This is a genomic window from Kutzneria sp. NPDC052558, assembly GCF_044547355.1.
In the GTDB taxonomy this organism is placed as follows: domain Bacteria; phylum Actinomycetota; class Actinomycetes; order Mycobacteriales; family Pseudonocardiaceae; genus Kutzneria.
Genome location: NZ_JBIUAG010000055.1, coordinates 1 through 51631, shown reverse-complemented (window position 1 = coordinate 51631; position 51631 = coordinate 1). Strand labels below are relative to the sequence as shown.

The window sequence follows — 51631 nt, the reverse complement described above, 5'->3', positions numbered from 1 at the left end:
ACCCCCCGCGACCCCCCCCCCCCCCCGCGCCCACCACCCCCCCCGCTTGGAAGGGGGCCTTCCTCCACTCCGAGTGGAGGAAGGCCCCCTTCCAAGCGTCGGGGAAGAGATCGTGGAGGGGGCGGGGGGTCAGAGGCTGGACTGGCGTTGGCTGAAGAGGGTGACGCCCACCGGGGGCAGGCCGACGGTGCTGGACAGCAGCTCGCAGAAGGCCTCGCCGTGGGCGGTCAGCTCCGCGTCGGTGGCCGTCCACGACGCGCGCAGCTCCAGGTCGTCGGTGCGGGCCGGGCCGGAGATGTCGCCGAAGCGGGCCGACGAGTTCTGGGTGACGGTGCCGCCCAGCGCCGTCCACTTGGCCGACGAGCCCTCCAGCGCGTCGGTCAGCCAGGACCAGGCCACCGCCGGCAGCAGCGGATCGACCGCCAGCTCGGCGTCCAGCTCGGCCCGGACGAAGGCGACCACCCGCAGCACACCGCCCCAGGCCTGCTCGCCCTCCGGGTCGTGCAGCAGCACCAGCCGTCCGCTGGCGATCTCGTCGGCAGGCCCGTTGGCTTCCGCGCTGAAGGCGAACGACCACGGCGCCAATCGCTGTGGCGCACGGACTTCAGCCAGTTCGACCTCCGGTCGAGGACGCACCGACCTGAGCGCTTCCACTGCCTGCCGGAACAGCGCTGGCTCCTCCGACATCCCGGTCACATCCGGTGACCTTACGGGCAATCGCGCGCCGAAGGCCCGCACGACACGACGGATTCCGCATGCCCGAGACGACTCCGTGACAAACGAATCCGGCCGCGTGGCACGATGGAAAGGCCATGACGAACACTGCTCCGGTCCCGGTCCGCCGCGACCTCTCAGACGCTCCCCTGCTGGTCGCGGCCCGAGGCGGCGTGCCGTCGCGGACCCCCGTCTGGTTCATGCGGCAGGCCGGCCGCTCGCTGCCGGAGTACCGCAAGGTGCGCGAAGGCATCGCGATGCTCGAGTCGTGCCTGACCCCCGACCTGGCCTGCGAGATCACCATGCAGCCGGTCCGCCGGCACGGCGTGGACGCGGCCATCCTGTTCAGCGACATCGTCGTCCCGCTCTATGCCGCCGGGATCGGCGTGGAGATCGTCGGCGGCGTCGGACCGGTGGTGGCCAACCCGGTGCGCACCAAGGCCGACGTGGACGCGCTGCCCGACCTGACCGCCGAGCAGGTGGCCCCGGTCGCCGACACCATCCGCCTGCTGACCGCCGCGCTGGGCGACACGCCGCTGATCGGTTTCGCCGGCGCGCCGTTCACGCTGGCCTCGTACATGATCGAGGGCGGCCCCAGCAAGAACCACGAGCGCACCAAGGCCCTGATGCACAGCGCGCCCGACGTGTGGCACGCCCTGCTGGGCAAGCTGGCCGGTATCACCACCGAGTTCCTGCGCGTGCAGGTCGAGGCCGGCATCGACGCGATGCAGCTGTTCGACTCGTGGGCCGGCGCGCTGTCCGAGCGCGACTACCGCGAATACGTGCTGCCGCATTCCACCCGGGTGTTCGACAGCCTGCGTGACGCCGGCATCCCGCGGATCCACTTCGGCGTCGGCACCGGCGAGCTGCTGGTGGCCATGCGCGACGCCGGGGCCGACGTGGTCGGCGTGGACTGGCGGATCCCGCTGGACGAGGCCGTGCGCCGGCTGACCGCCGCCCGCCCCGACGGGCCGGCTCCGGTCGTGCAGGGCAACCTCGACCCGGCGCTGCTGTTCGCCGACTGGCCGGTGCTGGAGAAGGAGGTGCGCCGGATCCACGCCGAGGGCAAGGCCGCCGCCGGGCACATCTTCAACCTCGGCCATGGCGTGCTGCCGGACACCGATCCCGAGGTCGTCACCCGCGTGACCGAGCTGGTGCACGCGCTGTCATGACCGAGCCCCATGTCGCTGTCGTCGGGGCCGGCGTGTCCGGCCTGGCCGCCGCCTACCGGCTGCGCAAGCTGCTCGGGCCGCTGGCCACCATCACCGTCATCGAGCAGACGGACCGGGTCGGCGGCAAGCTCCGCACCGTGGAGCTGGGCGGCCGGTCCTACGACGTCGGCGCCGAGGCCTTCCTGGCCCGGCGCGGCGAGGCCACCGAGCTGATCAACGAGATCGGCCTCGGCGACGAGCTGACGCACCCGACCGAGGCCCGGGCGACCGTGCGGGCCGGCGGTCGGATCAACCCGCTGCCCGGGCACACCTTCCAGGGCGTGCCGGCCTCGGCCGACGCGGTCCGGGGCGTGCTGTCCGACAACGCCGTGGCCCGGGTGGCCCACGAGCCGGCGCTGCCGCCGATCCACCTCGACGGCGAGGACGTCTCGGTCGGCAAGCTGCTGCGTGAGCGGTTCGGCCCCGAGGTCACCAACCGGCTGGTCGACCCGCTGCTCGGCGGCGTCTACGCCGGGCACGCCGACGGCCTGAGCCTGCGCGCCACCATGGCCCCGCTGGCCGGCGCGCTGGACCGCGGGGCCGGCTCGCTGATCGCCGCCGCGGCCTCGCTCGTGCCCGCGCCGCCGCAGCAGGGGGCCAAGCGGCCGCCGGTGTTCGGCACCCTGCGCGACGGCCTCGGCTCGCTGACCGACCGGCTGGCCAAGCTCGCCGACGCCACCATCGAGTTCGGACGGCCGGTCCAGCGGCTACGCCGCCGCGAGGCCGGCTGGACCGTCGAGTTCGGCGACCACGCCCTCGACGTCGACGGCGTGGTGCTGGCCGTGCCGGCGCCGGCCGCCGCCAAGCTGCTGGCCGACGTCGCGCCGGTCGCCGCCGCCGCGTTCGGCGGCATCGAGCTGGCGTCCATGGCCGTGGTCTCGCTCGTGCTGCCGGCCGACGCGGCGGTGCCGCAGAACTCCGGCGTGCTCATCGCCGGCGACGACCAGTGGGCCGACGGCACCAGGTTCACCGCCAAGGCCTTCACGTACTCCAGCCGCAAGTGGGCGCACCTGGACGGCGCGGACACCCTGGTCATCCGAGGCTCGGTCGGCAAGGCCGGCGAGGCCGCCGCGCTCCAGGTCGACGACGAGGACCTGGTCCGGGCCGTGCGGGCCGACCTGGCCGAGCTGACCGGCGTCACCGCCGCGCCGATCGACTCCGTGGTCACCCGATGGGGCGGCGGCCTGCCGCAGTACGGGGTCGGGCACCTGGACCGGGTCAACGCCATCGAGACCGCCGTCAACGAGCTGCCGGGCCTGGCCGTGGCCGGGGCGACCCTGCACGGCGTGGGCGTGCCGGCGTGCATCGCCACCTCGCAGGCGGCGGCCGCCCGTGTCGCTGCCCACCTCCTGGGCCGCCACCGCACGGCCGGTGGGACCATGGGGTCATGGCCCGCTTGAACTACACCGAGTTGAACGACACCATCCGCTACACCATGTGGTCGGTGTTCCGCGCCGAACCCGGACGGCTCGGCGAGGACCGCGGGCCGGCGGCGGCCGAGGCCCAGGAGTACCTCGACTCCCTGGAGAGCAAGGGCGTGGTGGTCCGGGGCGTGTACGACGTGGCCGGCCTGCGCGCCGACGCCGACTACATGATCTGGTGGCACGCCGAGGAGATCGAGCAGGTGCAGGCCGCCTACACGAACTTCCGCCGCACCACCGCCGTCGGCCGGGCGTCGACGCCGGTGTGGAGCCAGGTCGCGCTGCACCGGCCGGCCGAGTTCAACAAGAGCCACATCCCGGCGTTCCTGGCCGGCGAGGAGCCCAAGGACTACCTCTGCGTGTACCCCTTCGTGCGGTCCTACGAGTGGTACCTGCTGCCCGAGGACGAGCGCCGCAAGATGCTCGCCGACCACGGCAAGGCCGCCAGGGACTACACCGACGTGCGGGCCAACACCGTGTCCGCGTTCGCCCTGGGCGACTACGAGTGGATCCTCGCCTTCGAGGCCGATGACCTGCACCGGATCGTCGACCTCATGCGCCACCTGCGGGAGACCGAGGCCCGCCGGCACGTGCGCGAGGAGATCCCGTTCTACACCGGCACCCGGGTCCCGGCGGCCGAACTGGTGGCCAATCTTCCGTGACGAGGAGGGTGGCTGGACGCCGGGCCCGGTATCCAGCCACCGGCCGATCCCTCTTCTCCTCCGACGCGCAAGATCACTAGCCTTGGTGCGAACGGCTTAGCGAGGTGTCGGTCATGACCAATCCCGGGGGGATCCCGGCTAGCCCGACCGAGTGCGACCTGGTGATGCAGGGCGGAATCACCAGCGGGGTCGCCTATCCGGCCGCGGTGCTCGAGTTGTACAAGCAGTTCCGGTTCCGCTCCATCGGCGGGGCGTCGGCCGGGGCGATGGCGGCCGCGGTGACCGCCGCCGCCGAGTACGCCCGCGACAGCGGCGGCTTCGAGCGGCTCGAGGCGTTACGCACGCAGTTGCAGCAGCCCGGCCTGATCGTCGAGCAGTTCCGGCCGAGCAGGCAGGCCGAGCCGGTGTTCCGGATCCTGCTGGCGGCGCAGGCCAAGCGCACCACCGGCGCGAAGGCCATCACCTACCTGTGGGGCCTGGTGCGGTGGCTGTTCCTGCCGTGGCTGCTGTCCATCGCCGTCGCGTTCGGCCTGGGCTGGCTGCTGGTGTCCAGCGCCGGCGGAACCCTGGGCGGCATCGGCGTCGAGGGCTGGGTCGTGTTCGTGATCGGCATGCTGATCACCGGCGCCCTGGGGCTGACCCTGGCGCTGGCCTGGTCGGTGGTCCGGCTGGTGCGCAGCCTGCCCGACAACAACTACGGCATGGTCATCGGGCACCGGCAGGGCCCGCGCGACCCCGAGGCGCTGGCCGACTGGCTGCACCGGCAGATCCAGATCATCGCCGGCAAGGACGTCGCCGACCCGCTGACCTTCACCGACCTGAAGGCCAAGGGCATCAACCTGCAGCTGATGACCACCGACGTCACCGGCGGGCGGCCGGTGCGGCTGCCCAACGAGTCGTACTCCGACGTGCACTACCTGTTCAACCTGGACGAGTGGCGCAAGCTGTTCCCGGACGAGGTGCTCGACCACCTGGCGCGGATCAGCCCCGTGGTCTATCCCGGGGCCGGCGAGCTGCGCACGCTGCCCACCGACGACCTGCCGGTGCTGGTGGCCACCCGGATCAGCCTGACCTTCCCGGTGCTGCTGTCCGCCGTTCCACTGTGGACGGTCGACGGCGAGACCGTGGCCCGGCACTGGTTCGCCGACGGCGGCATCTCCAGCAACTTCCCGATCCAGTTCTTCGACGCGTGGCTGCCCACGCGGCCCACGTTCGGGCTGTACTTCGGGCCCAAGGTCCCGTCCTCGGTCGGCGACCAGCCGCCCGTCGACCCCACCCGCGAGGAGGACCGGCCCGGGCTGCTGGGCTATCTCGGGGCCATCCTGTCGGCCGGGCTGAACTGGCACGACACCATGCAGGCCCGGCTGCCCGGATTCCGCGACCGGATCCAGCAGATCAAGCTGACCGACGGCGAGGGCGGCTTCAACCTGACCATGCCGCCCGAGACCATCAGCCGTATCGACGCCAAGGGCGCCGCCGCCGGCAAGGCCTTGCGGGGCTTCGACTTCCACCAGCACTGGGTCGAGCGCTACGCCCTGGCCATGCGCATGCTCCAGCGCAACCTCGTCGCCCCTGAGGACGGCCACATCAGCATGCGGGAGGCCTTCCCGCCCGAGTACCGCGAATGGCTGGCCGCCGGCGCCCCCGGCACCGCCGTCGCCGACGGCCACGGCGCCACCTGGTCCGCCGAGGCCGCCGAAGCCACCGCCAAGCTCCTGGCCGGGGCCGAGGGCTGGCTGGTGTGCGGCGAAACCTTCGTCGACGGCATCGACCCCAAGCCCTCCGTCGCCATGCGGATCACCCCCGACATCTGAGGTCCGACCGGGATTGGTCCGATGTGGACAGTGCCGTCGCCGTTCGGGCGGCGGCACTTTTCGCAGTGAACGGCACCTGCGGGTCAACGATGTCTGGCTGGATTTCTTGGGTCGCAAGGAATTCTCTGGCACCGAGCCCAAGGTCGGACGGCCGGAGGCGATCCGGCCGCCTGGTGGTAGCCGTCCGGAAACTGTCAGGGTTCTGTCCGGGGGAGGTCAGCGGGGCCCGGTTGGCTGGACCACGCACCAGCCGGACGGACCCGATGGGAGTGGCATGGCCGCCGAGGTCGACGACACCGCTGTGGTCCGCGCCGCCGCCCGAGAACGGTTGCGGAGCCTGGTGATCGACGTGCTGCCGGCGTTCGGGTACACGGTGGGTTTTGCGCTCACGCATCGGATCGGCGTCGCGCTGCCGGTGGCCCTGACGATCGGGATCGGGGTCGGGGCCTACCGGCTGGCGCGGCGGGAATCCGTGTGGCGGGCCCTGGCGGTCATCGGCGTTCTCGGGGTGGCGGGCGCGCTGGCCGCCGGCACTGATCGGGCCGTGAACTTCTACCTGCCCGGCCTGACGGTGGAAAGCCTGGTGGCGGTGGCGACGCCGGTGCTGCTGATGCTGGGCTGGCCGCTGCTGGGTGTGGCGGTCGCCATGGTCACCGGCGAGGGAAACAGCTGGCGTCGTTGCGGCGTGCGCCGCCGGGCCTTCGCCATGGGCACCCTGGCCTGGTACGGGTTGGGCCTGGTGCTGCTGACCGTTCGGCTGTCGCTGTTCCTGTCCGGCCAGGCCGTCGCCCTGGGTGCGGTGGACGTGCTCGGACCGTTCGTGCAGGCGCTCGGCCTGGTGCTCGGGTGGCGCGTCTACCGTCGTGTGGTCGGCGTGCACCGTTGTGGCGCTACCGCCCGGTGAGCAGCTGATCGCGGACGCGGTCGAGGTGGGTGGACATCACCTGTGCTGCCCGGTCCGCGTCCTGGGCCTCCAGGGCGTCGATGAGGGTGTCGTGGTCGTCCATGGAGGCCCGCTCGTGGGAGAAGGCCACCTCCTTGGCCGCGCGCAGCAGGATGACCCGCTGCTGGGCCAGGCGCACCTGCTCGGCCACCAGCGGGCTGCGGGCGGCGTCCAGCAGCGCCTTGTGGAACGCCAGGTCCAGCCGGTACGGGAACTCGCCGGTGGTGAATGCGGCCCGGGAGGCCGCGCTGACCTGCCGCATCCGTGTGAGGTCGTCGTCGGTGCGGCGCTCGGCCGCCAGCCGGGCGGCGGCGCACTCCAGCGCGGAGCGCAGCTCGAACAGGGCGTGCACGTCCATGTCGTCGACCACCGGCACGTGCGCGCCGCGGTTGGGGGTCAGGACCAGTAGGCCCTCGCTGGCCAAATGCCGGATCGCTTCCCGCAGCGGGCCCCGGCTGATGCCGAGCCGCTGGGCCAGGCCGACCTCGTTGACCCGCTCCCCGGCGGCGATCTCACCGGTCAGCACCAGCTCCCGCAGCGCCGTCACGGTCTGGCCGGCCAAGCTGGTGTGCACGGGCAGGTCGACGCTCATGTGATGAACATCCGCCTTTACAACAGCACCGAGCAAGTTGTTAACTGTCGACAGTTGGCAGTGACTGTCGAGTTGAGGAGGCCGGTTGTGCACGAGCTCGTCGCTGAGGTGTGGCGGGGCGACTTCCTCGAGTCGGTGCACCACGGCTCGGTGGTCGCGGTGGACGGCGACGGCAAGCAGGTGTTCGCCGTCGGCCAGCCCGACGACCTGACCTTCCCCCGCTCGTCCAACAAGCCGTTCCAGGCGCTGGCGATGGTGCGCAGCGGCCTCGACCTCGACGGCGAGCTGCTGGCCCTGGCCTGCGCGAGCCACTCCGGCGAGCCGTTCCACATCGAGGGCGTGCGCCGCATCCTGGCCGGCGCCGGCCTCACCGAGCACGACCTGCAGTGCACGGCCGACCTGCCGCTGGGCGAGCAGGCCAAGGCCGACGTCCTCGCCGCCGGCGGCGGCAAGGCCCCGATCTACATGAACTGCTCCGGCAAGCACGCGGCGATGCTCGCGACCTGCGTCGCCAACGGCTGGCCGACCGAGAACTACCTGGATGCCGACCACCCCCTCCAGTTGGCCGCCCGCGCCGCCCTGGAGGACCTGGCCGGCGAACCCGTCGGCGCCATCGGCGTCGACGGCTGCGGGGCCCCGCTGTTCGCGATCACGCTGACCGGCCTGGCCCGCGCGTTCGGCCGGCTCGCCGCCGCCCCCGCCGGCTCTCCCGAGCATCGCGTCGCCCGCGCGATGAGCCGGCACCCCGAGTGGGTCGGCGGCACCGGCCGTGACGTCACCGAGCTGATGCGCGGCCTGCCCGGCGCGGTCGCCAAGGACGGCGCCGAGGGCGTGTACGGCATCGGCCTGCCGGACGGTTCGGCAGTGGCGGTCAAGATCGCCGACGGCTCCAGCCGGGCCCGGCCGGTGGTGCTGGTGGCCGCGCTGCGCCGGCTGGGTGTCGACGTGGACGCGATCGCGTCGGTGGCCGACGTTGCGGTGCTGGGGCACGGGGTCCGCGTCGGTGAGCTCCGTCCTGCCTTCGTAATGGTTTCGGCCTGACCGGATCCATAAACTGGTGAACATGGAACCAGTCGTCGCAACCACCCCCAAGGTCGTCAAGTCCGAGCAGGAGTGGCGGGCCGAGCTGACCCCGCAGGAGTACGCCGTGCTGCGTGAGGCCGGCACCGAGCGGCCGTGGGTGGGCGAGTACACCGACACCAAGACCACCGGAGTCTACGAGTGCCGCGCCTGCGGGACCGAGCTGTTCCGCAGCGACACCAAGTTCGACTCGCACTGCGGCTGGCCGTCGTTCTTCTCGCCGCTGGCCGGCGACCGCGTGATCCTGCGCGAGGACCGGACCCTGGGCATGGTGCGCGTCGAGGTCCTGTGCGCCACCTGCCACAGCCACCTCGGGCACGTGTTCGAGGGCGAGGGCTACCCCACGCCGACGGACCAGAGGTATTGCATCAACAGCATTTCTCTCCGCCTCGTCCCCCAGACGGACGAAGCCTGAGCGGTCGACCCTAAGCCTTCCTCAAGAGGCCTTGCCCGCACATTTCGACGCGCCCACGATATGCGCACCCGATGCCGTGAAAAGGCGGAGGGGCGACGACGTCAACGCCGCCGACACCTGGGGAGGGGTCGGCGGGACCGGGGGTGTCGCCGGGCTCCGCGGCTGGCTGGGGGTCGGCCGCGGGGCCCGGTGACCTCGGTGCGCGGCGCATTTCCGGTGCGCCCGATCCAGATCGGGTTAGCGGACCCTACGGGGGTGGGGGATGGGCGATCAACCTTGGGGACTGTCCGGTGAACAGTTCCTGGAATGGTATTTCATCGGCCTCGGCTGCGCGCTCGCACTGGCCGTGGTGATCAAAATTCTGCCGAAATTGTCGGGCGCCGGGAATCTCGCGCTCCGGCCGACGGCGGTCGAGACCGGCTTTCTCGCCGGCGGCCCGGAGCGGGCGGTCGAGACCGCCGTGGCCGAACTGCTGGCCGCCGGCGCGCTGCGGGCCGACAGCGGCGGCCTGCTGCGGGCCACCGGGGCCGACGCCCGGCCCAGCGCCGTCGGCGCCCAGGTGCTCATGCGCGTGACCTCCAGCCACACGCTGCGGGCCATCACCGAGTACCTGCGGACCCGGCCCGCGCTGTGGAACATCGGCCACGAGCTCGCCGAGCTCGGGCTGCTCGTGCCGCCGCACATCGCCACGCGGTACCGACGCGCCTCGACCCTGCCGCTGCTGCTCGTGCTGCTGGTCGGGATCGTCCGCTGGGGCAACGGCTTCTACCTGGGCCGGGCCATCGGGCTGCTGACCGCGGCGCTGCTGGGCACGATCGTGCTCGGCGTGATCCTGCTGAACTTCCGGCGCGGCCGGCACCTGCGCACCTTCGCCGGCGATCGGGCCCTGCGGGAATTCCGGCGGGCACCCGTGACCGACGCCGCCACTGCCGTCGCCCTCGACGGCGTGGGCGAGTACCCCGACGCGCGGATCGCCTTGGCGCTCCAGAAATCCACGACGCCACCACGGCGCCGTCAGCTGACCGGCTCCGACACGGGAGCGGCCGCCGGTGGCTTCTTCTTCGGGGGTGGAGGCGGCGGCTGCGGAGGCGGGGGCGGCGGCTGCGGAGGTGGCGGTGGCGGGGGAGGTGGCGGATGCGGCGGGTGACCTCATCCCCGCGGCTCGGGGTCGGCATCGGGTGGCGGCCGGAGATCGATCTGACCGTCGAGCGGCTGCCTGATGTCGACTTCGTCGAGGTCGTCGCCGAGAACGTCGACCCCGGCGACGTGCCGGAGTCGTTGCGGCTGCTGGGAAAGCGCGGCGTGCCGGTGCTGCCGCACGCCGTGTCCCTCTCGCTCGGCGGGGCCGAGCCGCTGGACATGGCCCGGGTCGAGCACCTCGCGGCCGTGGCCCGGGCCGTGGACGCGCCGCTGGTCAGCGACCACGTCTGCTTCGTGCGGGCCGGCGGGCTGGACGCCGGGCACCTGATGCCGTTGCCGCGGACGAAGGAAGCCCTGGACGTGCTCGTGGCCAACGTGCGGCAGGCGCAGCGGGAACTGCCCGTGCCGCTGGCGTTGGAGAACGTGGCGGCGCTGATCGACTGGCCCGGCGCCGAGCTGACCGAGGGGCAGTTCCTGGCCGAGCTGGTCGAGCGGACCGACTGCCGGCTGCTCGTGGACGTCGCGAACCTGTATGCCAACGCGCGCAACATCGGCACCGATCCCGCCGAGTTCCTGGCCACGCTTCCCTTGGAGCGCTTGGCTTACGTGCATGTCGCCGGCGGCGTCGAGCGCGACGGCCTCTACCACGACACCCATGCCCACGCGATGCCCGACGCCGTGCTCGACCTGCTCGGCGATCTCTGCGCCCGCGTCGACCCGCCCGGCGTGCTGCTGGAACGGGACGACGACTATCCCGCCGACGAGGAGCTCGCCGCCGAGCTCGCGGCCATCCGCGCCGTGCTGGCGTGAGTCGCGAACTGCTCGCCGCCCAGCAGGCCGAGCTGCTCCGGGCCTTGCTGGCCGGCGCGCCCACGCCGGCCGGCTTCGACGACGCTCGGATCCGGGCGCAGGCCCGGGCCCTGCTGTCCAAGCGTGGCCGCGTCACCTGGCGCCTGCGGCCCGACCTCGCCGACTCGCTCGGCGACCGCTTCGGCCCCCTGTTCGCCGAGTACGCCGCCGGCCATCCCAAGGCCGTCGGCGTGCGGGCGCGGCAGGATGCCGAGCAGTTCGCGCTTTGGTTGGTGGCACAGGGACATCTGGCGCCGCCGCGCCGCGCCTGGTGGCGGCTGCTGCTCTCGTAGCACGCCAACCGTTACCTGAAGTGTGAGTGAACCTGGGTCCACCGTGTTCAGGCAGCCTACGCGTTGCCGCGTCGGCGTTGACCCGCACCAACCGGTGCGGGTCTTCCCGTGGCAGTACCCGTTGCCCGCGTAGCGCGGGTCTTACCTGGGTTTCCATCGGGCTCGTTTACCGTCGCCCCGCAACTCGGGGAGGACGCCTCGCGGCGCGCCAGCGCTGCGAGGTTGCGCGCGGCGTTGAGGTCCCGGTCCAGGACCAGACCACATGCCTGGCAGCGGTACACGCGGTCGGACAGGCGCAGCTTGGCTTTCACCACGCCACAGGCCGAACACGTCTTGGAACTGGGATACCAGCGGTCAGCGACGTGCACACGCACACCCGCCCACCGGGCCTTGTACTCGATCTGACGGCGCAGCTCGGCCATGCCGATACCCGCGATATGCCGGGCCAACCGCCGGTTGCGGACCATGCCGGCCACGTTCAGATCCTCGATCACCACGTGGCCGTGGGCACGCACCAGCCCCGTGGTCAGCTTGTGCAGCCCATCCCGACGAGCGTTCGCGACCGCAGCGTGCAGCCGCGCGACACGGGCCTGGGTCTTGCGCCACCGCTGTGACGGCGGCCGCCGGGTTCGCGTGTCCGGGCCCTGCCGACGACTCGCTTGCCGCTGCAACCGCCGCAACTCCCGCTGGGCTGCCTCCAGGTGTCGCGGGTTTGGGATGGTCTGGCCGGTCGAGAGCACCGCCAGCGACGTGATCCCGAGATCGATGCCCACCACCGTGTCGGGCCGCCTCGGTGCGGGGTCGACCCGGCTGATCTCCACCGAGAACGACACGAACCAGCGCCCCGCCCGGTGCGAGACGGTCGCCGAGCGGACACGGGCCGTGCCGCGCTCGACATGGCGGGCGAGTTTTCGGGTGGACTCGTGCGTGCGGATCAGGCCGAAGCGGGGCAGCCGCACATGCCGGCGGTCGCTAGCCAGGCCGAACGCGCCGGTCGTGAACCGGCACGACAACCCGGACCGCTTCCCCTTGAACCGAGGGAACCCGAGCCTGCGGCCGTGCCGGTGGCCGCGCTGGGAGTCCGCCCAGTTGCTCAAGGCGGTGGCGAGGTTGGCCAGACCCGACGCATAGGACTCCTTCGAGTTCACACCCCACCACGGGGCGATCTCGTGCTTGGCCTGGTTCCAGTGCTTGCGCAGGCTGTAGGCCGACCACGACACCGACCGGGTGAGCTGATCGTCGGCCAGGCCGTAGGAGCGTTCAGCGTCGCGCTGTCCGAGGTTCGCCTTGACCCGTGCCAGGCCCCAGTTGTAGGCGTAGCGCTGCCCGCCGCAGTGCGACCGCAACGCCTCCTCCTGCGGTGGGGTGGGGTCCAACGCGAACCGGTATGCCTGAAGGACGGTGGTCACTCGGCGGCCTCGCCGTGCTCGTGTGTGGTCGCGGTGACTGCGCGCATCGCCCGGTCACGGGCCCCGCTCTGGCCGCGCAGACGGGCCTCGGGCGGGTCGACCGCGATCGTTCCCGACGACAACCGGCGAGCGGGCGCAGGCATCCGGTCCTCCCGCAACCACCGGTACGCCGTCTGGGGACGCACCCCGAACGACCGTGCCCACTCGGCCAGCTTCACGCGCTCATTCAAACACACGTTCGATGACACATGCTCACATACCCTCGAACAGTTCGGACCCCCATTCGACGCCGCGTACGCGCAGGCACTGGCCGATGCCAAGAAGACCTGGACCTGATGGCCCTGTTCACGATCCTTGAGCAGTGGCGACGCGGTGCTGTCCTCCAGAGCGATCGGGTCGCCTATCGGCACGCGGTGCGCCACGCCGCCGAATTGCTGACCGGCGAGCCTGTCCCCGAGAGCAAGCCCCTGTCGGTGACCCAAGTGAAGGAAGTCCTTGAGGCTCGCCCGTTCTACGTCAAGGTGGCCGGTTGCTCGGGAGGGTGGAGCGACAGCCGGCCGTTGTCGATCACGACGGTGCCGGCGGCGGTGCTGGTGCGGAAGGTGACGCCGTCCCGGTCCCGCCATGCGTCGATCACCAGCACATCGCCGGGAGTCACCGGGGCGGTGAAGCGGCCGGCCATGCCGAGCACCCGATGGGCGTCGCCGTCGGCGAAGGCGCCGACGAGCAGCCGGCAGGCGATGCCGTACGTGCACAGCCCGTGCAGGATGGGCCGCGGGAATCCGCCCTGGGCGGCGAAAACGGGGTCGCTGTGCAGGGGATTGCGGTCGCCGGAAAGACGGTAGATCAGCGCCTGGTTGGCGGCGGTGGTGAATTCCAGCCGGGAATTGGGGGAGCGGGCAGGCAGCGGCTCACGGGAGGAGGAGCCGCGCGGGCCGCCGAAACCGCCTTCGCCGCGCAGGAAAGCCGAGGACACGGCGGAGAAGGCGGGCTCGCCGGAGGGCAGCACGGCGTCGACTCGGCTGACGACCAGGGCCCCGGAGCCCTTGTCGAAGATGTCGGTGACGCGACGGCGAACCTCGACCGTGCCGGCCACGGGCAGTGGCCGGTGCAGGGTGAGGGACTGCTCGGCGTGCAGGATCAGCGACTTGTCGACATCGCCGAAGACCTGCTCGGGTTCGGTGAAGTGGGTCAGGGCCAACGCCATCGTCGGCAGCGCCTGCTGGGCCACACCTGAGGAGTTCTCGGTTGTGAAGGCCGGCTCGGTGGCGCCGACGCCGACGGCGTAGCGTAGGGCGTCGTCGGAGGTCCACGACTTGCGCCAAGGACCCTCGACGACGCCCAGAATGCCGAGGTCGATCACCCGAGGTAGCCGCCGACCTTGGCGTGCCCCTTGAGCAGGTTGCGGGCGATGGTCCGCCGCTGGATCTCGTCGGTGCCCTCGTAGATGCGCAGCAGCCGCAGCTCCCGGTACCAGCGCTCGACCGGCAGCTCCCGCGTGTAGCCCATGCCGCCGTGGATCTGCAGCACCCGGTCCACGATCTCGTTGGCCTTGACGCCGCCGTACAGCTTGGCCATGGACTGCGCCTGCCGCGAGTCCACGCCCTGGTCGACCTGCCACGCGGCGTGCAGCACCAGCCAGCGCAGCGCCTCGATCTCCACGGCGGAGTCGGCCAGCATCCACTGGATAGCCTGTCGCTCGGCGATCGGCTCCCCGAAGGTGACGCGGGTCTTGGCCTGCTCGATGGCCATCTCCACCAGCCGCTCGGTCGCGCCGATGGCCCGCGCCGGCAGCAGGTAGCGGCCCTGCCCGATCCACTGCATGGCCAGCCGGAAGCCCTGCCCGACCTCGCCGAGGATGTTCTCCTCGGGCACCCGCACGTCCTCGAAGATCAGCGCGGCCGGGCCCCACTCGCCCATGGTGTCGATGTACTCGGACTTCCAGCCCATGTCCCGGTCGGCCAGGAAGCAGGTGACGCCGCCGTTGGCGCCTTTCTCCTTGTCGGTGACGGCGAAGACCATCACGAAGTCGGCCTCGTTGCCGCCGGTGATGAACGTCTTCTCGCCGTTGATCACCCACTCGGCCCCGTCCTTGCGGGCCGAGGTGCGGATGTTGCGGGCGTCCGAGCCGGCGCCGGGCTCGGTGATCGCGAAGCACGACTTGCGGTCGCCGGCGATGGTCGGCAGCAGGTAGCGCTCCCGCTGCTCGGCGTTGGCGTGGAAGAGGATGTTGTCGGCCTTGCCGCCCAACGAGAACGGCACGAAGGAGCGGCCCAGCTCGGCCTCGATGAGGGCGGCGGTCACCGCGTCCAGCCCCATGCCGCCGTACTCCTCGGGCGTCAGCACGCCCCAGAAGCCGGCCTCCTTGGCCTTGAGCTGGAGGTCGTGGGACTCCTCGGCGGTCAGGCCGGGCTGCCCGAGGCGTTCCCGCCGCAGCACCTCCGGCTCCAGCGGCATGACCTCCTTGCGCACGAAGGTGCGCACCCAGTCCCTGATCTCCCGCTGCTCGTCGCTGAGTGAGAAGTCCACAACCGTCCCCTGTCGCATTCCCTCTGGCTAAACCTTACGGTGTTAGTTTTAAATGTACGCCCAGGAGGTGCCGATGCCAAGACCGCACACCCCGATCCTCAGCCCGGCGCGCATCCGCGCCGCGGCGCTGGCGCTGGTCGACCGGGACGGCCTGGACGCGCTGTCCATGCGCAAGCTGGCGGCCGAGCTCGGCGTGCAGGCCGCGTCCCTCTACAGCCATGTCGCCACCAAGGAGGACCTGCTCACCGCGGTGGCCAGCGAGATCATCGGCCGCGTGGACGTCGGGGGCTTCGCCGCCGGCTGGCGCGAGGGCCTGGTCCGCTGGGCCCGGTCCTACCGCGCCGTGCTGGCCGAGCACCCGAACATGGTGCCGTTCGTCTCCCGCGGCCCCGATCGCCGCGACGCCTCCCTGCGCATGGCCGACGCCGTCCACGGCGGCCTGATCGGCGCCGGCTGGCCGCCGCGCGAGGCGACGATGATCGGCGCGGCGGTGAAGTACGTCGTCATCGGCGCGGCCACCAGCTCCTTCGCCGCCGGCTTCTCCGACGACGCCCAGCTCTACGTGGAGCGGTATCCGCACCTCAACCAGGCCCACCTGCTGCGCCAGCACGCCGAGGAGGTGGACAACGACAGCTTCGAGCTGGCCCTCCAGGCGCTGCTGACGACGCTGGACGCGAAACACGCGGCGCTGTGACCTGGGCCGGCATAGGGTGCTGCCGTGGCCGAGGCGATCGAGTTGCAGGTGGGCGAGCGCACCGTGCGGGTGTCCAGCCCGAGCAAGGTGTACTTCCCGGACCGCGGCATCACCAAGCGGCAGGTGGTGGAGTACTACGTGGCGGTGGCGGAGCCGCTGCTGCGGGCGGTGGGCGAGCGTCCGACCACGTTGAAGCGATACGTGGACGGCGTGACCGGGGAAGCCTTCTACGCCAAGCGAATCCCCAAGGGCGCGCCGGAGTGGGTGCAGACGGCGCGGATCACCTTCCCCTCGGGCCGCACGGCCGACGAGGTGTGCCCGACGGAGCCGGCGGTGCTGGCCTGGGCGGCGAACCTGGGCACCTTCGACTTCCACCCGTGGCCGGTGCGCCGCCCGGACGTGGACCACCCGGACGAGCTGCGCATCGACCTCGACCCGCAGCCGGGCACCGACTTCGGCGACGCGGTGCGGGTGGCGCTGGTCCTCAAGGACGTGCTGGACGAGCTGGGCATCAGGGCCTTCCCGAAGACCTCGGGCGGGCGGGGCATCCACGTGCTGGCCCGGATCCGCCCGGAGTGGGACTTCATCGACGTCCGGCACGCGGTGATCGCGCTCGGCCGCGAGGTGGAGCGGCGGATCCCCGACCGGGCGACCACGGCGTGGTGGAAGGAGGAGCGCGGCGAGCGGGTGTTCCTGGACTACAACCAGGCGGCCCGGGACCGCACGATCGCCTCGGCCTGGTCGGTGCGGGGCACTCCGCGCGCGACCGTGTCCATGCCTCTGACCTGGGAAAAGCTGCCCTCGGTTGACCCGAACGACTTCGACGTGCTGACCGCGCCGGGCTGGCTGGCCGAGCACGGGGACGCCCTGGCCGGCATCGACGACGAGGCCTTCGGCCTGGAGACGCTGCTGGACTGGTACGCCGGCGACGAGCGCGGCGAGATGCCCTATCCGCCCGACTATCCCAAAATGGCCGGCGAGCCGAAGCGGGTGCAGCCGAGCAAGGCCCGGCCCGACTGAATCACCGCCTTGCAATTCCTTTGTGGACAATAAGTGCAGACGTTGGCGTATCATGTCCGTCTCGCCCCTTGACAGTCGGGAACATCGTCGTTCCAGCCGATGACCTGCGGGGAAAATGTGTTGAGACGTCAGTGTGATCGCCCTCTCCAACGCGGTGCCCGCCGTTTACCATGGAGTCAGCGTTAACCCCGACGAGCCGCGAGGAGGGCCGTCCGTGACGATTCCGTATGTGGCCCGCTTCGTCGGCGGCCCGCTCGACGGCCGCGAGGAGATCTGGAGCCGGCCGATCGACGAGGCCCGGCCGACGATCACCCACGTGCACCTGCACGACGGGCCGAAGATCGAGCACCACTACGACCTGCACCACTGCGACCAGTTCGGCTGGGAGTACCGGCTGCGCGAGTCCTGAGTGGGTCTTCGAACACGTGTGCTAACGTCTGCGTCGCCTTTCGGACGGAGCCGGTGAGGGGCGCCCGCCCCTACTGCTAGGTTGCCGGGCGGCAGCAACGCCGGGCCGCGTGGTCGTCACGGTGTGTGCCACCCCGGTGCCCAGCCCTGCACGCATCGAGGAGAATTGAGATGGCGCAACCAGGCTCGCTGTCCGACGAGGACGTCGAGCACCTTCGTGACGAGCTCGTCCGGGGCCGCGAGCCCACCGTGTGGTTCACCGCCGACGCGGTCGGGGTCGAGGCGGGCCGATCGGCCAGGGTGGTCGGGCTCAGCGATCCGGTCGAGGGCGACTTCATCCAGGTCCGACCGGCCGGCTCGCACGATGAGCTGTCCTTCTCGCCGAGCGAGCTGACGCTCGAACGGCCCGGACGCAAGCGTTCGCCAGCAGAGGTACCAGCGGTATCCCGTCCCTCCATGGAGCAGAGAATGTCGGAGATCGAGAACACCACCACCGAGACGCCCGAGGAGGTCGCCGCGGGCGACACCGCCGCCGTGGAGGAGGCGCCGGTCAAGAAGCCCCGCCCGGCGGCGAGCACCGCCAAGAAGACCCGCGTCGCCGACGTGGTCATCACCATCAGCGGCAGCATCGACGGGGATTGGACCGTGGACGTGGTCGCGGCCAAGAAGAAGGCCCTGCGGGCGCTGCCGGTGACGCCGGCCGTGGTCGGGCAGGCCGCCAAGGCGCTGCACCCCGAGGTCGCCGAGTCCATCGAGTCGATCCTCGACCAGGCCCGCGAGCAGCAGACCGCCAAGGTCGAGCAGCTGCGCGCCGAGCTGGAGGCGGCCCAGAAGGCGCTCGAGGAGCTGGCCGGCTGATTCGTCGGCCATAGCACAGGGTGGGGATTCCTTTCGGGGAGTCCCCACTCTTTTTTGGTCACGTATCGCTATCCGTGAATCGATCGCGCCGGGCGTTCGAGTGAGCCGGGGGTCGCTCGCGTAGCGGTGTTCCCGGGCCCGCGCACGGAAATACCGTCATCCATGCTGGTCCGTTCGATTACGGGGAGGTCCTCATGGACGACAAGACGCCTGAGCTGGGTGGCTGCAGCTGCTGCGGAAGCTGCACGGGCCCCGGCTGCGGATGCTGCTCCAGCTGTAGCTGACCTCTGGCTGGAGCTGACCCGAGGTCGTCGCTCACGGCGGGCAGGCGGTGCCGTCCGTCGGGATCTGGGCGTCGACCAGGAAGTGCTGCGCAGCGGCGGTGGCGCACGGGGACTGACCGAGGGCTCCGTGCCCGCCGCCCTCCCAGCTGACCAGCACGCCCGAGGCGAGCTGGTGCGCGGTGCGCTGCGTGCCGTCCTCCGGCGTGACCGGGTCGTCGGCCGTGCTCAGCACGAGGATCGGCGGCGCGTTGTGCCCGCTCGGGGTCGGCAGCTGTTGCGCCGGCACCGGCCATGAGGTGCACAGCAGCAGCTGCTGCGCGAACAGGCCGCCGAACAGCGGGGCCTTCTTCGACCAGTCCGACACCATGCCGCTGATCTGCTCCGGGGGCAGCCGCATCTGCACGTCGTTGCATCCGGTGATGAGCTGCGTGTCCAGCAACGGCGGGTCGTTGCCCACCACCGAGGACAGCGGCTGCACGAACGCGGCCAGCGCGTCGAAGTTGTTGCTCAGGGCCGCGGTGATCGCGTCGGCCAGCGCCGGCCACGCGGACCGGTCGGCCAACCCCATCAGCACCGCGTGCAGGGCCTCGCCGGCCGACAGCGGGCTGGTCCTGGGGTGTTGCCGCAGCTTGGCCAGCAGCGAGAGCAGCGCCTGCTTGGGGTCCGCGCCGAGCGAGCAGCCGCGGGTCCGGCACGACGCGGCGAACGCGTCGAACGTCGCCTCCGCGCCCATCGCCGCCGCCTGCGCCGCGGTCGGCGGGTCCAGGATCGGGTCGGGCGAGCCGTCCAGCACCAGCCGGCCGGTGTGGCTGCCGTACCGGTCGGCGTACAGGGTCAGCACCCGCGACCCCTCGCCGTGCCCGATGGCGTTGAGCCGCTCCACGCCCAGCGCGCCGCGCAGCTGGTCGAGGTCCTCGGCGGTGCGCCAGCTGTCCATCGCCTGTAGCCGGTCGTCCAGCTCCAGCACGCATTCCTGGCTGGCCCGCTTGGCCGCGGCCAGCAGGTCGTCGAGCTGGGTGTCGTTCGGGTCGTAGCCGACGATCTCGGCCCGCGCCGAGCTCGGCACGCACTGGGCCGGGTCGGACGCGCCGGTGCCCCGGCGGTCCATGCCGACCAGCGAGAACTTCTGGAGCAACTCGGCCGGCAGCTTCGCGGCCAGCTGCGCCGCGTACAGCGTGCCCGGCACGCCGGTGGCGTCGTTGACCACGACCAGCGGGATCGGACCGGTGCCGGCCTTGAGCAGAGCGATCGACACGTCGCCAACGCCGGGCTGGCCGGGGGAGTCCAGCGGGGTGGTGATCCGCCCGCACTGGAACGACAGCGAGGTGGCGGTCTCCGGCATCCGCTGCTTGGTCGACGAGGTGCAGTCCGACCAGGAGATCGACGAGCTCTGCGGGGTGTCCAGCGGCGGCAGCTGCCCGGCCGCGGCGGGGGCGTGGCCGCTGGTGGGCTGGGACCCGTCGTTGACCGCGATCACCGGGCGCACCGACGGGCCGACCGCGCAGGCGCTGACCGTCAGCAACACGACGGGGACCAGCACGCCGAGCGACCGGCCAGACTTGTGATGGCGCGGCAACAGCGGCTCCTCGCTCTCATGTCGGTCGGGCCCAGCCTCGCACGGGCCGGGTGAGGCTCCGGTGAGCGGGACTGTCGGTCCCCCCGCCTATTTTGTAGGCATGGTCATGGTCTATGTGGACGGAACCCCTGGTCGGCTGCCCGGCCGGCGGGGGTTGGGGGAGATCGCCGGCCGGCTGCTGGGTTCGGTGCCGCCCACCGGCCTGCTGCTCGGCGGCATCATCAGCGTCCAGTTCGGCGCGGCCCTGGCCAAAGGCCTGTTCCCGGTGGTCGGGGCGGCCGGCGCGGCCGGGGTGCGGCTGGCGTTCGCCGCCGTGGTGCTGCTGGTCGTGTGGCGGCCGAGCCTGCGGCTGAGCCGGCGGCAGTGGCTGGTCGTGCTCGGCTACGGCGCGGTCCTGGGCCTGATGAACCTCTCCTTCTACGAGGCGTTGCAGCGGTTACCCCTGGGCATCGCGGTGACCATCGAGTTCCTGGGGCCGCTGGCCATCGCCCTGGCCGGCTCCCGACGCTGGCTGGACGTGCTGTGGGCGCTGCTGGCCGCCGCCGGCGTGGCCCTGCTCGCCGACCTCGGCGGCGACGCCTCGCTGGTCGGCATCCTGTTCGCGCTGGGCGCGGCGGTCTGCTGGGCCAGCTACATCCTGCTCGGGGCCAAGCTGGGCGAGCACACCGCCGGCGGCTCGGGGCTGGCCGTCGGCATGGCCGTGGGCGCGCTGGTCATCGCCCCGTTCGGCGTGGCCGAGGCCGGCCCGGCCCTGGCCGATCCGGCCATTCTGCTCATCGGCCTGGGCGTGGCGCTGCTGTCCTCGGTGATCCCGTACTCGCTGGAGCTGGAGGCGCTGCGCAAGATCCCGCCGCGACTGTTCGGCGTGCTGATGAGCGTGGAGCCGGCCGTGGCCGCGCTGGCCGGCGTCCTTGTCCTCGGCGAGAGCCTGCACCCGGCCCAGTGGCTGGCGATCATGTGCGTGGTCACCGCCTCGGCCGGCGCCACCTACCTGGCCCGCAAGCGCTAGTCGGGCACTCCCGGGACCAGGACCGTGAACGTGGTCGAGCCCGGTGCGCTGGCCACGGTCAGCGAGCCGTCGTGGGCGCTGACGATCGCCGCCGCGATGGACAGGCCGAGCCCGGTGCCGGTGCCCTGCCGAGCGTCACGGTGACGGGGGCCGGCCCGGGTGAAGCGTTCGAACACGGTGTCCTGGATCTCGCGGGGGATCCCCGGGCCGTCGTCGCTGACGGTCAGTGCGCACACGGCGTCGGCGCGCGGTTCGAGACGCACCGTCACGGTGGTGCCCGGCGGGGTGTGCAGGTGGGCGTTGGCCAGCAGGTTGTTCACCACCTGCGCCAGTCGGGACCCGTCCCCGACCACGGTCACCGGCGACTCGGGCAGGTCCAGCACCCAGGTGTGCTCCGGGCCGGCCACCCGGGCGTCGTCGGTGCAGTCCAGCACCAGGCGGGTCAGGTCGACCGGCTCGTGGTCGAGCGGCCGGCCGGCGTCGAGGCGGGCCAGTAGCAGCAGGTCGTCGACGATGGCGGTCATCCGCGTCGACTCGGCGGCCACCCGCCGCAGCGCCCGCTCCACCTTCTCCGGCACTGGATCGGGGTGGCGCAGCGCCAGTTCGGCGTGGCCGCGGATGGAGGCGACCGGGGTGCGCAGCTCATGGCTGGCGTCGGCGGCGAAGGTCCGCAGCCGCTGTTCGCTGGCGTGCCGCTTGGCCAGGGCGTCCTGGACGTGGCCGAGCATGCTGGTGAGGGCGGCGGCCACCTGGCCGGCCTCGCTGCGCGGATCGCCCGCGCCGACCGGTCCCGGCAGCACGACCTCGCCGGTGTCCAGCCTGAGCGCGGTCACGTCCACCGCGGTCGACGTGACCTGGCGCAGTGGCCGCAGTGACCGCCGCACCCACGCCGCGCCGGCGGCGCCGGTGACCACCAGCGCCGCGCCGAAGACGATGAACGCGACCATGGTCACCTCGCCGACCGTGGCGTTCATCGGCTCCAGCGGCTGGCCGGCGACCAGGATGTCGTCCTGGTGGCCGGCGCAGGCGTAGACCCGGTAGTCGCCCAGGGCCGACAGACTGATCGTGTGGGCGTGGCCGTCGACGGTGAGACCGGCGAGCGCGGCGCGGTCGGCGGCGTCCAGGGCGACCCCGACGCTGCCCTGAACCCGGACGACGGCGGCGCTGGTGACCGCACCGCCCACCAGGTCCGCGCCGAAGGTGTCGATGCCCTGCCCACGGGTGTCGGCGGTGTGCTGCCCATCCGTGGCCGACCGTTGCAGGGAGTCGGGAAAACGGCAGCCGGACTCGGCCAGCTGCTGGTCGAGCTGCCCGGTCAGGAAGCCGCGCAGGGCAAGCACCGCCGTCAGCCCCACCGCGGCGCAGCTGAGCGCCAGCAGCACGACCAGGCCACAGGTGAGCTTGGCCCGCAGGGTTCTCGGCCGCAGCCGGGCCAGGCGGGACATGGCTACGCCGGCTTGAGCACGTAGCCCGCGCCCCGCACGGTGTGGATCATCGGCGGCCGGCCCGCGTCCACTTTCCGGCGCAGGTAGGAGATGTAGAGCTCGACGACGTGGGCGCGGCCGCCGTAGTCGTAGGACCAGACCCGGTCCAGGATCACGGCCTTGCTCAACACCTTGCGCGGGTTCTGCATCAGCAGCCGCAGCAGGTCGTACTCCGTGGGCGACAGCTCGATGACCTCACCGCCCCGGGTGACCTCGTGGGCGTCGTCATCCAGCGCCAGGTCCCCGACGGTGAGCAGGCTCGCGCTCGCGCGCCGGCTTTCCACCCCCGCGCGGCGCAGCAGCCCGTGCAGGCGCGCCGTGACCTCCTCCAGGCTGAACGGTTTGGTCACGTAGTCGTCGGCCCCGGCCCGAATTCCGGCGATCCGATCCTCGACGGCGTCCCGTGCCGTCAGGAACAGCACGCACACCAACGGCAGTTCGGCCCGGATCTCGCGCAGCGCGGTCAACCCGTCGGAATCCGGCAGCGTCACATCCAGGATCACCGCGTCCGGCCGGAACGCCCGGGCCGCGCGGATGGCGCTCGAACAGTCCGCCGCCGAGCGCACGTCGAATCCCTCGTAGGCGAAGACGCCGCAGAGCACCTCGGTGAGGTCCGGCTCGTCGTCGACCACGAGCAGCCGGACGGCGCCGCCGTCGGATCGGACCAACGGCGCGGCGGTGTCGGGAAGCTGAGGCTGTGCGGGCATCGATTCCCATGGATACCAGGGGTTTGCCGGTAGGTCCCCGAACGCACAGCAAACGCACAGAGCCGCCGGTGACCAGGCGGTTCCCGGTTTCGCCGCGGTCGGACTCAGAGCGAACTGAGAAGTTCCGCTGCGACAGTGGCGGCGACCAGCCCCCTCCCGGAAAGGCTCAGGACGCGCCCATGACAGCTGTCCAAGACCCGGTCGCCACCAGTCCGCCGACGCCGCGCCGAACGGCTCCCCGACCCGATGTCGCCACGGTCACGCTGGCCCTGTTGTGGGCGGGCGCAGTGGCCGTGCTCGCCCTGTGGTGGTTCCAGGCGCAGGGCGAGTCCGGCCTGAACGGCTGGCTCAACGGCGCCGCCACGATCGCCGGCATGCTCGCCGGCTATCTCTGCGCGGTGCTCGTCGCCCTGATGGCCCGGGTGCCGCTGCTGGAGAACCACGTCGGCAGCGACCGCGTCGCCCGCTGGCACGCGATGGTCGGCCGCTACACGGTGTTCCTCGTCATCGCCCACGTCGTGCTGTTCATCTGGGCCGATTCGGGCGGCGGCCGCGGCGGCGGCACCCTGTGGGACGACATCGTCGGCATGGTCACCCGGTCCCCGGACATGGTCTACGCCACCATCGGCACCGTGGCCATGCTCGTCGTCGGGTTCGTGTCGGTGCGCGCGCTGCGGCGGCGGATCCGTTACGAGACCTGGTACTACCTGCACCTGACCACGTACGCGGCGATATACCTGGCTTTCCTGCACCAGGTGTCGATGGGGCACACCGTGGGCGGCACCATCGGGGCCCGCACCGCCTGGTACTCGCTGTACCTGGGCGCGACGGTGCTGGTCCTGTGGTACCGCGTGTGGATTCCGGTGCGCACCAACCTGCGGCACCGCCTGCGGGTCGAGGCCGTCACCGTCGAAGCACCCGGTGTCTGGTCGGTTTTCCTTCGGGGCCAACACCTCGACGAGCTCGCGCCCCGGCCGGGCCAGTTCTTCCGGTGGCGTTTCCTCGCCCCGCACCTGCGCTGGGCGTCCAGCCCGTACTCGCTGTCCGGCGCGCCCGCGCCGAACATGCTCCGCATCACGGTCAAGGACGCCGGCACGCACAGCGCCGCGATCGCCACGCTGCGACCGGGAACCCGGGTGTGGGCCGAGGGCCCGTACGGCGCGATGACCGCGGATCGCCGGCGGCGCAACAAGGTTCTGTTGATCGCCGGCGGGATCGGCGTGACCCCGCTGCGCACGCTGTTCGAGACGCTGCCGGCGTCACCGGGCGACCTGACCCTGCTGTACCGGGCCCGTCGAACCGAGGATCTGGCGCTGTGGCGGGAACTCTCCGCCATCGCCGAGTCCAGGGGCGCGCGCCTGCTGTCCACAGTGGACTTCGAGGACGGCACTCTCGCGCCGCTCACCGCGGACGTGCTGCGGGCCACGGTGCCCGATCTCCAGCAGCACGACGTCTACCTGTGCGGACCGCCCGCGATGGCCGACGCCGCATGGGAAGCGTTGCGGGCGGCCGGTGTGCCGGGTCGGCACATCCATCAAGAGTCGTACACCTGGTAATCGGCTTGTGGAGCAGTGATGAGACTCAATTCGTTCCAGCGCATCGTGTTGACCACCACAGCGACCGTGGCGGTGTTCGCGCTGTTGCTGTTGTTCAAGCCGGCCGGGCCGGAGCGCGGCGGCGGGCCGCCGGACGGCGGATTCCCGGTGGGGGCGACGCAAACCGGCACGAGATGAGGAGCTTGGCCATGCAGACGGAAACCGACGGCAGCGTCCGGACCCGGCCCCGGTTCGCGACGTGGAGCCTGCCGCTGCGGCCCCGTCGCGGGCGGCTGCGGCCGCTGCTGTGCGCGCTGGCCGTGGTCGGCGTCCTGTTCGGCGTCACCGGCGGCGGCTATCTGTTGGCCGCCAACCAGTCCTCCGGCTTCGACCACGGCTCACGCCCGGCCGGCGCCGGTGGGTTCGGCGGCCACGGCCGCTGAACCCACCGGCGGTCAGGAGGTGATGTCCTTGCTCGCGAACCGCCGCGCGGCCAGCACCGCGAACACCGCGCCGTAGGCCAGCGAGGAGAACGAGCCGCGCACCATGTCGCCCCAGTCCACGTCCGAGCTGAGCAGGTCGGACCAGGCCGTCGCGTAGTGGGTGGGCAGGTAGTCGCGCAGGTCGCCGAGGGCGGTGATGGAGTCGAGGATCTGCGACACGATCGACACCAGCACCGCCCCGCCGACCGCGCCCAGCGGGGCGTCGGTGGACACCGACAGCAGCAGCGCCAGCCCGGCGATCCAGACCAGGTAGACGGCCAGGTAGGCCACGGCGATCGCCAGCCGGGCGATCCCGGAGCCGAAGGCCAGGGACTCGCCGGTGGTGCTGATCAGGTCCCCGTCGCCGTACCAGAGCAGGCCGACCACCAGCGCCACCGCCGGCAGCACGATCAGGCCCGACGCCGACAGGATCCCTGACACCACGGCCTTCTGCCGCAGCAGTCGGCCCCGCGGCACCGGCACCGCCAGCAGGTACTTCAGGCTGGACCAGGACGCCTCGCTGGCCACGGTGTCGCCGAAGAACAGGGCGATCACCACCACCAGCAGGAAGCTGGCCGAGGCGAACAGCGCGAAGATCGCGAAGTTCAGGCCGCTGGAGGTGGCCAGGTCCACGAAGGCCGAGGACGCCGACCGGGCGCCGCTCTGGCTGGGGGCCGCCTTGAACGCGATGAGCAGCAGGAACGGCAGCACCGCCAGGAAACCCAGCGCGAACTGGGTGCGCCGCCGCCGCAGCTGGCGGCGCAGCTCCACGCCCAGCCGCAGCGTGCGGCCGGCCCGGTAGCCGGCGACCGAGCCGTCCGCCTTGACCTGGGCGTGCTCGGTCTCGGCCACGGCGACCAGGTCGGCGATCGCCGCCGGATCGGTGTGCACCCCGTGCTCGTCGGCCATGTCAGCTCCCTCCGCTGCTGTCGCCGGTCTCCACCAGCCGCAGGAACACGTCCTCCAGCCGCCGCCGCGGCCCGGCCTGCTCGACCGCGATGCCGGCCTTGACCAACGCGGTCACCGCGGCGGCCCGGTCGGTGGCCCCCAGGTCGGCGTGCACCAGCTGGCCGTCCGAGGTGACCCCGGTGGCGCCGTTGAGCTCGCGCAGCACCCGCGCGGCGTCGGTGACCCGGTCGACCCGGAAGGTCGCCTCGCCCCCGCCGGCCACGATCTCGTGCACGGTGCCGGCCGCGACCAGCCGGCCCTTGTGCATCACCACGACGTGGCTGCACGACTGCTCGACCTCGGACAGCAGGTGGCTGGAGACCACCACGGTCCGCCCGGTCGCCGCGTACCGCCGCAGCACGTCGCGCATCTGGTGGATCTGCGGCGGGTCGAGCCCGTTGGTCGGCTCGTCGAGCACCAGCAGGTCGGGCAGGCCGAGCATGGCCTGGGCGATGGCCAGCCGCTGCCGCATGCCCTGGCTGTAGGTCCGCACCCGGCGGCGCACCGCGTCGCCGAGGCCGGCGATCTCCAGCGCCTGCTCCAGGTGGGCCTCCTCCGGCGGCCGCCCGGTCGCCGCCCAGTACAGCTCCAGGTTGGCCGCGCCGGACAGGTGCGGCAGGAAGCCCGCGCCCTCCACGAACGATCCGATCCGGGACAGCGCCGGCGCGCCGGCCCGCACCTTGTGCCCGAACACCCGGATCTCGCCGGCCGTGGGCCGGACCAGGCCCATCAGCATGCGCAGGGTGGTGGTCTTGCCCGCGCCGTTGGGGCCGAGCAGGCCGAGGACCTGCCCGTGCTCCACCCGGAACGACAGCTCCTTCACGGCGGTCAGCCGGCCCGGGTACGACTTGGTCAGGCCGGTGATCACCAGCGGCACGTCGGCCAGCTCCGGATCGGCGTCGTCGCCGCCGCGACGGCGCAGCGCGGCGACGATCGCCGCCAGCGCCGCCAGGCCCAGGATGATCGCGATGCCGATCACCGGGCCGGCCGGGATGCCGGCGCTGGAGGCGGTGACGCCGTTGACCACCGGCACTTCCAGGCCCATCGGCCCGGCCAGCGCGACCGTCCGCACCGACGGCGCGATCGCGTTCGCGTACGCCTGGTCGGTCGTGGTGACGACCAGCTGCAACCGGTGCCCGGCGGCCACCGGCCGCACGACGCCGGCCAGGCTGACGTTCACGTCCACCGCCGAGCCGTCGGCCGGCAGCTGCACGCGAAGCGGCGCGACCGCCGCCCCGGGCAGCGTCCGCCGGCCGTCCGGGCCGACGTCGTAGAGCTTGGCGAACAGCACGGTGTCACCGCCGGCGCCACCCGCGCCGCCGATGCGCAGCGTGGTGAAGGTGGTGCCGGCGATGGTCAGCGACGAGGCCAGCGGCTCGCTGGTGAACACCGCCGACTGCCCGGGCAGGTCCACGGCCAGGCTGCCGGCCAGGCTCGACGCCGTCGACGAGCCGCCCAGCAGCGCCGTGCCCACCCCCGGCAGGCTGCTGATGGACGCCGGACTGCCGCCCGCCGGCGTCACCACCTGCTGCTGGGGCCCGGACAGGGCCACCTTCTGCCGGGTCGTCGCGTTGTCGTGCAGACCCGGGTAGCCCGGGGCGGCGACCGTGCGCAGCGTGGGCGCGCCTCGGGCCCGAACGGTGCCCTGCACGTCGTAGGAGAAGCCGGTGCCGGGATTGGGGGACTCGCCGCCCATCAGGTAGTACGTGAACCAGTCGGCGACCTCGGAGCGCACGGCGTCGCCCGGCGGGCCGCCGTCGTGGCCGCCCGGGTACCAGGACACCTTCACCGGCACGTTGTTCTTGGCCAGCTGCCGGGCCGTGGCGTCGGCCTGGTCCAGCCCGAACAGGGTGTCCTGCTCGCCCTGCACCAGCAGGGTCGGGGCGCTGATGTCGCCGGCCACGCTGACCGGCGAGTTGCGGCGCAGCAGGTCCACGGTGGCCTGGTCGGCCCGCCCGGTGGTGGCGACGCGCGTGTAGGCGTCGCAGACCTCCGGCGTGAACCGCCCGCACGCGTTGGCCGGCCCCAGCCGGGGGCCGCTCAGCGCCGAGCCGAACAGGTTGCCGGCCCAGACCTTCTTGAACACGCCGTCCGCGCCGGCGACGCCCGCGGCCGGCGTCGCGGCGCCGATCGGGACCGTGCTGGCGGCGTTGGGCAGCAGGGCGGCCGACAGGTCGTTGTAGGTGATCAGCGACGCGACCGCGTCGATCTTCTTGGACTTGTCCAGGCCGGCGGCCATCAGGGCCAGCGCGCCGCCGTAGGAGCCGCCGGTGATGCCGACCCTGGGGTCGTCGGCCTTGTCCTGCTGGACCTCGGGCTGCCGGGACAGCCACGACACCAGCTGGTCGGCGTCCTCGACCTCGTAGTCGGGCGAGTTCAGGGCGATCTGGCCGGTGCTGCGGCCGAAGCCGCGGGCCGAGTAGGCCAGCACCGCGAAGCCGCGGCGGGCCAGGTCGGTCGCGTCGTCGACCAGGTCGGCCTTGGTCTGGCCGAAGCCGGGGGACACGATCACCGCCGGCGCGGGCGTGGCCTCCGGCAGGTAGAAGGTGGCGTCCAGCTGGATCGGCTGGGTGGCGCCGTCCGGGCCGTCGACCACGTCGATCAGCACGTCCCGGGACGTGACGGTCGGGGTCGGGGCCGGCCGGTTGACCCACACGACGCCGGCGACGACGAGCAGCAGCAGGGCCACCAGCCCGACCGCGGGCCATTTGCGGCTGGTCAAGAGTCTCCTCGGGCGTCCAGCACCTCGCTGACGTGCTCCACCATCGGCGGGTCGTCGAAGTACTCGCTCACCGCGTCGCGCCAGTTCACGAGATGCTCGGAGTAGTAGAACTGCTGGGTGTGGGCCTCGAGCGAGTCCCACTCGGTGATCACCAGGTACCGGCAGGGATCCTCGACGCTGCGGGTCAGCTTGGCCGACCGGCAGCCCGGGCTGGCCAGGATGTGCGCGATCGCGCCGCGCGAGGCGGCGACGAAGGCCGCGCCGCAGCCCGCCCGAACGTGGATCTCCGCGATCGTGAGGATCACGGGGTGAATCGTTGCATGCCGATGGCGGATCGTGGTCACGGGTTGTGTCGAACCCCGGCGAGTCCCGCTCAGCGGCACACCGAACGTACGAAACGGATTCACACATTTGCCCTGACGCTGGGCGGGACGGCCGGGGCTGGTGGCGGGCTGTGATGTTGGGCCCCCGGCTGGCCTCGGCGGGTGGTCATCAGGGACAATGAGTGACGTTGGAGGGGAGTATTCCCTCGCGGCGGCGTCGTCAGCACGGTGTTCAACGACGAGCACCCGGTTCCGCCGGTCAGCACCGTTCGCGGTGGTGACGGAAGAGACCTCCGGTCGGTGGCGCACGCCCGGAGACCGGAGGTTGATCATGATCGTCCCACTGTGGTTGTGGATCGCGACGCTCGGCGGACTCGCCGCTCTGCTCGCCCTTGACCTGTTCATCGTCGACAGCCACCCGCACGCGGTGAAGGTCGGCGAGGCGGCCCGCTGGGTCGTGTTCTACGTGCTGTGCGCGCTGGCCTTCGCGGCCGGGCTGTGGTGGTTCGCCGGCTCGGCCCCGGCCGGCGAGTTCATCGCCGGCTATCTCACCGAGTACTCGCTGTCGGTGGACAACCTCTTCGTCTTCGTCATCATCATGACCACCTTCGCCGTGCCCAAGATCCACCAGCACCGGGTGCTGCTGATCGGCGTGGTGCTGGCGCTGATCATGCGGGGCGTCTTCATCGGCGTCGGCGCGGTGGTGATCAGCCAGTTCAGCGCGGTCTTCTACCTGTTCGGCGCGTTCCTGATCTACACGGCCGTGCAGATGGCGCGCTCGCAGGGCCAGTCCCACGAGGACGAGGAGTTCAAGGAGAACCTGATGATCAGGATCTCCCGCAGGATCCTGCCGGTGACCGAGAGCTACGACGGCGCCAAGTCCTTCGTGCGCAGGGGCGGCCGCCGCATGGTCACCCCGATGCTGATCGTGATGATCGCCATCGGCACCACCGACCTGCTGTTCGCCCTGGACTCCATCCCGGCCATCTTCGGGCTCACCAAGGAGCCCTACCTGGTGTTCGCGGCCAACGCCTTCGCGCTGATGGGCCTGCGCCAGCTGTACTTCCTCATCGGCGGCCTGCTGGACCGGCTGGTGTACCTGCCGATCGGCCTGTCGGTGCTGCTGGGCTTCATCGGCCTGAAGCTGATCCTGGAGGCCCTGCACGACAACGAGCTGCCGTTCATCAACGGCGGCGAGGGCCTGCCGGTGTGGGAGATCAGCACCGGCACCTCGCTGGCGGTGATCGGCGGCGTGTTGGCCGTCACCACCGTGGCCAGCCTGATCAAGACACACGTCAGCAAGCGGTCCGAGATCGCCGGCAAGCCCAACACCGAGTCGGCGTAAGGGCCGGTCTACGCGGGTGACGGGGCCCGGAGGGTAGGTTCGCCGGGTGCGCCCTGAAGACGTCGCGCTGCTGCGCGTGCCCGGCTCCGTCACCCTGCGCGGCGATCTGCTGCTGACCGACGTGGCCCGCCCCGACCTGGAGACCGACAGCTATCGGGGCGGCATCGTCCGCGTGCCCACTGACGGCGAGCCGGTGTCGTGGACCCAGGGCGACCACGACACCTCGCCGCGCATCTCGCCGGACGGCCGCTGGGTCGTGTTCCTGCGGGACCGCCAGCTACACCTGATCCCCGCCGACGGCGGGGAGGCCCGCAAGCTGACCGACCTGCCCGGCGGGGCCAGCGGCCCGGTGTGGTCCCCGGACTCCCGTCGCATCGCCTTCGTGGCCCGCGTGCCCGAGCCCGGTCGCTACGCCGCCGGCGCCGGCCCGGAGACCGAGGCCCCGCGCCGCATCACCGACCTGCGCTACCGGGTCGACGACATCGGCTTCCTGCGCGACCGGTTCCAGCAGCTGTTCGTGGTCGACGTCGACGGCGGCGAGGCCCGCCAGCTGACCGACGACGAGGTCGACCACGAAGGGCCGACGTGGAGTCCCGACGGCCGGCACGTGCTGGTCATCGCCGCGCGGCAGGACGCCGGCGAGATGGTGCTGCACGAGGACGTCTACGCGGTGCCGGCCGACGGGGGCCCCGCGGTCGTCGCCGTCCGCGGCGAGGGCTCCATCTCGGTCATCGCCACCTACCGTGACCAGGTCTTTCTCATCGGAACCGAGTTCGACGGCCTGGGCGCGGGGCCGATCCCGAGCGGCGTGTGGGTCGCGCCGTGGGATCTGTCCGGAACTGCTCGGCCCCGGCGTCTGACCGACCCGGGCACCGTCGACTGCGAGCATTCCGGCGGCAGCCTCGTGGTCACCGAGGACGGCATCCTGGCGCTGGTCCGCAACCGCGGCGCGGTGGAGCTGCGCCGCATCCCGCTCGACGCCGACCGGGCCCCGCTGGCCGACCTGGCGCTGGTCGCCGGGGAGAAGGGCCAGGTCAGCGCGTTCGCCGAGGACGCGGGCCGGATCGCCGCGGTCGTCGCCACCCCGGACAGCGCCGGCGAGGTTGTGCTGGTCGGCGCCGACGTCAGGACCGACTTCGGCGCGGACCTGCGGGCGGCCGGCATCCGGCCGCTGCGGGAGATCCACGGCACCTCGCCCGACGGCTACCCGGTGCACGGCTGGCTCGCGCTGCCCGAGGGCGAGGGCCCGCACCCGGTGATCCTCAGCGTGCACGGCGGCCCGTTCATGTACTACGGCTGGGGCCTGTTCGACGAGGCCCAGGTCTACGCCTCCGCCGGCTACGCCGTGGTGCTGCCCAACCCGCGCGGCTCCGCCGGCTACGGCTACGACCACGGCACGGCGCTGCTGGGCAACCTGGGCCGGGTCGACGCCGATGACGTGCTCGCGCTCCTGGACGCCGCCCTCGAGCAGCCGGAATGCGACGCCGAGCGGGTCGGCGTGATGGGCGGCTCCTACGGCGGCTTCATGACCACCTGGCTGGCCGCCCACCACGGCCACCGGTTCCGGGCGGCCTGGAGCGAACGCGCCGTCAACGCCTGGGACTCGTTCGCCGGCTCCTCCGACATCGGCTGGTGGTTCGCCGACGTGTACGCCGGCTCCGACCCGGACACCCAGCGGGCCGTGAGTCCGCTCACCTACGCCGACAAGATCGGCATCCCGTTCGCGGTGGTGCACTCGGAGCAGGACTGGCGCTGCCCGCTGGAGCAGGCCCAGCGCCTGTTCGTGGCCCTCAAGCGCAACGGCACCCCCACCGAGCTGCTGCTTTTCCCCGGCGAGGGGCACGAGCTGACCCGCTCGGGCCGGCCGCGGCACCGGAGGCAGCGGTTCGACGCCGTGCTGGACTGGTGGGACCGGCATCTCGGGGAATCCATTGGCCCCGAGCACCGGTGATTTGGCAGGCTCCCGTCATGACATGGACGGTGCGACGGGCCGATTCCGGTGACGCCTCCGAGCTGGCCAGGATCAACCAGGAATCCTGGCGACACGCCGCTCGCGGCACGGTGCCGGACGTGTTGCTCGACCGGATGCTGCCGGAGAGCCACCTCAACGGCTGGCGACGATGGGTGCGGCTACCCGACCCCGACGGGGTTTTTGTCGCCGAGGACGTGAACGGGAACATCGGTTCCTACTGTGTCGTCGGGGAAGCCCGCGACGACGAGGACGCGCACGCCGACCTACGCACGGGTGAGCTGGTGTCGGTGCACGCCGACCCCGGCTGCCAGGGCACCGGCGCGGGGCGCAGCGTGCACGACGCGGCCATGGGGCACCTGGCCGACCAGGGCTTCCGCTACGTGGTGCTCTGGGTGCTCGAGGAGGACTGGGCGGCCCGCTCCTTCTACGCCCATATGGGCTGGCGCCACGACGGCGCCTCGAAGGAGCACGTGGTCGGCGAGCACCGGTTGGGGCTGGTCCGCTACGGGAGGTTTCTTCCAGGAAGCCGACGCAACCGCCCTCCGTCAGGCTGGCGACGTCCCGCCTACGGATGAGGCTCACCCCAGCATGATGTAGTTCAGCTCATCGCAGATCCGGCTCAGCGGCAGGTCGAGGCCCGGATGCTCCAGCGGCAGCAGCACGTCCGGGGCATCCGGCAGGGCGTTGCCGCCGGGCGGGTCCCACAGGCAGATGGCCGGGTCCCCGGCGTCCATGGACGAGCGGTACCAGAGGCCGTCGAGCTCGGGATAGGCGGCGCGGATGGTCCGCGCCCAGGCCTGGGTCAGCTCCTTGGGGCCGCTGCTGATCTCCTGCGACGCCCCGGCCCGGGTGGGCCACAGGCCGGCCAGGTCCAGCAGGCGCAGGGTCCGTCTCGGCCGGAAGACGACCAGGTGCGGCCGCCGGGTCCGGCGGTCGACCGTGGACGTTGCCTGGTAGACCTCGGCGACGCTGGTCCGCACCGACAGGCCGAAGTAGAGCACGCCGTGCGCCGGGTCATCGGCCGGCGGACCGGCCGGGTGCGGGTCGAAGCGGGCGTGCGGCAGCGGGCCGGTGTAGCGGAAGGAGTTCCAGCGCTGCGGGTGGCTGCCGCCGGCGGTGAAGATGCGGACAAGCCGGGTCGCGCGGTGCACGGCCACCACATCCTCGGCGCGACGCAGGAGCGCCTGGAGCACCGCGGGTGCCGGCGGCGTGGGAAGCCGAGCCATTCAGATACGTCGATTCGGTAGGGGACGGTGGACAGCCCGCTCTCAGGCCGCCGGAACACCGGTCGGGCGCAGGGGGCATCGAGGCCCGTGCCGGGCCGCGCGGCCGGCCCCCCGGCGGCCGCGGCGCCCGGTGTCAGGGCCCATGGCGATCAGATCGGGGTGCCCAGCATCGAGGCCTGGGCCGCCACCCGCTTCGGGTCGCCGCCGGCCAGCAGCCACTCCCGGGGCGTGCCGGGGCCGTCGCCGACCGGCAGGTCCTCCTGCGGCGTGGTCATGAAGCCGGCCAGCACCAGCGGCGGCTGGTCCTCGGGCATGGCCGCCAGCACGGCCTCCAGTCCGGGCAGCACGCCGGCGTCGGTGAACTGCCAGGCTGGCAGCCGCCAGCTGCCGCGGTCCTTCCAGCCGGCCAGCCGGCCGGCGGCCAGCCGGTGCCGGATGCGGCTGGTGTCGACGTCGAGCACGGCGGCGGCCTCGCCGACGGTGAGCGCGCTGTCGAACAGCACGGTGCGGGCGGCCAGCTCGCGGGCCCGCGGCTCGAAGTCGTCCTCGCGCAGGCCGCCCAGGTCCAGGCCGACGTCGGTGAGCGCCTCGCGCTGGTCGGGCGTGAAGTAGGCGGCCGGCTCGGGGTGCGGCGGGGCGAGCCGCCTGGCCACGTCCTCGACCAGGGTGAGGAACTCGTCGGCGGTGACCCGCAGGCCCGCCTTGGCCAGCACAGACTCGAGCGCCATGGTCATAAGCACAGGGTAGCCTGCGCGTGCGCATTCGTGCGAGGCTGTCACCCGAATCACCCTCGAATTCGACCGACTGCACCCACATCGACACTCTACGTAGGCGAAACGGGGCGCGTGCCCTTGGGGGATGGGGTCACGAGGCACCGGTTACGCTGGCTCTTCGTGACTGGCCGATTCGTGAGGGAACCGGTGGACGCCGAGCCGAACACCACGCCCGGGCGCCGCCCTCGCGCCGAATTGATCCTGTGGGCGCTCGTCTCGCTGGTCCTGCTGGCGGCGATCGCGTTCAGCACGGTCTACATCGGGACGTACAACCAGCACCACTTCACCGACCTGTACGTCTATCTCGGCGGCGGCGACGCCTTCCGGCACGGCCAGGACCTCTACCAGACCGAGATGCAGACGCCGTTCGCCGGCTTCCTGCTCAAGTTCACCTATCCGCCGCTGGCCGCGATGCTGTTCGCCGGCCTGGCCGTGCTGCCGCTGGCCGTGTCGATCGCCATCTTCACCACGGCCACCCTGGCGGTGCTGTTCCTGTGCCTGCGCGCGGTGCTGGTGCGGGTCGCGCCGGCCCGGCTGCTGGCCCGCTTCCCGGTCCCGGTGCTGGCCCTGGCGATCACGCTGGGCGCGGCCTGGCTGGAGCCGGTGCGCGAGACGATCTCCTTCGGCCAGGTCAACATCCTGCTGCTGGGCCTGATCGTGGCCGACTGCCTGGTGGCCAAGCCCTGGTGGCCGCGCGGCCTGCTGATCGGGCTGGCCGCCGCCATCAAGCTCACCCCGGCCGCCTTCGTGCTGTACTTCGTGGCCAAGAAGCAGTGGCGGCCGGCGCTGACCACGGTCGGCGGCTTCCTCGGCTTCGGGCTGATCGGCTTCGCGCTGGCCCCCAGCGACTCGGCCAGCTACTGGTTCAAGGACTTCTTCGACACCAACCGGGTCGGCAACCTCGGCTTCAGCTACAACCAGTCGCTGCGGGGCGTGGTGGCCCGGGTCGGCCTGCCGGCCAACCTGGAGGGCCCGCTCTGGATGGTGCTGTGCCTGGGCGTGCTGGTGCTGACCTGGCTGGTGGTGCGCCGCACCCGGCTGGCCGGCCAGGACCTGCCGGCCATGCTCACAGTCGGGATCTTCTCGCTGTTGGTGTCCCCGGTGTCGTGGGCGCACCACTGGGTGTGGGCGGCGCTGGCCCTGGTCTGGGGCGCGGCCATGGCCTGGCAGGCGCGGTCCTGGCTGCTGGGCCTGCTTACCGCGTTCGGGCTCTACCTGTTCTGGTGGGCGCCGTACCACCAGGCCCCAGAGCTGCGCGATCCCGGGCAGTACTGGGGCCTGTGGAACAGCGTGTTCGGCAACGCCTACGTGTGGACGGCGATCATCGTGCTCGTCGTTTTGACGGTCTGGTCGCGCCGCCTGCCGGCCCGCTCAGGCGGCGCCCTCGACGACGTTGTTGCGGAGTCCGCGTAGCCGGAAGGCCATCAGGATCAGCGAGACGCCCCAGATCAGGGCGAACACGCCGATCGTGGTGACCAGGGCCAGCGCGCCCGCGCCCGGGTTGAGCAGCAGCACCACGCCGAGGATCAGCGTCAGCGCGCCGGTCACGACCAGGAACCACGCGTGCGGCATGGCCGGGCGCAGCGCGAAGCCGGCGATCACCTGGACCACGCCGGCCACGATGGCCCACACGGCGATGATCACCAGCAGCACCACCGCGGTCTCGCCCGGCAGCATGATCGCCACCAGGCCGGCCAGCACGCCGACCACGCCGATCAGCACGTTCGACCAGCGGTGCCCGCGCACCGCCGCGCCGAGCGCGATCGAGCTGATTCCGTCGACAAGCGCGTAGAAGCCCCACAGGAAGATCAGGGCGAGCAGGGTCATGCCCGGCCAGGCCAGGGTGACGATGCCGAAGATCACGGCGAGGGCGCCACGCAGCGCCACCAGCCACCAGTTCCGCGTCAGCAGTTCGACCACGCGCACATGGTCGCGGTCGCCGACCCGGCCCGCAACGCGAGAGTGCGACCGGCGGTGCGGAAGTGACAGTTCGTCGCCCCTCCGGTCGGCTTGACCCGTTCGGCGGTGTGCCGGGGCCGGACAGCTCACTCCCGATGGGTGGAGCCGCCTCAGAATTCGCTTTGAAAGCCGTGAGAACTCGATTGATATGACGAGTCGGTTTGTGCGCGCCGCGTTTGCGGACGGGGTGGCCGTCACGGCGGAATCGCCTGGTAGGAGCCTGTTCGGTGAATCATGAACGGTGTTCGCCGGCCGGTCGCGCGCTAGTGAAATTCACATAGCAGACCACTCTCGGGTTAACGGTCAAGGGTGTGGGCGGTGGTCGGCCTTGGCGAGAATTGTCGCAACCGTCCGTCCCCTCGTGCCCGGGAGCGACCTCATGCGTTATTTTGAGCAAGGAAAAGAGTATGTTATTTCTTTGTATCGGATCGTGCTCGGCCTGCTCTTCGTCTCGCACGGCCTCGGCACGATCTTCGGGCTGTTCGGCGGCAAGCAGTCCGCGGTCGGCGCCTGGCCCGGCTGGTGGGCCGCCGCCATCCAGCTGGTGGCTGGCGCGCTGGTGCTGATCGGCCTGTTCACCCGGGTGGCCGCGCTGCTGTGCTCCGGCTCGATGGCCTACGCCTACTTCACCGTGCACATGCCGAAGTCGTTCTTCCCGATCCTCAACGGCGGCGAGGCCTCGGTGCAGTTCTGCTGGGCGTTCCTGCTGCTGGCCTTCCTCGGCCCGGGCGTCTGGTCGATTGATCGGATGATCCGTCGGGGCACCGCTATCCGGATCAGCGCCCCGGTCCCGCAGACGGCGGAGGCGTGACCGACTGACCCGGGAATGCCGGTCGAAACTGATGTCGCCCTTTCCGGGGAGCCGCCTTTCCCGGAAAGGGCGGCGTCCGGGCTCACAACGGGTCGGCCGGCTGGAGGATCAATGCCGGGGTTCCGTCGACCACGGTCAGGCCGACTTCGATCGAGGGCGAATCCCGGAAGCCGAAGCTGCCCCCGGCCAGGCCCGGCCCGATGGTGGTCGAGGCGCCACCGCCCTCGGGAATGGTGAGGGAGTAGGTGAGACTGTCCGCGCTGATGGCCGTCACGGTCATGGACGGATAGTGGAAGGTCTTGTTGTCCAACGGAATCGTGGTCGGCGCGGTCAGCAGCAGGGTGCAGTCGCCGTCGAAGCAGTCGGTCACGCGGGAGGTCGGCGGGGCGACCGGACGGTGGCTCCTGATCCTCGGGGCACTGGTGGTGGTCGGTGTGCTGCTGGTCGTGGTCGAGGTGGTGGTCGGCGCGGTCGACGGCGGCTGGGCGGCCGGGGTCGTGGTCCCACAGCCGGCCAGGGCCAGCGCGAGGGCGGCGAGAACGGCGGCGTGTCGAGGCATACGGCAGTGTCGACCGCCTACCGGGGGACCGGTCCCGTGCTTTCCCGGTGCACCAACAGCGGAACGTGGTCCTCCACATCGGCCCCTTCGGCCCCGTCGAGCACGGCCAGCAGCGAACGGGCGGCGGCGGCCCCGAAGGCGAAGGTGTCCCGGGTGAGCGCGGTCAGCGGCGGATGCAGCAGCTGGCACAGCGGCGAGTCGTCCCAGGCGACGACCGACAGCGAGGCCGGCACCGACACGCCCAGCTCGGTGGCGACGGCGACGCCGGCCACCGCCATCACGTCGTTGTCGTAGACGATCGCGGTCGGCGGCCGGGCCGAGCCGAGCAGCTTCCGGGTGGCGGCCGCGCCCTGCTCGCCGGAGTAGTCGGTCATGATGATCGGGATCTCGTCGAGGCCGTGCCCGCGGACGGCGGCGCGGAAGGCCTCGGTGCGGCGCTCGGTGTGCAGCAGGTCCGGCAGCCCGGCGACGCGGGCGATGCGCCGGTGCCCCAGCCCGGCCAGGTGGTCGACGATCCGGGTCATCGCCCGGGCGTCGTCGGCCCACACGCTGGGCAGCCCGCCGTGGTGGCCCGGGCCGCCTATCACCATCGCCGGCAGGCCCAGCTCCTCCAGCAGCGCCACGCGGGCGTCGTCGACCCGCAGGTCGATCAGGAACACCGCGTCCACTCGGCGTTCCGACCACCACTGCCGGTAGACGCCGATCTCGGCCGCCTGGTCCTCGACCACCTGGAGCAGCAGGGCGATCCGCCGGGGCGAGAGCTCGGCCTGTAGGCCGGAGATGAGCTGGAAGAAGAACGGCTCCACGCCCAGGGTGCGGGCCGGCCGGGCCAGCACCAGGCCGATCGCGTCCGACCGGGCCGCCGACAGCGCCCGGGCCGCGTTGTTGGGATGCCAGTCCAGCTCCCGGGCCACCTCCAGGATCCGTGCGCGGGTCGCGTCGGACACGCCGGGCAGGCCGTTGAGCGCCATCGACACCGCGCCCTTGGACACGCCCGCCCGCCGGGCGATGTCCATGATCGTCGGTCGTTTCACAACTGCTCCAAACGGCCTCGTGGGCAGCAGCTAAACCGGTTCAGCCTCATCGCTAAACCGGTTTACCTCGAAGGTAGGATCCGTGCGCGGCGATGACATGTCAAGGCCTCTACCAGGACAAATTCGATGGTTGACAACAGGGGAGCGCCTTTGGCAAATTCGTGCGCGTCCCTGGCGCTGCGCACACGTATTGGACGGTTGTCATGCCGACGAATCCCCTGTCGAGGCGCGGTTTCCTGCTCGGTGTCGCGGCCACGACCGCGCTGGGCGTGACCGGCTGCGGCCTCGGCGGCTCGTCGGACAGCGGCGGCGACACCACCGGTCCGGTGACCGGGGACGTCACCGGCGAGATCAGATTCCAGACCTGGGCGCTCAAGCCCAAGTACACCGACTACATCAACGGCATGATCACCGCGTTCCAGCAGCAGCACGCCGGGGTCAAGATCACCTGGATCGACCAGCCGGCCGACGGCTACCTCCAGAAGGTCACCGCCGACGCCGCCGCCGGCAACCTGCCCGACGTGGTCAACGTGCCGCCGGACCTGTCCTATCCGCTGGCCAAGAAGAAGCTGCTGCTCAACATCGACACCGCCGTGCCGGACGCCAAGAAGGACTACGTGGACGGCGGCTGGGCCGCCTACGAGCTGCCCGGCCAGCCCGGCAGCTACGGCTTCCCGTGGTACCTCAACACCGGCCCCACCTTCTACAACAAGGCGCTGTTCCGCCAGGTCGGGCTGGACCCGGAGAAGCCGCCGACGACCTACGCCGAGCTGGAGGCCGACGCGCTGGTGATGGCCCAGCGCAGCAACAAGCAGATCGCCATGCTCGGGCTGACCCCGGTGATCGCCGACTTCGGCCTGTACGGCGTCAAGGTGATGGACGACGACGGCTCCAAGTTCACCTTCAACGAGGCCAAGGGCGTCGAGTTCGTCGAGATGTACAAGCGGCTCTACGACGCCGGCGCGCTCATTCCCGAGGCGCTGTCGGCCACCTACACCGGCGCCGGCACCAAGTTCATGAACCAGCAGATCGCCTGGGCCCCCGGCTCGGCGTACGACCTCCAGAACTTCAAGACCAACGCGCCCAGCCTGTACGCCAACGTCGGCATCACCAAGACCATCACCAGCACCGGCAAGGCCAACCTCTACGTGCAGGGCCTGTCCGTGCCCGCGGCCAGCAAGAACAAGCCGACCGCGCTGGCCTTCGCCCGGTTCGTGACCAACGCCCAGAACCAGATGGCCTTCGCCAAGCTGACCGCGATCTTCCCCAGCACCAAGGGCTCGATGCAGGACCCGTACTTCTCGCAGGACGGCGGCACCGACGAGGGCCGGGTCCGCGTCGCCGCCGCCAAGCAGCTCGACACCGCCGTGAACTACACCCCGGTGCAGTGGAGCGAGCAGATGACCACGCTGCTCCAGCAGAAGATGTCCGACGCCATGCAGGGCAAGAGCACCCCGAAGCAGGCCCTGGACGACACCGTGGCCCAGTGCGACAAGCTACTGGCGGGCTAGCGGTGAAGACCGCCGCCGAAGTGCGCCAAGCTGACGTGTCACCACCGGTTCGCCGCAGCGGATCGAGGATCGTTCAGCAGCGGTGGTTCACGCCGTGGCTGTTCCTGTTGCCGGGCCTGGCGGTGGTGATCGGCTTCAACCTGTTTCCCTTCCTGAACACCGTGGTCCTGGCCTTCACCAACGCCAAGGTGTTGGGCGGCGGGCATTTCACCGGCGCGGAGAACTTCACGCGCATGGTGCAGGACCCGGCGTTCTGGACGGCGGTGGGCAACAGCGCCCTCTACATCGTGGGCGTGGTGCCGCCGCTGGTGATCCTGCCGCTGTTGCTAGCGCTGCTGGTAGAACGCAAGCTGCCGGGCATCACCTTCTTCCGCACGGCCTTCTTCACGCCGGTGATCGCCTCGATCGTGGTGGTCGGCCTGATCTGGACGTGGATGCTGGACAGCCGGGGCCTGGTCAACGACGTGCTGACCGGGCTGGGCGTGCTCAAGACCCCGATCCCGTTCCTCACCGACCAGTGGCTGCTGCTGGTCAGCTCCATGCTGGTGACGGTGTGGAAGGGCCTTGGCTACTACATGGTGATCTATCTGGCGGCGCTGGGAACGGTGTCGAAGGACCTGCACGAGGCGGCCCAGGTGGACGGCGCGGGCTGGTGGCGGCGGCTGTTCGCGGTGACGCTGCCGGCGCTGCGGCCGACGATGGTGCTGGTGGCGGTGCTCTCGGCGGTGTCGGCGTTCCGGGTGTTCTCCGAGGTGTACCTGCTGGCCGGCCCGGCCGGCGGCCCCGGCGGCGCGGACACCACGCTGGTGATGCTGATCCAGCAGGTCGGCACCGGCCTGACCGGCGACCTCGGCTACTCCTCGGCGCTGAGCGTGGTGCTGTTCGTGCTGACGCTGGGCCTGCTGCTGGCGACGAACCGGCTCAATCGCCAGGAGGATCTGTGAAGGCCCGGACGATCGGCCGCTACGCCCTGCTGCTCCTGGTCCTGGCCATCACCATCGGCCCGTTCCTGTGGCAGCTGTCGACCTCGCTCAAGGGCGTCACCGAGGACATCTACTCGACGCCGCCTCAGCTCCTCCCGCTGCACCCGACGCCCGGCAACTACGCCCGGGTGGCCGACGCGGTGCCGATCTGGTCGTTCGCGCTGAACTCGCTGATCGTGGCCCTGGCCAACGTGGTGGCCAACTGCGTGGGCGCGAGCATGGCCGGCTACGCGCTGGCCCGCCTGCGCTTCCGCGGCCGGACCGCGGCCACCACGGTGTTCCTGACCAGCCTGCTCGTCCCGTTCGAGGCGATCATGATCGCCCTGTTCCTGGTGATGCGGTCGCTGCACCTGAACAACACGCTGGCCGCGGTGGTGCTGCCCGGCTCGATCGCCGCGCTGAACGTGCTGTTGATGCGCAACGCCTTCCTGGCCCTGCCGGCGGCGGTCGAGGAGGCCGCGGTCATCGACGGCGCAAACGCTTGGCAGCGCTTCGTCCGGATCGCGGCGCCGTCCGCGCGGGGCACGATCGTGGTGGTGGCGGTCTTCTCGTTCATGTTCAGCTGGGACGACTTCCTGTGGCCGCTGATCGTGCTGAGCGATCCGGCCAAGTACACGCTGACGATCGGCCTGAGCTACCTGCAAGGGACGTTCGTCAACGACCAGCGGCTCATCGCGGCTGGCACGATGATCGCGGTGGCGCCGCTGGTGCTGCTGTTCACGGCGGCGCAGAAGTACTTCTTCCGCGGCGTCGGAGAAGGCGCCGTAAAGGGTTAGAACCATGGGGACACGGAGCGACCGATGCACGATGATCGCAGCCTGCTCGACGAGCGGCTGACCAGGACCGTCCGCCAGCGCATCCGGCCGGAGGTCTACGGCGCGGCCGTGCCGCTGACGCTGGAGGTCTGGCACGCGCCGGGCGAGCCGGTCCCGGTCGCCGAGGCGCTGGCCGCCTCGTACGGCCCGGCCAAGGTCGGCGACGCCTGGGGCGCGCCCTGGGCGACGAGCTGGTTCCGGATGTCCGGCACGGTGCCGGCGGAGTGGGCCGGCCGGCACGTGGAGGCGGTGGTGGACCTCGGGTTCACCCACCCGGGCCCGGGCTTCCAGTGCGAGGGCCTCGCGTACACGCCGGAAGGCAAGCCCATCAAGGGATTGGCCCCGCGCAGCACGCACCTGCCGGTCGGCACGTCGGTGGCCGGCGGCGAGGACGTCCTGTTCTACGTGGAGGCCGCGGCCAACCCGGTGATCCAGGACATCGTGCCGTTCCAGCCGACCGAGCTGGGCCTGAAGGAGACGGCCGGCGCCGACCCGATCTACCACGTGGTCCGGGCCGAGCTGGCGGTGTTCAACCGCGATGTCTGGGATCTGCTGCTGGACATCGAGGTCCTCAACAGCCTCAAGAACGAGCTGCCGGACCGGGAGCCCCGCCGCTGGGACATCCAGCGCTCGCTGGACCGCGCCCTGGACCGGCTGGACTTCCTGGACGTGCCCGGCACCGCGGCGCTGGCCCGGGCCGAGCTGGCCGACGTGCTGTCCCGGCCGGCCAACGCCAGCGCGCACCAGATCACCGCGGCCGGCCACGCCCACATCGACTCGGCCTGGCTGTGGCCGCTGCGCGAGACCGTCCGCAAGTGCGCCCGCACGTTCTCCAACGTGACGGCGCTGATGGAGGAGTACCCGGAGTTCGTCTTCGCCTGCTCGCAGGCCCAGCAGTACGCGTGGATGAAGGAGCGGCACCCGGACGTCTGGCAGCGGGTCAAGGACAAGGTCGCCACCGGCCAGTTCGTGCCGGTCGGCGGCATGTGGGTGGAGTCGGACACCAACATGCCCGGCGGCGAGGCGATGGCCCGCCAGTTCATCCACGGCAAGCGGTTCTTCCTCGACGAGTTCGGCATCGAGACCGAAGAGGTGTGGCTGCCCGACTCCTTCGGCTACAGCGCGGCGCTGCCGCAGCTGGTGAAGCTGTCCGGCTCGCGCTGGTTCCTGACCCAGAAGCTGTCCTGGAACCAGATCAACCGGTTCCCGCACCACAGCTTCTACTGGGAGGGCATCGACGGCTCGCAGGTGTTCACCCACTTCCCGCCGGTCGACACCTACAACTCCGACCTGCTCGGGGCCGATCTGGCCCGGGCCAGCCGGCAGTACTCCGAGCACGGCAAGGCGACCCGGTCGCTGGTGCCGTTCGGCTACGGCGACGGCGGTGGCGGCCCCACCCGGGAGATGCTGGAGACGGCCCGCCGCTCCAAGGACCTGGAGGGCTCGCCGCGGGTGACGATCGAGGCCCCGGCGGCGTTCTTCGCGGCGGCCGAGGCCGAGTACACCGACGCGCCGGTGTGGTCGGGCGAGCTGTACCTGGAGAAGCACCGGGCCACCTACACCACGCAGGCCCGGACCAAGCAGGGCAACCGTCGCAGCGAGCACCTGCTGCGCGAGGCCGAGCTGTGGGCGACGGCGGCGTTGCTCAAGGGTGGCTACGACTACCCGTACGAGCAGCTGGACCGGTTGTGGAAAACCGTGCTGCTGCACCAGTTCCACGACATCCTGCCCGGCAGCTCCATCGCGTGGGTGCACCGGGAGGCCGAGGCCCGCTACGCCGAGGTCGCCGCCGAGCTGGAGTCGATCATCGCCGGCGCACTGTCCACTTTGGTCGGTGAGGGCGAGCAGACCGTCGTCTTCAACGCCGCCCCGCACTCCCGCTCCGGTGTGCCCGGGCTCGGCGCCGGCGCTGTGGATTCCGGCTCCGCGCAGCCGGTGTCGGTCGACGGACTGGTGCTGGACAACGGTTTGCTCCGGGTCGCCGTCGACGAGCGCGGCCTGATCACCTCCATCCGCGACCTCGTCGCCGACCGTGAGGTGCTGGCCCCTGGGACCTTCGGCAACCTGCTCCAGCTGCACGTCGACACGCCCAACCAGTGGGACGCGTGGGACGTGGATCCGTTCTACCGCAACAACGTCCGCGACCTGGTCGAGGCCGACGAGGTCGTCGCCGTCGACGAGGGCAAGGACGTCGGGGCCATCCGGGTCCGCCGCACCTTCGGCAAGTCCACGCTGACCCAGGTGCTGCGGCTGCCGGCCGGCGAGCGGCGGCTGGACGTGACCACCGAGGTCGACTGGCAGGAGGTGGAGAAGTTCCTCAAGGTCGCCTTCCCGGTCGACGTGCACGCCGACCGCTCCACCTCGGAGATCCAGTTCGGCCACCTGCACCGGCCCACCCACGTCAACACCTCGTGGGACGCCGCCAAGTTCGAGATCTGCGCGCACCGCTGGGTGCACGTCGGCGAGCCCGGCTACGGCGTGGCGGTGGTCAACGACTCGACCTACGGGCACGACATCACCCGCAAGGCCCGGCCCGAGGGCGGCACCACCACGACCGTCCGGCTGTCGCTGCTGCGGGCCCCGCGCTACCCGGATCCATTGACCGACCAGGGTTTCCACCGGCTCAACTACTCCCTGGCGCCCGGTGCCGCCATCGGCGACGCCGTCCGCGAAGGCTACCGCGTCAACCTGCCCGAGCGTCGCGTCACCGGCTCCGGCACGGTCGCCCCGGTGTTCACTGTGGACAATCCCGGCGTGGTCGTGGAGGCCGTGAAGGCGGCCGACGACCGGTCCGGCGACATCGTCGTCCGCCTCTACGAGGCGCTCGGCGGCCGGGCCAGGGCCGTTGTCACGCCGTCGTTCCCGGCCACCGGCGTGCGGGAGACCGACCTGCTCGAACGCACCTTGGCCGACCTTTCCCTGGCCGACAACGGAGTCGCGGTCGAGCTCCGCCCCTTCCAGGTGCTGACGCTCCGCTTCACCCGCTGACCAGCGCCAGTAACGGGCCTTCGCTGCGCCGGGCGTTGCGCTTGGAAGGGGGCTTTCCTCCACTCCGAGTGGAGGAAAGCCCCCTTCCAAGCATGGGGGTCAGCCGCGGGTGGGGCTGACCAGGGTTGCCCGGGCGATGGTGTGGCTGCCGATGGTGAAGCCGAGCAGCGCGCCGCTGGTGGCGGGCGTGACGTCGACGTGGGCCACGTCCAGCGCGGTGACCGTGAGGTAGTAGTGGTGCGTCGAGCCGGCGGGCGGGGCGGCGCCGATGTAGCGGGCGATGCCGGCGTCACCGCCGAGCTGGATGGCCCCGGCCGGCAAGGTGGTGCTGTCGGGCGCGCCGGCGTTGAGCGGCAAAGACGTCGCGGTGGCCGGGATGTTGGCGACCACCCAGTGCCAGAAGCCGCTGCCGGTGGGGGCCTCGGGGTCGTACATGGTCACCACGAAGCTCTTGGCCGCGGCCGGGAAACCCCGCCACGACAGCTGCGGCGAGATGTCCTTGCCGCCCGGGGCCCCGAAGATGCCGGACCGCTGGTCGGTCGGCATGCCCTGGCCGTTGCGGACGGTGGCGCTGGTCAGCGTGAAGGACGGCGCCTTGGGCAGATATCGGTACGGATCCGGGTGCAGGCCGAGCAATGCGCCCAGGTCGGCGGACTTCAGCGTGGCGACGGACTGCGCCGAGGCGGTGGCCGAGCTGCCCAGCGCGGCGGTCAGGGCCAGGCCGAGCACGGCGGCGGCCGCGAACCAGCGCGCCTTTTTGACTTTGCTCACGGGATTTTCCTTGTGCGTCAGGGGTTCGGCGCTTCGCGCCGTGGACATGACGCAATCATCGGCCCGGCGGTACCCGATCGCTAGTATGCACAATATTGTGCAGTAGGTACCTATCGGAAACTAGTCCGCGTACAGCTGCTCGATCTCGGCGGCGTAGCGTTCGGAAATGGGGCCGCGGCGTAGTTTCAGGGTGTGGGTGAGCTCGGGGCAGCCGGGTTCCCACCAGGTCGGCAGGATGGCGAAGCGCTTGATCTGCTCGACGCGGGCCAAGCGCTGGTTGCCGGTGTCGATGCCGTCGGCCACTGCGGCGCGCACGGCGTCGGCGCGGGACAGTTCGGCCAGGTCGGCGCCGGCCAGGCCGTTGGCGGTGGCGAATCCCTTGGCCACTTCGGGTTCCAGCAGCACCAGGGCCACGTTGTACGGCCGGGCGTCGCCGATGGCCACCAGCTGGCCGATCAGCGGGCAGCCGGCCCGGATGGTGTTCTCGATGGTGCTGGGGGACATGTTCTTGCCGCTGGAGTTGATGATCAACTCCTTCTTGCGGTCGATGATCCGGACGTAGCCGTCGGGATCCATGGTGGCCACGTCCCCGGTGTGCAGCCAGCCCTCGTCGTCGAGCTCGGCGGCGGTGTGGCTGACCGTGCCCCGGTAGCCCTTCATCACCAGCTCGCCCCGCACCAGCAACTCGTTGTCCGGGCCCAACCGCAGCTCCACGCCGGGAATGGCCGGCCCGCAGGTGCCGAACCGGTTGGCCCGCGGCGGATTCAGCGTGGCCAGGCCGCACACCTCGGACATGCCCCAGCCCTCGGACAGCGGAATGCCCAGGGCGTTGATGAACTCGACGGCGTCGGCGGTGATCGGGGCGGCCCCGCACAGCGCGTAGCGGATCCGGTCGAAGCCGATCATCGTCCGCAGCGGGGCCAGGGTGCGCTCGTCGGCGGCCCGGTAGCGGGCCCGCAGCTGCTCGTCCGGCTCCTCGGCCCGCACGTGCTCCAGCCCGATCCGGACGGCCTTGGTCAGCGCGGCCTTGCGGGCCTGGTCGACCTCGCCGGCGATCATGGCCTCCACCCCGGCGCGGATGTTGTACCAGACCTGCGGCACCGCGCCGAAGATCGTCGGCCGGGTCTCGACCACGGCGGCCAGCACGGCGCGGCGGTTGGCCACGCAGGTGACCTGGAGCCCGGTGACGATCTGCGTGTAGTGCGTGCCCCACCGGTCGGCCACGTGCGCGTGCGGCAGGAAGGAGATGATCCGGTCGTTGTGGTCGGCCGGCAGCACCGACTCGGCCGCGGTGACCGCGGCGAGCATGTTGCGGTGGCTCAACTCCACCCCTTTGGGCGGACCGGTCGTGCCCGAGGTGTAGATCAGCGTCAGCACGTCGTCCGGCTCGACGGCCCGCCAGGTCGCCTCGAAGTCGAACCCCTCCGGCTCCCGGGTCTCCAGCTCGGCCAGGCCGATGGTGCCCTCGGGCGCGGCGTCCACGCACACCACGTGCTCGATCGCCGAGCCCTCGCGGCCGGCCAGCACCGAGGGCAGGAACTGCTCCTCGCACACCACCACCCGGTTGCCGGCATTGCCGACCAGGAACCGGATCTGCTCCGGCGACGAGGTGTTGTACAGCGAAAACGGGGTCGCGCCCAGGTGGAACACCGCGGTGTCGACCAGGTGGAACTCGGGCCGGTTGACCATCATCAGGGCCACCGTGTCGCCCCGCCGCACGCCCAGCGCGGCCAGTCCGGCGGCGATGCGCTGCACCCGTTCGGCGTACTCGCGCCAGGTGACCGTGACCGCGTCGGCCGGGGTCCGCAGCGCCACCAGGTCGGGGTGCTTGGCCGCCGTCGCCTGGAAGGTGGCGCACAGCGTGGTCATCGGTCCTCCTCCCCGGCTCCCGAATCGTGCTGACGCTAACAGCTCGTCCGGACAGTGCCAATCGGCCTCGCTACCCGTTCAGCCGATGTCGGGCCGACCATCCGGTGATACAAAGAGAGGGAAACGTCTCACTGTTCCCGGGAGGCGGTTGTGGACCTGGTCGGGCCGGGCTCGCTGCACTGGCGCTACGCCGGTGACAACCGGGTGCTGATGCTGCTCGTCAGGGTGGGGCTGCTCCAGCTGATGCACCCCGGGCTCGGGGCCGGCGTGCACGAGCACTCGGACTTCTTCGGCGAGCCGTGGGAGCGGATCATCCGCTCGGTGCCGCAGATCCAGGGCGTCACCTTCGACTGGCCGGACGCGGCGGCGACGGCCCGCCGGATCACCGCGTACCACGTGGACATCAAGGGCGTGGACGAGCGGGGCCGGCGCTATCACGCCCTCGACCCGGAGACCTATTTCTGGGCCCACCTGACCATTTTCGACACGATGATCCGCTCCATCGAGCTGTTCGACCACCGGCTGAGCGAGGCCGAGAAGGAGCAGCTGTACGCCGAGACCATGGCCGGCTACCGGCTCTACGGCGTGAGCGACCGCCCCGCCCCGCCGGACTGGGCCGGCTATCGGCGCTACCTGGACCGGATGTGCCGGGAGCGGCTGGAGATGACCCCGGTGGCCAAGGGCCTGCTGGACTTCGTGGACCGGCCGCCGGAGCGCTTCCCGCTGGTGCCGGCCCCGCTCTACCGCCTGGTCAAACGCCCGTTCGGCAGGTTCCTGTGGTGGGTCAACCGCGGCACCCTGCCCCCGGCGGTGCTGGACCGGATCGGCGCGCGCTGGACGGCCCGCGACGAGCGGCTGCTGCGCGTCTTCGCCCGTGCGGTGCACATCTTGTGGCCCTTGGTGCCCTATCGGCTCAGGTACTCGCCGCGCTCGCGGTCGGCGATGGATAGGGTTGCTGGTGCCCGTTGACGACGACCTGATCCTCGACGCCGCCGTCGACGAACTGCGGACCTACGGCCTGCGCCGCACCAGTGTGGACAACGTGGCCCGCCGCGCCGGGCTGTCCCGGGCGACCGTGTACCGGCGGTTCGAGAACAAGAACGTGCTGGTCCAGGCGGCCCTGGTGCGGGAGAGCGCCCGGTTCTTCGGCGAGATCGTGGCCGCCATCGGCCCGCTGCCGACCGTGCAGGAGCGGCTGGTCGAGGGCTTCGTGGTCGGGCTGCGCATGGTCCGGACCGACGCGCTGCTGACCCGGCTGCTGGTCAGCGATCCCGAGGAGCTGGTGCCGTACCTGACGGTGCGCGGGGCCGGCGTGATCGCCGCGGCCAGCGAGTTCCTGGTGGCGCAGTACAAGGAGGTGGCCGGCCGGGCCCCGGGCATGGGCCGGGATCCTCGGGTGCTGGCCGAGATGCTGGTGCGGCTGGCGATCTCGTTCACGCTGACCCCGGGCGGCGCGGTCGCGGTCGAGGACGACGACGAGGTGCGCCGGTTCGCGGTCGCCTACCTGGCCCCGCTCCTGTTGTGATCGCTCTTGTCCTGGCCGGCTCGGCCCGGGACGCTGACATGGATCATCGGGCGAGGGCGAGGGAGCGGGCATGGCCGACGTGTGCGTCATCGGGGCCGGGTCGTCGGGCATCGCGGCGGGCCAGGTGCTGCATGAGCGGGGAATCCCGTTCGACTGCTACGAGACCGGGTCCCAGATCGGCGGGAACTGGCGTTATCTCAACGACAACGGCATGTCCTCGGCCTACCGCACGCTGCACATCAACACCTCGACCCGGCAGATGCGGTACGCCAGCTACCCGATGCCGGTCGATCTGCCGGCCTACCCCAACCACTTCCAGATCGCCCGCTACTTCGACGACTTCGTGGACCACTTCGGCTTCCGCGACCGGATCGCCTTCCGCACCGAGGTGACCGCCGTGGTTCCCCGCGACGACGGTCGGTACGACGTGACGGTGCGCGAACGGGATTGCGGCGCGGAGCGGACCATCACGTACCGCTCGGTGCTGGTGGCCAACGGGCACCACTGGGATCCGCGCTGGCCCGAGCCCGACTTCCCGGGCACGTTCACCGGCGAGCGGGTGCACTCCCACTTCTACAAGACGTTCGATCCCTATGTGGGCAAACGGGTTCTGGTGCTGGGCATCGGCAATTCGGCCTGCGACATCGCGGTCGAGCTGTCCCGGGTGGCCGACCGCACCGTGCTGGCCATGCGCCGCAGCGCCCACGTGCTGCCCAAGTTCCTGTTCGGCGTGCCGACCGATCACCTGACGACCTCGCCGATCGCCCGCGTTCCGCTGTGGATGCAACGGCTTTCGGTGCGAGTGCTGCTCGCGTTGAGTCGGGGCAAGGTGACCAGCTACGGGCTGCCCAAGCCGGACCACAAGGTGCTGTCGGCCCATCCGACCGTGTCCGACGACATCCTGACCCGCATCGGCCACGGCGACATCACGGTGAAACCGAACATCGCTCGCTTCGACGGGTCCTTTGTGGAGTTCGCCGACGGCAGCCGCGAGGAGATCGACGTCGTCGTCTACTGCACCGGCTACCGCATCACCTTCCCGTTCCTGGCCGAGGACATCGTGCCGGCCGTGGACAACGAGGTGGCGCTGTACCAGCGGGTCGTGCCGCCGGCGCATCCCGGGCTGTACTTCCTGGGGCTGATCCAGCCGCTGGGGGCGATCATGCCGCTGGCCGAGGCCCAGGCCCACTGGATCGCCGACCTGATCACCGGCGCGGCCGCGCTGCCGTCCGCGGCCGAGATGGACCGGGAGATCCGCGCCTACCGGGAGCGGACCCGCCGCCGGTACGTCGCGTCCAAGCGTCACACGATCGAGGTCGACTTCCAGGAGTACCTGGCCGACCTGAAACGGCTCCGCCGTATGTTACCGTCGAGTAAGTTGACTGGCGCGGGGAGCTGAGATGGATCAGTTGGTGTCGCTGAGCGTCAAGACCACCGGGCACGTGGCCGAGGTGACGCTGCTGGGACCGGGCAAGGGCAACGCCATGGGGCCGGACTTCTGGCGCGAGCTGCCCCAGGTCTTCGGCGCCCTGGACGCCGACCCGCAGGTCAGGGCCATCGTGCTGACCGGCAGCGGGGCCAACTTCTCCTACGGGCTCGACCTGCCGGCCATGATGCCCAGCTGGGCCGAGCTGCTCGGCTCCGACCCGGCGCTGGCCGAGCCGCGGACCCGGTTCCTGCACGACCTGCGCCGGTTGCAGGACTCCGTCACCGCCGTCGCGGCCTGCCGCAAGCCCGTGATCGCCGCCGTCTCCGGCTGGTGCGTCGGCGGCGGCGTGGACGTCATCTCCGCCGCCGACATCCGGCTGGCCTCGGCCGACGCCAAGTTCAGCGTGCGCGAGGTGAAGGTGGCCATCGTCGCCGACCTGGGCAGCCTCCAGCGGCTGGTCGGCATCATCGGCGAGGGGCACCTGCGGGAGCTGGCCTTCTCCGGCCGGGACATCGACGCCCGCCGGGCCGAGAAGATCAACCTGGTCAACGACGTCTACGCGACGCAGGAGGAGGTGCTGGAGGCCGCCCGCGCGCTGGCCGAGGAGATCGCCGCCAACCCGCCGCTGGTCGTCCAGGGCGTCAAGGACGTCCTCGACACCGCCCGCGCCCCGCAGGTCGCGGCCGGCCTGCGCTACGTCGGCGCCTGGAACTCCGCCTTCCTGCCCTCCAAGGACCTGGCCGAGGCGGCCACCGCCTTCTTCGAACGCCGCCCCCCAACCTTCTCCGGCGAATGACGCCTCTTTGACGCTTGGAAGGGGGCTTTCCTTCACTCCGAGTGGAGGAAAGCCCCCTTCCAAGCGCTCGGTGGGGCGTCAGCCGTTGCGGTCGGGGCCGGCCTTGTCGAGGGCGATGCGGACCAGCACGCGCTTGTCGCGGA

50 protein-coding genes and 1 pseudogene are annotated in these 51631 nt (G+C 71.4%); 32 read left to right on the top strand and 19 right to left on the bottom strand.

All coding sequences use genetic code 11. The features are described from left to right. Nucleotides 1-129 precede the first annotated feature (129 nt). Complete coding sequence (locus tag ACIG5F_RS47340; RefSeq protein WP_396526941.1) at nucleotides 130-687, bottom strand: DUF3000 domain-containing protein; 558 nt, start codon at nucleotides 685-687, stop codon at nucleotides 130-132. A 125-nt stretch (nucleotides 688-812) separates the two neighbouring features. On the opposite strand from ACIG5F_RS47340, the gene hemE reads away from it, so the two are divergent. The 5 genes from hemE (at nucleotide 813) to ACIG5F_RS47315 (ending at nucleotide 6726) form a co-directional block, all read left to right on the top strand. Next, complete coding sequence (gene hemE / locus ACIG5F_RS47335) at nucleotides 813-1886, top strand: uroporphyrinogen decarboxylase (protein ID WP_396526940.1); 1074 nt, start codon at nucleotides 813-815, stop codon at nucleotides 1884-1886. Continuing rightward, nucleotides 1883-3325 carry a protoporphyrinogen oxidase gene (gene hemG / locus ACIG5F_RS47330; protein WP_396526939.1) on the top strand — a complete coding sequence of 481 codons (1443 nt, stop codon included), beginning with the start codon at nucleotides 1883-1885 and terminating at the stop codon, nucleotides 3323-3325. Before hemE ends, hemG begins: the two co-directional genes overlap by 4 nt. Continuing rightward, complete coding sequence (hemQ, locus tag ACIG5F_RS47325; protein WP_396526938.1) at nucleotides 3313-4008, top strand: hydrogen peroxide-dependent heme synthase; 696 nt, start codon at nucleotides 3313-3315, stop codon at nucleotides 4006-4008. The genes hemG and hemQ overlap by 13 nt, the downstream gene beginning before the upstream one ends. A gap of 113 nt (nucleotides 4009-4121) precedes the next feature. After that, complete coding sequence (locus ACIG5F_RS47320) at nucleotides 4122-5822, top strand: hypothetical protein (RefSeq protein ID WP_396526937.1); 1701 nt, start codon at nucleotides 4122-4124, stop codon at nucleotides 5820-5822. 274 nt (nucleotides 5823-6096) lie between these two features. After that, on the top strand, nucleotides 6097-6726 hold the full coding sequence (locus tag ACIG5F_RS47315) for a DUF3159 domain-containing protein (RefSeq protein ID WP_396526936.1): 630 nt from the start codon (nucleotides 6097-6099) through the stop codon (nucleotides 6724-6726). Here ACIG5F_RS47315 and ACIG5F_RS47310 read toward each other — a convergent pair. Beyond that, nucleotides 6713-7357, bottom strand: coding sequence for a GntR family transcriptional regulator (locus ACIG5F_RS47310; protein WP_396526935.1), 645 nt, complete (start codon nucleotides 7355-7357; stop codon nucleotides 6713-6715). The two genes, ACIG5F_RS47315 and ACIG5F_RS47310, sit on opposite strands and share 14 nt — an antisense overlap. Nucleotides 7358-7444: 87 nt before the next feature. On the opposite strand from ACIG5F_RS47310, the gene ACIG5F_RS47305 reads away from it, so the two are divergent. The 5 genes from ACIG5F_RS47305 (at nucleotide 7445) to ACIG5F_RS47285 (ending at nucleotide 11134) form a co-directional block, all read left to right on the top strand. Continuing rightward, entirely contained in the window at nucleotides 7445-8398 is a 954-nt protein-coding gene (locus ACIG5F_RS47305; RefSeq protein ID WP_396526934.1) for an asparaginase, read from the top strand. A 22-nt stretch (nucleotides 8399-8420) separates the two neighbouring features. Then, nucleotides 8421-8852 carry a peptide-methionine (R)-S-oxide reductase MsrB gene (msrB, locus tag ACIG5F_RS47300; protein WP_396526933.1) on the top strand — a complete coding sequence of 144 codons (432 nt, stop codon included), beginning with the start codon at nucleotides 8421-8423 and terminating at the stop codon, nucleotides 8850-8852. A gap of 262 nt (nucleotides 8853-9114) precedes the next feature. Next, entirely contained in the window at nucleotides 9115-9999 is an 885-nt protein-coding gene (locus tag ACIG5F_RS47295; RefSeq protein ID WP_396526932.1) for a TIGR04222 domain-containing membrane protein, read from the top strand. After that, entirely contained in the window at nucleotides 9987-10802 is an 816-nt protein-coding gene (locus tag ACIG5F_RS47290; RefSeq protein WP_396526931.1) for a DUF692 domain-containing protein, read from the top strand. Before ACIG5F_RS47295 ends, ACIG5F_RS47290 begins: the two co-directional genes overlap by 13 nt. Further along, the gene (locus ACIG5F_RS47285; RefSeq protein ID WP_396526930.1) at nucleotides 10799-11134 is read left to right on the top strand and encodes a hypothetical protein; all 336 of its coding nucleotides are present in this window, start codon (nucleotides 10799-10801) and stop codon (nucleotides 11132-11134) included. Before ACIG5F_RS47290 ends, ACIG5F_RS47285 begins: the two co-directional genes overlap by 4 nt. Before the next feature lie 56 nt (nucleotides 11135-11190). Here ACIG5F_RS47285 and tnpB read toward each other — a convergent pair whose 3' ends face one another. Both tnpB and ACIG5F_RS47275 read right to left on the bottom strand, forming a co-directional pair. After that, complete coding sequence (tnpB, locus tag ACIG5F_RS47280; protein WP_396526929.1) at nucleotides 11191-12543, bottom strand: IS607 family element RNA-guided endonuclease TnpB; 1353 nt, start codon at nucleotides 12541-12543, stop codon at nucleotides 11191-11193. Continuing rightward, nucleotides 12540-12761: a hypothetical protein gene (locus ACIG5F_RS47275; RefSeq protein ID WP_396526928.1), complete on the bottom strand. Its 222-nt coding sequence runs from the start codon at nucleotides 12759-12761 to the stop codon at nucleotides 12540-12542. Before ACIG5F_RS47275 ends, tnpB begins: the two co-directional genes overlap by 4 nt. Nucleotides 12762-12791: 30 nt before the next feature. Between ACIG5F_RS47275 and ACIG5F_RS47270 the strand changes: the two are divergent. Then, nucleotides 12792-13022 (top strand): annotated as a pseudogene (locus ACIG5F_RS47270) (DUF6247 family protein); the annotation flags it as partial. 32 nt (nucleotides 13023-13054) lie between these two features. Here the strand turns inward: ACIG5F_RS47270 and ACIG5F_RS47265 are convergent. Together ACIG5F_RS47265 and ACIG5F_RS47260 are read right to left on the bottom strand one after the other, a co-directional pair. Next, nucleotides 13055-13906, bottom strand: a complete 852-nt coding sequence (locus ACIG5F_RS47265) for a MaoC/PaaZ C-terminal domain-containing protein (RefSeq protein ID WP_396526927.1) — start codon at nucleotides 13904-13906, stop codon at nucleotides 13055-13057. Continuing rightward, nucleotides 13903-15072: an acyl-CoA dehydrogenase family protein gene (locus ACIG5F_RS47260; protein WP_396526942.1), complete on the bottom strand. Its 1170-nt coding sequence runs from the start codon at nucleotides 15070-15072 to the stop codon at nucleotides 13903-13905. The genes ACIG5F_RS47265 and ACIG5F_RS47260 overlap by 4 nt, the downstream gene beginning before the upstream one ends. A 73-nt stretch (nucleotides 15073-15145) precedes the next feature. Here ACIG5F_RS47260 and ACIG5F_RS47255 point away from each other — a divergent pair, with 73 nt between their 5' ends. The 4 genes from ACIG5F_RS47255 to ACIG5F_RS47240 all read left to right on the top strand — a co-directional run bounded on the left by ACIG5F_RS47255 (nucleotide 15146) and on the right by ACIG5F_RS47240 (nucleotide 18052). After that, on the top strand, nucleotides 15146-15766 hold the full coding sequence (locus ACIG5F_RS47255) for a TetR/AcrR family transcriptional regulator (RefSeq protein WP_396526926.1): 621 nt from the start codon (nucleotides 15146-15148) through the stop codon (nucleotides 15764-15766). Between the two features lie 24 nt (nucleotides 15767-15790). Beyond that, the gene (gene ligD, locus ACIG5F_RS47250) at nucleotides 15791-16786 is read left to right on the top strand and encodes a non-homologous end-joining DNA ligase (protein WP_396526925.1); all 996 of its coding nucleotides are present in this window, start codon (nucleotides 15791-15793) and stop codon (nucleotides 16784-16786) included. A 214-nt stretch (nucleotides 16787-17000) separates the two neighbouring features. Then, complete coding sequence (locus ACIG5F_RS47245; protein ID WP_396526924.1) at nucleotides 17001-17195, top strand: hypothetical protein; 195 nt, start codon at nucleotides 17001-17003, stop codon at nucleotides 17193-17195. Nucleotides 17196-17365: 170 nt separating this feature from the next. Continuing rightward, complete coding sequence (locus ACIG5F_RS47240) at nucleotides 17366-18052, top strand: DUF6319 family protein (protein ID WP_396526923.1); 687 nt, start codon at nucleotides 17366-17368, stop codon at nucleotides 18050-18052. A 315-nt stretch (nucleotides 18053-18367) separates the two neighbouring features. Here ACIG5F_RS47240 and ACIG5F_RS47235 read toward each other — a convergent pair whose 3' ends face one another. After that, complete coding sequence (locus ACIG5F_RS47235) at nucleotides 18368-19912, bottom strand: alpha/beta fold hydrolase (RefSeq protein WP_396526922.1); 1545 nt, start codon at nucleotides 19910-19912, stop codon at nucleotides 18368-18370. Nucleotides 19913-20012: 100 nt separating this feature from the next. Here ACIG5F_RS47235 and ACIG5F_RS47230 point away from each other — a divergent pair, with 100 nt between their 5' ends. Continuing rightward, on the top strand, nucleotides 20013-20921 hold the full coding sequence (locus tag ACIG5F_RS47230) for an EamA family transporter (RefSeq protein WP_396526921.1): 909 nt from the start codon (nucleotides 20013-20015) through the stop codon (nucleotides 20919-20921). On the opposite strand, the gene ACIG5F_RS47225 is transcribed toward ACIG5F_RS47230, so the two are convergent. After that, nucleotides 20918-22366, bottom strand: coding sequence for a sensor histidine kinase (locus ACIG5F_RS47225; protein ID WP_396526920.1), 1449 nt, complete (start codon nucleotides 22364-22366; stop codon nucleotides 20918-20920). The genes ACIG5F_RS47230 and ACIG5F_RS47225 overlap by 4 nt on opposite strands. Before the next feature lie 2 nt (nucleotides 22367-22368). Beyond that, nucleotides 22369-23112: a response regulator transcription factor gene (locus ACIG5F_RS47220; protein ID WP_396526919.1), complete on the bottom strand. Its 744-nt coding sequence runs from the start codon at nucleotides 23110-23112 to the stop codon at nucleotides 22369-22371. A gap of 179 nt (nucleotides 23113-23291) precedes the next feature. Here ACIG5F_RS47220 and ACIG5F_RS47215 point away from each other — a divergent pair, with 179 nt between their 5' ends. The 3 genes from ACIG5F_RS47215 to ACIG5F_RS47205 are packed head-to-tail and all read left to right on the top strand — an operon-like array spanning nucleotide 23292 to nucleotide 25090. Further along, nucleotides 23292-24668 (top strand): ferric reductase-like transmembrane domain-containing protein, encoded by a 1377-nt coding sequence (locus ACIG5F_RS47215; protein WP_396526918.1) that lies wholly within the window; start codon nucleotides 23292-23294, stop codon nucleotides 24666-24668. 18 nt (nucleotides 24669-24686) lie between these two features. Beyond that, entirely contained in the window at nucleotides 24687-24845 is a 159-nt protein-coding gene (locus ACIG5F_RS47210) for a hypothetical protein (protein WP_396526917.1), read from the top strand. Nucleotides 24846-24856: 11 nt separating this feature from the next. Continuing rightward, on the top strand, nucleotides 24857-25090 hold the full coding sequence (locus ACIG5F_RS47205; RefSeq protein WP_396526916.1) for a hypothetical protein: 234 nt from the start codon (nucleotides 24857-24859) through the stop codon (nucleotides 25088-25090). Nucleotides 25091-25102: 12 nt separating this feature from the next. On the opposite strand, the gene ACIG5F_RS47200 is transcribed toward ACIG5F_RS47205, so the two are convergent. Genes ACIG5F_RS47200 through ACIG5F_RS47190 form a run of 3 tightly spaced genes read right to left on the bottom strand, consistent with a single transcriptional unit; the run spans nucleotide 25103 to nucleotide 29104 of the window. After that, complete coding sequence (locus tag ACIG5F_RS47200; protein ID WP_396526915.1) at nucleotides 25103-26038, bottom strand: ABC transporter permease; 936 nt, start codon at nucleotides 26036-26038, stop codon at nucleotides 25103-25105. A gap of 1 nt (nucleotide 26039) precedes the next feature. Beyond that, nucleotides 26040-28799, bottom strand: coding sequence for an alpha/beta fold hydrolase (locus ACIG5F_RS47195; RefSeq protein ID WP_396526914.1), 2760 nt, complete (start codon nucleotides 28797-28799; stop codon nucleotides 26040-26042). Then, nucleotides 28796-29104 (bottom strand): antibiotic biosynthesis monooxygenase family protein, encoded by a 309-nt coding sequence (locus ACIG5F_RS47190; protein ID WP_396526913.1) that lies wholly within the window; start codon nucleotides 29102-29104, stop codon nucleotides 28796-28798. Before ACIG5F_RS47190 ends, ACIG5F_RS47195 begins: the two co-directional genes overlap by 4 nt. A 349-nt stretch (nucleotides 29105-29453) precedes the next feature. On the opposite strand from ACIG5F_RS47190, the gene ACIG5F_RS47185 reads away from it, so the two are divergent. From ACIG5F_RS47185 to ACIG5F_RS47175, 3 genes are read left to right on the top strand one after another with little or no spacing between them, the layout of a single operon-like run. Further along, a complete protein-coding gene (locus ACIG5F_RS47185) occupies nucleotides 29454-30467 on the top strand; it encodes a TerC family protein (RefSeq protein ID WP_396526912.1) in 1014 nt (337 codons plus the stop codon). Nucleotides 30468-30513: 46 nt separating this feature from the next. Further along, nucleotides 30514-32418, top strand: coding sequence for a S9 family peptidase (locus ACIG5F_RS47180; protein WP_396526911.1), 1905 nt, complete (start codon nucleotides 30514-30516; stop codon nucleotides 32416-32418). A gap of 17 nt (nucleotides 32419-32435) precedes the next feature. Beyond that, the gene (locus ACIG5F_RS47175; protein ID WP_396526910.1) at nucleotides 32436-33014 is read left to right on the top strand and encodes a GNAT family N-acetyltransferase; all 579 of its coding nucleotides are present in this window, start codon (nucleotides 32436-32438) and stop codon (nucleotides 33012-33014) included. A gap of 3 nt (nucleotides 33015-33017) precedes the next feature. Here ACIG5F_RS47175 and ACIG5F_RS47170 read toward each other — a convergent pair whose 3' ends face one another. After that, complete coding sequence (locus ACIG5F_RS47170; RefSeq protein WP_396526909.1) at nucleotides 33018-33665, bottom strand: RES family NAD+ phosphorylase; 648 nt, start codon at nucleotides 33663-33665, stop codon at nucleotides 33018-33020. A 149-nt stretch (nucleotides 33666-33814) separates the two neighbouring features. Continuing rightward, on the bottom strand, nucleotides 33815-34399 hold the full coding sequence (locus tag ACIG5F_RS47165) for a DNA-binding protein (RefSeq protein ID WP_396526908.1): 585 nt from the start codon (nucleotides 34397-34399) through the stop codon (nucleotides 33815-33817). 159 nt (nucleotides 34400-34558) lie between these two features. On the opposite strand from ACIG5F_RS47165, the gene ACIG5F_RS47160 reads away from it, so the two are divergent. After that, nucleotides 34559-35851, top strand: coding sequence for a glycosyltransferase 87 family protein (locus ACIG5F_RS47160; protein WP_396526907.1), 1293 nt, complete (start codon nucleotides 34559-34561; stop codon nucleotides 35849-35851). Here the strand turns inward: ACIG5F_RS47160 and ACIG5F_RS47155 are convergent. Further along, the gene (locus tag ACIG5F_RS47155; protein ID WP_396526906.1) at nucleotides 35810-36358 is read right to left on the bottom strand and encodes an HdeD family acid-resistance protein; all 549 of its coding nucleotides are present in this window, start codon (nucleotides 36356-36358) and stop codon (nucleotides 35810-35812) included. The two genes, ACIG5F_RS47160 and ACIG5F_RS47155, sit on opposite strands and share 42 nt — an antisense overlap. Nucleotides 36359-36776: 418 nt before the next feature. Here ACIG5F_RS47155 and ACIG5F_RS47150 point away from each other — a divergent pair, with 418 nt between their 5' ends. Then, the gene (locus ACIG5F_RS47150; RefSeq protein WP_396526905.1) at nucleotides 36777-37208 is read left to right on the top strand and encodes a DoxX family protein; all 432 of its coding nucleotides are present in this window, start codon (nucleotides 36777-36779) and stop codon (nucleotides 37206-37208) included. A gap of 82 nt (nucleotides 37209-37290) precedes the next feature. Here the strand turns inward: ACIG5F_RS47150 and ACIG5F_RS47145 are convergent, their stop codons facing one another. Then, on the bottom strand, nucleotides 37291-37767 hold the full coding sequence (locus ACIG5F_RS47145; protein WP_396526904.1) for a hypothetical protein: 477 nt from the start codon (nucleotides 37765-37767) through the stop codon (nucleotides 37291-37293). 17 nt (nucleotides 37768-37784) lie between these two features. Continuing rightward, the gene (locus ACIG5F_RS47140; protein ID WP_396526903.1) at nucleotides 37785-38801 is read right to left on the bottom strand and encodes a LacI family DNA-binding transcriptional regulator; all 1017 of its coding nucleotides are present in this window, start codon (nucleotides 38799-38801) and stop codon (nucleotides 37785-37787) included. A 203-nt stretch (nucleotides 38802-39004) separates the two neighbouring features. Here ACIG5F_RS47140 and ACIG5F_RS47135 point away from each other — a divergent pair, with 203 nt between their 5' ends. The 4 genes from ACIG5F_RS47135 to ACIG5F_RS47120 are packed head-to-tail and all read left to right on the top strand — an operon-like array spanning nucleotide 39005 to nucleotide 45098. Further along, nucleotides 39005-40312 (top strand): ABC transporter substrate-binding protein, encoded by a 1308-nt coding sequence (locus ACIG5F_RS47135; RefSeq protein WP_396526902.1) that lies wholly within the window; start codon nucleotides 39005-39007, stop codon nucleotides 40310-40312. 35 nt (nucleotides 40313-40347) lie between these two features. Beyond that, nucleotides 40348-41256, top strand: a complete 909-nt coding sequence (locus ACIG5F_RS47130) for a carbohydrate ABC transporter permease (RefSeq protein ID WP_396526901.1) — start codon at nucleotides 40348-40350, stop codon at nucleotides 41254-41256. Next, nucleotides 41253-42071, top strand: coding sequence for a carbohydrate ABC transporter permease (locus ACIG5F_RS47125; protein ID WP_396526900.1), 819 nt, complete (start codon nucleotides 41253-41255; stop codon nucleotides 42069-42071). Before ACIG5F_RS47130 ends, ACIG5F_RS47125 begins: the two co-directional genes overlap by 4 nt. A gap of 24 nt (nucleotides 42072-42095) precedes the next feature. Further along, nucleotides 42096-45098 carry an alpha-mannosidase gene (locus tag ACIG5F_RS47120; protein WP_396526899.1) on the top strand — a complete coding sequence of 1001 codons (3003 nt, stop codon included), beginning with the start codon at nucleotides 42096-42098 and terminating at the stop codon, nucleotides 45096-45098. A 99-nt stretch (nucleotides 45099-45197) separates the two neighbouring features. Here the strand turns inward: ACIG5F_RS47120 and ACIG5F_RS47115 are convergent, their stop codons facing one another. Further along, nucleotides 45198-45869, bottom strand: a complete 672-nt coding sequence (locus ACIG5F_RS47115; RefSeq protein ID WP_396526898.1) for a YbhB/YbcL family Raf kinase inhibitor-like protein — start codon at nucleotides 45867-45869, stop codon at nucleotides 45198-45200. Nucleotides 45870-45989: 120 nt separating this feature from the next. Then, nucleotides 45990-47738 carry an AMP-dependent synthetase/ligase gene (locus tag ACIG5F_RS47110; protein ID WP_396526897.1) on the bottom strand — a complete coding sequence of 583 codons (1749 nt, stop codon included), beginning with the start codon at nucleotides 47736-47738 and terminating at the stop codon, nucleotides 45990-45992. A 150-nt stretch (nucleotides 47739-47888) separates the two neighbouring features. Between ACIG5F_RS47110 and ACIG5F_RS47105 the strand changes: the two genes are divergently transcribed. From ACIG5F_RS47105 to ACIG5F_RS47090, 4 genes are all read left to right on the top strand, one after another. Then, complete coding sequence (locus ACIG5F_RS47105) at nucleotides 47889-48707, top strand: oxygenase MpaB family protein (RefSeq protein WP_396526896.1); 819 nt, start codon at nucleotides 47889-47891, stop codon at nucleotides 48705-48707. Next, nucleotides 48697-49263: a TetR/AcrR family transcriptional regulator gene (locus ACIG5F_RS47100; RefSeq protein WP_396526895.1), complete on the top strand. Its 567-nt coding sequence runs from the start codon at nucleotides 48697-48699 to the stop codon at nucleotides 49261-49263. The genes ACIG5F_RS47105 and ACIG5F_RS47100 overlap by 11 nt, the downstream gene beginning before the upstream one ends. A gap of 70 nt (nucleotides 49264-49333) precedes the next feature. Further along, nucleotides 49334-50662 carry a flavin-containing monooxygenase gene (locus tag ACIG5F_RS47095; RefSeq protein WP_396526894.1) on the top strand — a complete coding sequence of 443 codons (1329 nt, stop codon included), beginning with the start codon at nucleotides 49334-49336 and terminating at the stop codon, nucleotides 50660-50662. Between the two features lies 1 nt (nucleotide 50663). Next, nucleotides 50664-51488: a crotonase/enoyl-CoA hydratase family protein gene (locus ACIG5F_RS47090; protein WP_396526893.1), complete on the top strand. Its 825-nt coding sequence runs from the start codon at nucleotides 50664-50666 to the stop codon at nucleotides 51486-51488. Nucleotides 51489-51631 lie beyond the last annotated feature (143 nt).

What these genes read in the sequence shown, in the direction of transcription:
- ACIG5F_RS47340 (WP_396526941.1), bottom strand. Translation starts at nt 687, where the DNA reads ATGTCGGAGGAGCCAGCGCTGTTCCGGCAGGCAGTGGAAGCGCTCAGG.
- hemE (WP_396526940.1), top strand. Translation starts at nt 813, where the DNA reads ATGACGAACACTGCTCCGGTCCCGGTCCGCCGCGACCTCTCAGACGCT.
- hemG (WP_396526939.1), top strand. Translation starts at nt 1,883, where the DNA reads ATGACCGAGCCCCATGTCGCTGTCGTCGGGGCCGGCGTGTCCGGCCTG.
- hemQ (WP_396526938.1), top strand. Translation starts at nt 3,313, where the DNA reads ATGGCCCGCTTGAACTACACCGAGTTGAACGACACCATCCGCTACACC.
- ACIG5F_RS47320 (WP_396526937.1), top strand. Translation starts at nt 4,122, where the DNA reads ATGACCAATCCCGGGGGGATCCCGGCTAGCCCGACCGAGTGCGACCTG.
- ACIG5F_RS47315 (WP_396526936.1), top strand. Translation starts at nt 6,097, where the DNA reads ATGGCCGCCGAGGTCGACGACACCGCTGTGGTCCGCGCCGCCGCCCGA.
- ACIG5F_RS47310 (WP_396526935.1), bottom strand. Translation starts at nt 7,357, where the DNA reads ATGAGCGTCGACCTGCCCGTGCACACCAGCTTGGCCGGCCAGACCGTG.
- msrB (WP_396526933.1), top strand. Translation starts at nt 8,421, where the DNA reads ATGGAACCAGTCGTCGCAACCACCCCCAAGGTCGTCAAGTCCGAGCAG.
- ACIG5F_RS47295 (WP_396526932.1), top strand. Translation starts at nt 9,115, where the DNA reads ATGGGCGATCAACCTTGGGGACTGTCCGGTGAACAGTTCCTGGAATGG.
- ACIG5F_RS47290 (WP_396526931.1), top strand. Translation starts at nt 9,987, where the DNA reads ATGCGGCGGGTGACCTCATCCCCGCGGCTCGGGGTCGGCATCGGGTGG.
- ACIG5F_RS47255 (WP_396526926.1), top strand. Translation starts at nt 15,146, where the DNA reads ATGCCAAGACCGCACACCCCGATCCTCAGCCCGGCGCGCATCCGCGCC.
- ACIG5F_RS47240 (WP_396526923.1), top strand. Translation starts at nt 17,366, where the DNA reads ATGGCGCAACCAGGCTCGCTGTCCGACGAGGACGTCGAGCACCTTCGT.
- ACIG5F_RS47230 (WP_396526921.1), top strand. Translation starts at nt 20,013, where the DNA reads ATGGTCATGGTCTATGTGGACGGAACCCCTGGTCGGCTGCCCGGCCGG.
- ACIG5F_RS47225 (WP_396526920.1), bottom strand. Translation starts at nt 22,366, where the DNA reads ATGTCCCGCCTGGCCCGGCTGCGGCCGAGAACCCTGCGGGCCAAGCTC.
- ACIG5F_RS47220 (WP_396526919.1), bottom strand. Translation starts at nt 23,112, where the DNA reads ATGCCCGCACAGCCTCAGCTTCCCGACACCGCCGCGCCGTTGGTCCGA.
- ACIG5F_RS47215 (WP_396526918.1), top strand. Translation starts at nt 23,292, where the DNA reads ATGACAGCTGTCCAAGACCCGGTCGCCACCAGTCCGCCGACGCCGCGC.
- ACIG5F_RS47210 (WP_396526917.1), top strand. Translation starts at nt 24,687, where the DNA reads ATGAGACTCAATTCGTTCCAGCGCATCGTGTTGACCACCACAGCGACC.
- ACIG5F_RS47205 (WP_396526916.1), top strand. Translation starts at nt 24,857, where the DNA reads ATGCAGACGGAAACCGACGGCAGCGTCCGGACCCGGCCCCGGTTCGCG.
- ACIG5F_RS47200 (WP_396526915.1), bottom strand. Translation starts at nt 26,038, where the DNA reads ATGGCCGACGAGCACGGGGTGCACACCGATCCGGCGGCGATCGCCGAC.
- ACIG5F_RS47185 (WP_396526912.1), top strand. Translation starts at nt 29,454, where the DNA reads ATGATCGTCCCACTGTGGTTGTGGATCGCGACGCTCGGCGGACTCGCC.
- ACIG5F_RS47175 (WP_396526910.1), top strand. Translation starts at nt 32,436, where the DNA reads ATGACATGGACGGTGCGACGGGCCGATTCCGGTGACGCCTCCGAGCTG.
- ACIG5F_RS47170 (WP_396526909.1), bottom strand. Translation starts at nt 33,665, where the DNA reads ATGGCTCGGCTTCCCACGCCGCCGGCACCCGCGGTGCTCCAGGCGCTC.
- ACIG5F_RS47165 (WP_396526908.1), bottom strand. Translation starts at nt 34,399, where the DNA reads ATGACCATGGCGCTCGAGTCTGTGCTGGCCAAGGCGGGCCTGCGGGTC.
- ACIG5F_RS47150 (WP_396526905.1), top strand. Translation starts at nt 36,777, where the DNA reads ATGCGTTATTTTGAGCAAGGAAAAGAGTATGTTATTTCTTTGTATCGG.
- ACIG5F_RS47145 (WP_396526904.1), bottom strand. Translation starts at nt 37,767, where the DNA reads ATGCCTCGACACGCCGCCGTTCTCGCCGCCCTCGCGCTGGCCCTGGCC.
- ACIG5F_RS47135 (WP_396526902.1), top strand. Translation starts at nt 39,005, where the DNA reads ATGCCGACGAATCCCCTGTCGAGGCGCGGTTTCCTGCTCGGTGTCGCG.
- ACIG5F_RS47120 (WP_396526899.1), top strand. Translation starts at nt 42,096, where the DNA reads ATGCACGATGATCGCAGCCTGCTCGACGAGCGGCTGACCAGGACCGTC.
- ACIG5F_RS47110 (WP_396526897.1), bottom strand. Translation starts at nt 47,738, where the DNA reads ATGACCACGCTGTGCGCCACCTTCCAGGCGACGGCGGCCAAGCACCCC.
- ACIG5F_RS47095 (WP_396526894.1), top strand. Translation starts at nt 49,334, where the DNA reads ATGGCCGACGTGTGCGTCATCGGGGCCGGGTCGTCGGGCATCGCGGCG.
- ACIG5F_RS47090 (WP_396526893.1), top strand. Translation starts at nt 50,664, where the DNA reads ATGGATCAGTTGGTGTCGCTGAGCGTCAAGACCACCGGGCACGTGGCC.